At 58.4% G+C, this 57,472-nt stretch carries 54 protein-coding genes (2 of these 54 running past the window's edge); 43 read left to right on the plus strand and 11 right to left on the minus strand.

Going from position 1 to position 57,472, the window contains the following annotated elements; genetic code table 11:
* The 11 genes from ABVT35_RS19510 to ABVT35_RS19560 all read left to right on the plus strand — a co-directional run.
* Positions 1-482, plus strand: the 3' portion of a protein-coding gene (locus tag ABVT35_RS19510) for a helix-turn-helix domain-containing protein (RefSeq protein WP_368468604.1). 424 nt of this gene lie to the left of the window's left edge; only the last 482 of its 906 coding nucleotides appear in the window; its start codon lies beyond the left edge, outside the window; the stop codon is at positions 480-482.
* Between the two features lie 110 nt (positions 483-592).
* Positions 593-1,807, plus strand: coding sequence for an amino acid ABC transporter substrate-binding protein (locus ABVT35_RS19515; protein ID WP_368468606.1), 1,215 nt, complete (start codon positions 593-595; stop codon positions 1,805-1,807).
* A gap of 66 nt (positions 1,808-1,873) precedes the next feature.
* Positions 1,874-2,737 carry a branched-chain amino acid ABC transporter permease gene (locus ABVT35_RS19520; protein WP_368468608.1) on the plus strand — a complete coding sequence of 288 codons (864 nt, stop codon included), beginning with the start codon at positions 1,874-1,876 and terminating at the stop codon, positions 2,735-2,737.
* The gene (locus ABVT35_RS19525; protein ID WP_368468610.1) at positions 2,734-3,660 is read left to right on the plus strand and encodes a branched-chain amino acid ABC transporter permease; all 927 of its coding nucleotides are present in this window, start codon (positions 2,734-2,736) and stop codon (positions 3,658-3,660) included. Before ABVT35_RS19520 ends, ABVT35_RS19525 begins: the two co-directional genes overlap by 4 nt.
* Positions 3,657-4,388 (plus strand): ABC transporter ATP-binding protein, encoded by a 732-nt coding sequence (locus tag ABVT35_RS19530; RefSeq protein ID WP_368468612.1) that lies wholly within the window; start codon positions 3,657-3,659, stop codon positions 4,386-4,388. Before ABVT35_RS19525 ends, ABVT35_RS19530 begins: the two co-directional genes overlap by 4 nt.
* Positions 4,388-5,107 carry an ABC transporter ATP-binding protein gene (locus ABVT35_RS19535; protein WP_368468858.1) on the plus strand — a complete coding sequence of 240 codons (720 nt, stop codon included), beginning with the start codon at positions 4,388-4,390 and terminating at the stop codon, positions 5,105-5,107. Before ABVT35_RS19530 ends, ABVT35_RS19535 begins: the two co-directional genes overlap by 1 nt.
* Positions 5,108-5,131: 24 nt before the next feature.
* On the plus strand, positions 5,132-5,911 hold the full coding sequence (locus ABVT35_RS19540) for a coniferyl-alcohol dehydrogenase (RefSeq protein WP_368468614.1): 780 nt from the start codon (positions 5,132-5,134) through the stop codon (positions 5,909-5,911).
* A gap of 143 nt (positions 5,912-6,054) precedes the next feature.
* Complete coding sequence (locus ABVT35_RS19545; RefSeq protein ID WP_368468616.1) at positions 6,055-7,698, plus strand: sulfatase-like hydrolase/transferase; 1,644 nt, start codon at positions 6,055-6,057, stop codon at positions 7,696-7,698.
* Positions 7,698-8,966 carry an alkyl sulfatase dimerization domain-containing protein gene (locus tag ABVT35_RS19550; protein ID WP_368468618.1) on the plus strand — a complete coding sequence of 423 codons (1,269 nt, stop codon included), beginning with the start codon at positions 7,698-7,700 and terminating at the stop codon, positions 8,964-8,966. The genes ABVT35_RS19545 and ABVT35_RS19550 overlap by 1 nt, the downstream gene beginning before the upstream one ends.
* Positions 8,963-11,047, plus strand: a complete 2,085-nt coding sequence (locus ABVT35_RS19555; protein ID WP_368468620.1) for a TRAP transporter permease — start codon at positions 8,963-8,965, stop codon at positions 11,045-11,047. The genes ABVT35_RS19550 and ABVT35_RS19555 overlap by 4 nt, the downstream gene beginning before the upstream one ends.
* Positions 11,048-11,079: 32 nt before the next feature.
* Positions 11,080-12,060, plus strand: coding sequence for a TAXI family TRAP transporter solute-binding subunit (locus tag ABVT35_RS19560; protein WP_368468622.1), 981 nt, complete (start codon positions 11,080-11,082; stop codon positions 12,058-12,060).
* A 19-nt stretch (positions 12,061-12,079) separates the two neighbouring features.
* Here ABVT35_RS19560 and ABVT35_RS19565 read toward each other — a convergent pair whose 3' ends face one another.
* Together ABVT35_RS19565 and ABVT35_RS19570 are read right to left on the minus strand one after the other, a co-directional pair.
* Positions 12,080-12,931: an IclR family transcriptional regulator gene (locus tag ABVT35_RS19565; protein ID WP_368468624.1), complete on the minus strand. Its 852-nt coding sequence runs from the start codon at positions 12,929-12,931 to the stop codon at positions 12,080-12,082.
* A gap of 63 nt (positions 12,932-12,994) precedes the next feature.
* Entirely contained in the window at positions 12,995-13,762 is a 768-nt protein-coding gene (locus ABVT35_RS19570; protein ID WP_368468626.1) for a DNA-binding transcriptional regulator, read from the minus strand.
* Positions 13,763-13,873: 111 nt separating this feature from the next.
* Here ABVT35_RS19570 and hpaD point away from each other — a divergent pair, with 111 nt between their 5' ends.
* Genes hpaD through ABVT35_RS19590 form a run of 4 tightly spaced genes read left to right on the plus strand, consistent with a single transcriptional unit; the run spans position 13,874 to position 17,169 of the window.
* Entirely contained in the window at positions 13,874-14,881 is a 1,008-nt protein-coding gene (hpaD, locus tag ABVT35_RS19575; protein WP_368468628.1) for a 3,4-dihydroxyphenylacetate 2,3-dioxygenase, read from the plus strand.
* 6 nt (positions 14,882-14,887) lie between these two features.
* Positions 14,888-15,880 carry a fumarylacetoacetate hydrolase family protein gene (locus ABVT35_RS19580; RefSeq protein ID WP_368468630.1) on the plus strand — a complete coding sequence of 331 codons (993 nt, stop codon included), beginning with the start codon at positions 14,888-14,890 and terminating at the stop codon, positions 15,878-15,880.
* A complete protein-coding gene (locus ABVT35_RS19585; protein ID WP_368468632.1) occupies positions 15,880-16,263 on the plus strand; it encodes a RidA family protein in 384 nt (127 codons plus the stop codon). The genes ABVT35_RS19580 and ABVT35_RS19585 overlap by 1 nt, the downstream gene beginning before the upstream one ends.
* Positions 16,264-16,266: 3 nt before the next feature.
* Positions 16,267-17,169, plus strand: a complete 903-nt coding sequence (locus ABVT35_RS19590) for a DUF1932 domain-containing protein (protein WP_368468634.1) — start codon at positions 16,267-16,269, stop codon at positions 17,167-17,169.
* Positions 17,170-17,225: 56 nt separating this feature from the next.
* On the opposite strand, the gene ABVT35_RS19595 is transcribed toward ABVT35_RS19590, so the two are convergent.
* The gene (locus tag ABVT35_RS19595; protein WP_368468636.1) at positions 17,226-17,831 is read right to left on the minus strand and encodes a helix-turn-helix domain-containing protein; all 606 of its coding nucleotides are present in this window, start codon (positions 17,829-17,831) and stop codon (positions 17,226-17,228) included.
* Between the two features lie 186 nt (positions 17,832-18,017).
* Here ABVT35_RS19595 and glyA point away from each other — a divergent pair, with 186 nt between their 5' ends.
* The 8 genes from glyA (at position 18,018) to ABVT35_RS19635 (ending at position 28,496) form a co-directional block, all read left to right on the plus strand.
* Positions 18,018-19,271 (plus strand): serine hydroxymethyltransferase, encoded by a 1,254-nt coding sequence (glyA, locus tag ABVT35_RS19600; protein ID WP_368468638.1) that lies wholly within the window; start codon positions 18,018-18,020, stop codon positions 19,269-19,271.
* 18 nt (positions 19,272-19,289) lie between these two features.
* Complete coding sequence (lpdA, locus tag ABVT35_RS19605; protein ID WP_368468640.1) at positions 19,290-20,684, plus strand: dihydrolipoyl dehydrogenase; 1,395 nt, start codon at positions 19,290-19,292, stop codon at positions 20,682-20,684.
* Between the two features lie 105 nt (positions 20,685-20,789).
* Positions 20,790-22,160, plus strand: coding sequence for an alanine/glycine:cation symporter family protein (locus tag ABVT35_RS19610; protein ID WP_368468641.1), 1,371 nt, complete (start codon positions 20,790-20,792; stop codon positions 22,158-22,160).
* Between the two features lie 68 nt (positions 22,161-22,228).
* Positions 22,229-22,642, plus strand: a complete 414-nt coding sequence (locus tag ABVT35_RS19615) for a universal stress protein (protein ID WP_368468643.1) — start codon at positions 22,229-22,231, stop codon at positions 22,640-22,642.
* A gap of 32 nt (positions 22,643-22,674) precedes the next feature.
* Complete coding sequence (gcvT, locus tag ABVT35_RS19620; RefSeq protein WP_368468645.1) at positions 22,675-23,772, plus strand: glycine cleavage system aminomethyltransferase GcvT; 1,098 nt, start codon at positions 22,675-22,677, stop codon at positions 23,770-23,772.
* A gap of 16 nt (positions 23,773-23,788) precedes the next feature.
* The gene (gcvH, locus tag ABVT35_RS19625) at positions 23,789-24,154 is read left to right on the plus strand and encodes a glycine cleavage system protein GcvH (RefSeq protein ID WP_368468647.1); all 366 of its coding nucleotides are present in this window, start codon (positions 23,789-23,791) and stop codon (positions 24,152-24,154) included.
* Positions 24,155-24,166: 12 nt separating this feature from the next.
* Positions 24,167-27,019 (plus strand): aminomethyl-transferring glycine dehydrogenase, encoded by a 2,853-nt coding sequence (gcvP, locus tag ABVT35_RS19630; RefSeq protein ID WP_368468649.1) that lies wholly within the window; start codon positions 24,167-24,169, stop codon positions 27,017-27,019.
* 64 nt (positions 27,020-27,083) lie between these two features.
* Entirely contained in the window at positions 27,084-28,496 is a 1,413-nt protein-coding gene (locus ABVT35_RS19635; RefSeq protein WP_368468650.1) for an L-serine ammonia-lyase, read from the plus strand.
* An 18-nt stretch (positions 28,497-28,514) separates the two neighbouring features.
* Here the strand turns inward: ABVT35_RS19635 and ABVT35_RS19640 are convergent, their stop codons facing one another.
* Positions 28,515-29,531 carry a LacI family DNA-binding transcriptional regulator gene (locus ABVT35_RS19640; protein WP_368468652.1) on the minus strand — a complete coding sequence of 339 codons (1,017 nt, stop codon included), beginning with the start codon at positions 29,529-29,531 and terminating at the stop codon, positions 28,515-28,517.
* Positions 29,532-29,699: 168 nt separating this feature from the next.
* Here ABVT35_RS19640 and ABVT35_RS19645 point away from each other — a divergent pair, with 168 nt between their 5' ends.
* The 9 genes from ABVT35_RS19645 (at position 29,700) to ABVT35_RS19685 (ending at position 37,577) form a co-directional block, all read left to right on the plus strand.
* Positions 29,700-29,879, plus strand: coding sequence for a hypothetical protein (locus ABVT35_RS19645; RefSeq protein ID WP_368468654.1), 180 nt, complete (start codon positions 29,700-29,702; stop codon positions 29,877-29,879).
* A gap of 24 nt (positions 29,880-29,903) precedes the next feature.
* Positions 29,904-31,043, plus strand: a complete 1,140-nt coding sequence (locus tag ABVT35_RS19650; RefSeq protein ID WP_368468656.1) for a TRAP transporter substrate-binding protein — start codon at positions 29,904-29,906, stop codon at positions 31,041-31,043.
* Between the two features lie 117 nt (positions 31,044-31,160).
* Positions 31,161-31,667, plus strand: a complete 507-nt coding sequence (locus ABVT35_RS19655; protein WP_368468658.1) for a TRAP transporter small permease — start codon at positions 31,161-31,163, stop codon at positions 31,665-31,667.
* A 10-nt stretch (positions 31,668-31,677) separates the two neighbouring features.
* Positions 31,678-33,006: a TRAP transporter large permease gene (locus tag ABVT35_RS19660; protein ID WP_368468659.1), complete on the plus strand. Its 1,329-nt coding sequence runs from the start codon at positions 31,678-31,680 to the stop codon at positions 33,004-33,006.
* Between the two features lie 9 nt (positions 33,007-33,015).
* Positions 33,016-34,323 carry a histidinol dehydrogenase gene (gene hisD / locus ABVT35_RS19665; RefSeq protein WP_368468660.1) on the plus strand — a complete coding sequence of 436 codons (1,308 nt, stop codon included), beginning with the start codon at positions 33,016-33,018 and terminating at the stop codon, positions 34,321-34,323.
* Between the two features lie 10 nt (positions 34,324-34,333).
* Complete coding sequence (locus tag ABVT35_RS19670) at positions 34,334-35,092, plus strand: SDR family NAD(P)-dependent oxidoreductase (RefSeq protein WP_368468661.1); 759 nt, start codon at positions 34,334-34,336, stop codon at positions 35,090-35,092.
* Positions 35,089-36,084, plus strand: a complete 996-nt coding sequence (locus ABVT35_RS19675; protein ID WP_368468662.1) for a zinc-binding dehydrogenase — start codon at positions 35,089-35,091, stop codon at positions 36,082-36,084. Before ABVT35_RS19670 ends, ABVT35_RS19675 begins: the two co-directional genes overlap by 4 nt.
* 10 nt (positions 36,085-36,094) lie before the next feature.
* Positions 36,095-36,385 carry a UxaA family hydrolase gene (locus ABVT35_RS19680; protein WP_368468664.1) on the plus strand — a complete coding sequence of 97 codons (291 nt, stop codon included), beginning with the start codon at positions 36,095-36,097 and terminating at the stop codon, positions 36,383-36,385.
* A gap of 10 nt (positions 36,386-36,395) precedes the next feature.
* Positions 36,396-37,577 carry a UxaA family hydrolase gene (locus tag ABVT35_RS19685; RefSeq protein WP_368468665.1) on the plus strand — a complete coding sequence of 394 codons (1,182 nt, stop codon included), beginning with the start codon at positions 36,396-36,398 and terminating at the stop codon, positions 37,575-37,577.
* A gap of 75 nt (positions 37,578-37,652) precedes the next feature.
* Here the strand turns inward: ABVT35_RS19685 and ABVT35_RS19690 are convergent, their stop codons facing one another.
* The 5 genes from ABVT35_RS19690 to ABVT35_RS19710 form a co-directional block, all read right to left on the minus strand.
* Positions 37,653-38,435, minus strand: a complete 783-nt coding sequence (locus tag ABVT35_RS19690) for a dimethylarginine dimethylaminohydrolase family protein (RefSeq protein ID WP_368468667.1) — start codon at positions 38,433-38,435, stop codon at positions 37,653-37,655.
* Between the two features lie 15 nt (positions 38,436-38,450).
* On the minus strand, positions 38,451-40,052 hold the full coding sequence (locus ABVT35_RS19695; protein ID WP_368468668.1) for a 5-guanidino-2-oxopentanoate decarboxylase: 1,602 nt from the start codon (positions 40,050-40,052) through the stop codon (positions 38,451-38,453).
* Positions 40,049-41,236: a pyridoxal phosphate-dependent aminotransferase gene (locus ABVT35_RS19700; RefSeq protein ID WP_368468669.1), complete on the minus strand. Its 1,188-nt coding sequence runs from the start codon at positions 41,234-41,236 to the stop codon at positions 40,049-40,051. The genes ABVT35_RS19695 and ABVT35_RS19700 overlap by 4 nt, the downstream gene beginning before the upstream one ends.
* The gene (locus ABVT35_RS19705) at positions 41,233-41,880 is read right to left on the minus strand and encodes a TetR/AcrR family transcriptional regulator (protein ID WP_368468671.1); all 648 of its coding nucleotides are present in this window, start codon (positions 41,878-41,880) and stop codon (positions 41,233-41,235) included. Before ABVT35_RS19705 ends, ABVT35_RS19700 begins: the two co-directional genes overlap by 4 nt.
* Before the next feature lie 158 nt (positions 41,881-42,038).
* Positions 42,039-42,845 carry a helix-turn-helix domain-containing protein gene (locus ABVT35_RS19710; RefSeq protein ID WP_368468673.1) on the minus strand — a complete coding sequence of 269 codons (807 nt, stop codon included), beginning with the start codon at positions 42,843-42,845 and terminating at the stop codon, positions 42,039-42,041.
* Positions 42,846-43,046: 201 nt separating this feature from the next.
* Between ABVT35_RS19710 and ABVT35_RS19715 the strand changes: the two genes are divergently transcribed.
* The 6 genes from ABVT35_RS19715 to ABVT35_RS19740 all read left to right on the plus strand — a co-directional run bounded on the left by ABVT35_RS19715 (position 43,047) and on the right by ABVT35_RS19740 (position 50,189).
* Positions 43,047-44,615: an ABC transporter substrate-binding protein gene (locus ABVT35_RS19715; protein WP_368468675.1), complete on the plus strand. Its 1,569-nt coding sequence runs from the start codon at positions 43,047-43,049 to the stop codon at positions 44,613-44,615.
* A 95-nt stretch (positions 44,616-44,710) separates the two neighbouring features.
* Positions 44,711-45,655, plus strand: coding sequence for an ABC transporter permease (locus ABVT35_RS19720; protein WP_368468677.1), 945 nt, complete (start codon positions 44,711-44,713; stop codon positions 45,653-45,655).
* 10 nt (positions 45,656-45,665) lie between these two features.
* The gene (locus tag ABVT35_RS19725; RefSeq protein WP_368468678.1) at positions 45,666-46,556 is read left to right on the plus strand and encodes an ABC transporter permease; all 891 of its coding nucleotides are present in this window, start codon (positions 45,666-45,668) and stop codon (positions 46,554-46,556) included.
* Positions 46,556-47,536 (plus strand): ABC transporter ATP-binding protein, encoded by a 981-nt coding sequence (locus tag ABVT35_RS19730; RefSeq protein ID WP_368468680.1) that lies wholly within the window; start codon positions 46,556-46,558, stop codon positions 47,534-47,536. The genes ABVT35_RS19725 and ABVT35_RS19730 overlap by 1 nt, the downstream gene beginning before the upstream one ends.
* Positions 47,533-48,549: an ABC transporter ATP-binding protein gene (locus ABVT35_RS19735; RefSeq protein WP_368468682.1), complete on the plus strand. Its 1,017-nt coding sequence runs from the start codon at positions 47,533-47,535 to the stop codon at positions 48,547-48,549. Before ABVT35_RS19730 ends, ABVT35_RS19735 begins: the two co-directional genes overlap by 4 nt.
* Positions 48,546-50,189 (plus strand): amidohydrolase, encoded by a 1,644-nt coding sequence (locus ABVT35_RS19740; RefSeq protein WP_368468684.1) that lies wholly within the window; start codon positions 48,546-48,548, stop codon positions 50,187-50,189. Before ABVT35_RS19735 ends, ABVT35_RS19740 begins: the two co-directional genes overlap by 4 nt.
* On the opposite strand, the gene ABVT35_RS19745 is transcribed toward ABVT35_RS19740, so the two are convergent.
* Entirely contained in the window at positions 50,186-51,088 is a 903-nt protein-coding gene (locus tag ABVT35_RS19745; protein WP_368468685.1) for a LysR family transcriptional regulator, read from the minus strand. The genes ABVT35_RS19740 and ABVT35_RS19745 overlap by 4 nt on opposite strands.
* Positions 51,089-51,185: 97 nt before the next feature.
* Here ABVT35_RS19745 and ABVT35_RS19750 point away from each other — a divergent pair, with 97 nt between their 5' ends.
* From ABVT35_RS19750 to ABVT35_RS19770, 5 genes are read left to right on the plus strand one after another with little or no spacing between them, the layout of a single operon-like run.
* Positions 51,186-52,637, plus strand: a complete 1,452-nt coding sequence (locus ABVT35_RS19750; protein WP_368468687.1) for an aldehyde dehydrogenase family protein — start codon at positions 51,186-51,188, stop codon at positions 52,635-52,637.
* Positions 52,638-52,641: 4 nt separating this feature from the next.
* On the plus strand, positions 52,642-53,631 hold the full coding sequence (locus ABVT35_RS19755) for a membrane dipeptidase (protein WP_368468688.1): 990 nt from the start codon (positions 52,642-52,644) through the stop codon (positions 53,629-53,631).
* On the plus strand, positions 53,628-55,328 hold the full coding sequence (locus ABVT35_RS19760) for a hypothetical protein (RefSeq protein ID WP_368468689.1): 1,701 nt from the start codon (positions 53,628-53,630) through the stop codon (positions 55,326-55,328). The genes ABVT35_RS19755 and ABVT35_RS19760 overlap by 4 nt, the downstream gene beginning before the upstream one ends.
* Positions 55,316-55,939, plus strand: coding sequence for a DUF3726 domain-containing protein (locus tag ABVT35_RS19765; RefSeq protein WP_368468690.1), 624 nt, complete (start codon positions 55,316-55,318; stop codon positions 55,937-55,939). Before ABVT35_RS19760 ends, ABVT35_RS19765 begins: the two co-directional genes overlap by 13 nt.
* A gap of 12 nt (positions 55,940-55,951) precedes the next feature.
* Complete coding sequence (locus ABVT35_RS19770) at positions 55,952-56,959, plus strand: Ldh family oxidoreductase (RefSeq protein ID WP_368468691.1); 1,008 nt, start codon at positions 55,952-55,954, stop codon at positions 56,957-56,959.
* Here ABVT35_RS19770 and ABVT35_RS19775 read toward each other — a convergent pair whose 3' ends face one another.
* Positions 56,960-57,472, minus strand: partial view of a xanthine dehydrogenase family protein molybdopterin-binding subunit gene (locus ABVT35_RS19775; RefSeq protein WP_368468692.1) — the end only. 1,827 nt of this gene lie beyond the right edge of the window; only the last 513 of its 2,340 coding nucleotides appear in the window; the start codon falls outside the window, past its right edge; it ends in the stop codon at positions 56,960-56,962. It abuts the gene before it with no gap.

Below are 57,472 nucleotides of genomic sequence, written 5' to 3' on the forward strand. Positions count from 1 at the left end.
AAAGGGAACTGAATGCAAACGCTCCCGGCATAGAAACCGTGCTGCAAAATTCCGTATCGATCATGCTCGTCGAACTCTGGCGCCTGTCCGGTGCAGAGATGATCCGGCCGCTGCCGCTGCCACGCAATCTGGTGCATAATTTCATGTCGTTGCTCGATGTTCACTTGCGTGATCACTGGAGCGTTGCAGACTATGCCGATCACATGGGCATTTCACGCGACCGGCTGACATCGGTGTTGCGCCGTGCCACCGGAGAGGCGCCGTTGGCGCTGATACACCGCAAGATGATTGCCGAAGCGAAAATCCTCCTGGTTTCTTCCAGTCAGCAGGTTGCGGAGGTTGCATTCACGCTTGGATTCAATGATCCGGCCTATTTCAACCGGTTCTTCCAGCGCCATGTCGGTACGACACCTGCCCGTTTCCGCCGTGAAAAGGGCAGACCTGAACGCGACGAGGATGAATCCTACGCTGCCTGGCCATAGAGCGCCGTCAAATGTGCAATTTTTTCCGTAAAATGTCTATTCAGGCTGAGCGGCGTCCCATCTTATCGTTTCCGGACCACGAAAAATGAAGTCGATACCGGGAGGAAAACATGGATCGTCGTACAGTTGTGAAGGGGTTCGGCAAGGGTATCATTGCCGCAAGCATTGCCGGCTTTATGGCCACAGCCGCAGTTGCCGCCGAACCGCTCAAAATAGGTGTCGTTTCCCACAAGACCGGTCCGCTCGCTGGCGGAGAGGCGGTCACACACACGCCCAACATCGAAATGTGGGTAAAACAGGTCAATGATCGCGGCGGTCTGAAGGTCGACGGTGAACAAAGGCCAATCGAACTCATCGAATATGATGATAAGACCGATCCGGGCGAGCACATCAAGGCTGTCCAGCGCCTGGCGACGCAGGACGAGGTCGATTTCATGCTGTCGCCTTATGGCACCGGATTCAATATTGCGGCGGCGCCGATCTACGCCAAATACGGTTATCCACTCATTGCCGTCAGCGCGATCACCGACAAGATTCCTGATCTTGCGAAGCGGTTTCCGAACATGTTCTTCACGCTTGGCAGCACCACCGGCTTTGTAGAAGGTGTCAGGGACACGCTGGTCACCATGCGCGATGCCGGAACCATCGGCAACAAGATCGCCATGGTCAACGTTGCCGATGCATTCGGTATCGAGCTGGCGGATGTGGCGCGGCCCATGCTGACAGATGCCGGCTTCGAAATCGTCTATGACAAATCCTATCCGCTCGGCACGCCGGACCTGTCGCCGGTCGTCAAGGGCGCCAAGGCCTCAGAACCCGACGCCTTTGTCGCGTGGTCCTATCCGCCGGATACGTTTGCACTGACAGAACAGGCGATCATCGAGGATTTTGACGTCAACGCCTATTATACCGCTGTGGCGACTGCTTTCCCGGCCTTTGCCGGCAAATTCGGCACAAAGATCGAAGGCAACCTGGGCGCAGGCGGCGTTAATCCTGATACGCCGGCCATGCAGGACTACCGCAAGGCACACAAGGAGATCACCGGCAAAGATGCCGACTTCTGGGCCTCCGCCACCTATTACGCCAGCCTGCAGGTGCTCGAGCAGGCGATCGAAGGTGTCGGCAAAGTCGATCGCGAAGCCGTTGTCGATTACATCAAGAACAACAGCTTCGACACCGTGATCGGCACGATCAGCTTCGACGACAACAACAATTCGGAACGCTACTGGTCGGTCGGGCAATGGCGCGATGGCGTATTCCGGGCGGTTGCCGATACCGGCATGGACGACTCCGTCGAAGCGGTTGCCAAAGAAGGCTGGAACTGACCGTTCCCCAAATGCAGTCATCCGGCTCAAACGGGCCGGGTGGCTTTGCCAATCAGGTGAATTAATATGGATATCATCCTGTCCGGCCTCCTGCTGGGTGGAACCTACGCGCTGATGGCCATGGGGCTCAACCTGCAATACGGTGTGGCGCGGATCATGAATCTTGCCAATGGCGAGATGCTGGTTCTCGGGGGGCTTGCGGCCTTCTGGGTCTTCACAACCGCAGCAATCAGTCCGCTGCTGACCGTCCTTGTCGTCGCTCCGCTGGCCTTTGCCGGCAACTGGCTGATTTACAGGTTCCTGCTGCTGCCGCTGGTGAGGCGCAGCAAGAACCAGGGTCAGTTGGAGGTCGACTCCATTCTTGCCACGTTCGGCATGAGCTTTGCGCTTGTAGGCGTCATGGTGTCTATCCACGGTGAATATTTTACCTATTCCTACCTGGCGGATCCCTTCTCGCTTCTCGGCAGCACGGTTGCGCTGAACCGTCTGGTTGCTTTTCTTGCAGCCACCGCAATTGGCGCAGCGCTGTATTTCTGGCTAAACCGTACCTATGCCGGAACGGCTGTGCGTGCGGTTTCAGTCAGCACTGAAGCGGCGGGTCTGGTGGGCATCAATGTCGACCGGGTTTCGGCGCTGGCATTCGCGCTCGGCGGCACCGTCACGGCGGTCGGCGGCACCCTGATTTCAACGTTCATTACTCTGGATGCTTCAATCGGCGTCATATTCACCATGAAGGCATTGATTATCATCATCATGGGCGGCGTCGGCGATATTCGTGGCGCCATCATCGCAGCGCTGATCCTCGGCCTTGTCGAAACGGCGGTCGCCACGACCATCGATCCCGGCCTGACGCTGGCGGCAGCCTATGTCATCTTTCTGGCGGTGCTGCTGTTCCGCCCGCAGGGGCTTTTCGGGAGGCGGGCATCGTGAAACCGGCAGAAACTGGAATGCTTGTTGCCGGGATCACCGGTGCGCTGGCAGCAGCGGCGATACCGTATGTTGCGGATGGTTACTGGCTGTCGATTGCAACAACCGCAATGATGTATATTGCGCTGTCGACAAGCTGGGCGTTGTTTTCCGGACCAACTCATCTGATCGCCCTGTCGACCGGCGCCTTTTTCGGGATCGGCGGTTATCTGGTCGGAACAGGCATGAGCGATTATGACCTGAGCTTCTGGACCATGGCCGCGATAGCGCCGCTGGTGTCTGCCGCGCTGGCGCTGTTGATCGGTCTGGCGACGCTGCGCCTGTCGGGCGTCTATTTCGTCATCTTCACGCTCGGCCTCGCGGAAATGATCCGCAACCTGGTGTCATGGGTACAGAACAACTTTCTCGGGTCGCGCGGCCTCTACGTTCTGACGGACTTTACCGAGGCGGACATCTACTGGATGCTGCTTTCAGTGGCCGTCGTCGTGTTCCTGGCCGGCTGGCAAATCAACAGGTCACGGCTCGGTTTTGCGTTGCGCATCATCGGCAATGATGAGGATGTCGCCAAGCATGTAGGCATCAATACGGCCTGGTCCAAGGTGGTCCTTTTTACCACGACAGGTTTCTTCGCAGCCATTGTCGGAGCCATCGTTGCTCCGCGGTACTCCTACATCGAACCCAATGTCGTCTTTTCTCCGCAGCTCAGTTTTCTGGTTGTCATCATGGCCCTGCTGGGCGGCGTTCACCGTCTTTGGGGGCCGTTGGTCGGCGTCATTCCGTTCACGCTCATCTGGGAGGGCATCACCATTTCCTTTCCCAACTCCACGACCATGTTTCTGGGGCTCACGTTCCTGCTGATCGTATACTTTCTACCCAACGGGTTCGTTGGCCTGTTTGAGACCGTGTCCGGGAGGTTTCGCAAATGATCCCCGGCGATACTATCCTTGAGGTCTCCAATCTGACCAAGCGATTTGGCGGTCTCATAGCGGTCAATGATCTATCCTTTTCCGTTCGCGAACATGAAGTTATGGGCATTATCGGACCGAACGGATCAGGCAAATCAACAACGATGAACCTGATTTCGGGGGCGTTGCCGGCGTCCGGCGGAACGGTCGTGCTGGAAGGTCGCAACCTGACGGCGCTGCCGGCCTACAAGATTGCCCGCTTCGGCGTTGCGCGCACCTTTCAGTTGGTACGCATCCTTCCGAAACTGTCGGTTATCGACAATGTGGTTGCGGGCGCCGCTTTCGCCCACCGGCCGCGCTGGGGCGATGACGCGGAACGCTTTGCCGCCGATCTGCTCGACCGGCTGGATCTCGGCGAAAAGAAAAACCTCGGCATCGGTTCGCTCACTTACATAGATCAGAAACGGCTGGAGCTTGCCCGGGCGCTTGCCTCCGAACCGGAAGTTCTTCTCCTCGACGAATGGCTGGCGGGCTTAAATCCGAGTGAATTGCAGATCGGGATCGACCTGATATCCAGCCTGCGTAATGAAGGGCGGACCATTATTCTTGTCGAGCATGTGATGGATGCGATCCGTTCGCTGTGCGACCGCTGCGTGGTAATGAACTCGGGCAGAAAGATTGCCGAGGGGACGCCGGCGGAGGTGCTCTCGGACGCTGAAGTCATACGCGCCTATCTGGGGGACGGATGATGCTGAGCGTGACCGACATTTCCGTTTCCTACGGTCTCCATCGCGCCCTGGCGGGTGTTTCACTCAATGTGTCGCCGGGTGAAATCGTCGTCATTCTGGGTGCCAACGGTGCAGGCAAAAGTTCACTTTTGCGCGCTGTTTCCGGCATCTGCGAAGGCAGGGTCGAGGGACGGGTTGAGCTCAGTGGCAAGGATCTGTTGTCCAGAAAGTCCGATGAAATCGTCGAGGCCGGCGTGGCGTTCGTACCCGAGCGCCGCGGTATTTTTGGCGATCTCACCGTGTGGGAGAACCTGATGCTCGGGGCCTATTCCGAGCGGGGCCGCCGCGGCAAGGAAAAGAACCTCGATCAGGTGCTGACGCTGTTTCCGAAACTCGTCGAGCGAAAGAAGCAGATTGCGCGCACAATGTCCGGCGGCGAACAGCAGATGGTGGCGATCGGCCGGGCGATGATGGCCAATCCGGAAATCCTGATGCTCGATGAGCCGTCACTCGGCCTTTCGCCGATCCTGTGCACCGAACTGTTCGGCAATCTGTCTCATATCCGCGAATCCGGCATGGGCGTTTTGCTTGTTGAACAAAATGCCAAACAGAGCCTTGCCATCGCGGACCGGGGTTACCTGATCGAAAACGGTGAGATCACCGGCGAGAATTCGGCCGAAGCGCTGCTGCATGACCCCGCGGTACAGGCGGCTTATCTGGGCGGTGCCGCGCATAAGTGAACGCAATAGCTGGAGGATGAAACCATGAATGATGGACAGACGATCATCGTAACGGGGGTTGCCTCCGGCATTGGTGCGCGAACCGTCGAAGTGCTGAAAAGCCAGGGCGCGAAAGTCATAGGCGTGGACCGCAACGAAACCGACAATTGCGATACGTTTTTCCAGGCCGATCTTTCCGACCCGGCATCGATATCCGATCTGGTGGCGAAACTGCCTGCCGGCGCGGATGGCCTTGCCAACGTTGCCGGCCTGCCGCCGACCGCCCCGGCCGAACAGGTAATAAAGGTCAATATTCTTGGTTTGCGCGAATTTACCTATGCACTTGTGCCCAGGCTTGCCGCCGGCGCCTCAATTGTGAACCTGGCGTCGCTTGCCGGATTTGGCTGGCCGGATGCTGTTGATCAGGCCAAGGCTACGCTGGAACTGACCTTGGATGGCGACATTGCGGGCTTTTGCAGGGAACATGATCTCGATGCGCCCGGTGGCCGCTCCTATTTTCTGTCCAAGGAAGCGCTGATCATCTGGACGATGCAAAACCGCTGGACATGGCGCGACCGCGGCATCCGCATGAATTCGATCAGCCCGGGGCCGGTGGATACGCCGATACTTCCGGATTTTATCGAAACGCTTGGAGAGCGCGCGGAAGAGGACATGCGGGTTATGGACCGTCCGGGCACGCCTGAGGATATTGCGCCGGTTGCGGCCTTCCTGCTTTCACGGTCCTCGGCCTGGATCCGTGGTGTGAACATTCCCGCCGATGGCGGGATGTCATCGCACATTCTGTGTGGCATGCACGAACTGTAATCCGTGCATTGCAAAGAGCCCAATGTAAATTGTGCCACCTGGTGGCACAAATTCGAATTTGGCTTAGGTGAAAAGCCTCTCTGTGGCACAGTCGGTCCGGGAGGAATTTAAATGCTCAAATCCGCATGCGCACCGGGGCTGCGATGAACATCCTGTTCATCATGTATGACCAGCTGCGCCATGACTATCTCAGTTGTGCCGGGCACCCGCATCTGCATACGCCCAATTTTGACCGGGTGGCGGCGATGGGCGTGCGGTTCACAAATGCCTATGTGCAGTCGCCGATCTGCGGTGCCTCCCGCATGAGTTTTTACACCGGGCGTTACGTATCCTCGCACGGAGCGCAATGGAACGGATTTCCGCTTCGCGTGGGTGAGCAGACCCTTGGGGACCATCTGCGGCGCGAGGGCATGGATTGCTGGCTTATCGGAAAAACCCACATGAACGCCGATGCTGAGGGCATGGCGCGCCTCGGACTGAGCCCCGACAGCATCATCGGCGCGCGCCAGGCCGAATGCGGCTTCGACACATGGATCCGCGACGATGGACTATGGGGGGAGGGGCCGGATGGCTTTTATGACGAGAAGCGCTCTCCCTACAATGAGTATCTCAAGTCCAAGGGCTATCCGTCGGAAAATCCCTGGGCCGATTTTGCCAATGCCGGAGTGGACGAGGATGGCAATACAGCCTCGGGATGGATGTTTGCCAATGCCGACAAACCAGCCAATATTCGCGAAGAGGACAGCGAAACTCCCTGGTTGACGCAAAAGACGATCGAATTCATCGAGCAGACCGAGGCCCCCTGGTGTGCCCATGTGAGTTACATCAAGCCGCACTGGCCCTATATCGTTCCGGCGCCCTATCACAATATGTTTGGATCCAACAACGTGCCGCAGGCCTTGCGTCATGACGTCGAGCGCGACAATCCCCACCCGGTATTCGGCGCCTATATGGACAGCAAGATCTCGCAGGCTTTTCAGCGCGAGGATGTGCGCCAGAAGGTAATCCCCGCCTATATGGGCCTGATCAAGCAATGCGATGACCAGCTGGGCGTGCTGCTGGATTATCTTGAAGAATCCGGACGCATGGACGACACGATGATCGTCCTGACCTCGGACCACGGCGATTATCTCGGCGATCACTGGATGGGCGAGAAGGATCTGTTCCACGAGTCGAGCGTCAAGATCCCGCTCATCGTCTACGATCCGCGCTCACGGGCCGACACGACACGCGGCAAGACTTGCGACGCACTGGTGGAATCAGTCGACCTGGCGGCCACATTTATCGAGGCTGCGGGTGGCGAGGTGCCAGGTCACATCATCGAAGGCCGTTCACTACAGCCGTGGCTCGATGGTGAAACGCCGCCGTGGCGCGCGTTCGCTGTCAGCGAATACGATTACTCCGCGACACAACAATGTGTGAAGCTGGGCCTGGAGCCGCGTGACGCGCGGCTGTTTATGGTTTTCGACGGTCGCTACAAGCTGATGCATGCGGAGGGCGGCTTCCGTCCCATGCTTTTCGATCTGCAGAATGATCCTGACGAGTTTTACGACCTTGCCAAGGACAATGCCCACCAGGCCGAGGTCGACCGGCTATACGGTCACCTGGCAACATGGGGCCGGCGGCTTGCACAGCGTGTGACATGCTCCGATGACGATATCAGGACCATGCGCGGGCGTTCCGCCCGCAAGGGCATCCTGCCGTTTCTCTATGACGGATCGGAGGTGGATGAAGAACTGACCGTCAAATACCGTTCCCGGGTGACGCGAAAATACGGGAGCGAATGATGCCGAACGCAGCTCTAGTTGAACATAACGCCAGTCAGTTCACCAAGTCAGTGGTCGAACTGGACACGGGCATCTGGGGCGCCGTGGGTTTCGCCGCTTCCAACGTATATATGGTCGAAGGTTCGGCAAGCGTCACCATCATCGACACCACCGAAAGCACAAAAGCGGCTGAGAACATACTGGCAGAGTTCCGCAAGCTTACCGACAAGCCGGTAGGGCGGATCATCTATACCCACAGCCACAGGGACCACATTTCGGGTGCCGTCGTTTTTGCATCGGACAGGAACATTCCTGTTCTGGCGAGTGCATCCTTCAGTTCCGATCTCGTGGGCGTGGATGAGCGGGTGATTGCTCCCAACAAAGCCCTCGGCCGGCGTACTCAGGCGCAATTCGGTATCGGGCTCAGCCCGCAGGAGCGGATTTCTCTGGGTTGTGGACCCGGCGACCGACCCATGGAAGGGATGGGTGCAGGTCACCTGGCGCCGACCGAGCGCATATCCTCCGACCGCGATATCGATCTGGACGGTGTTGCGGCACGGCTGATCATGGCTCCGGGAGAAACCGCCGATCACATGGTTGTCTGGCTGCCGGCGCAGAAGGTGCTGTTTTCGGGCGACAACTGGTATCATGCGTTCCCCAATCTCTATGCCATCCGCGGCACGCCCTATCGCGATTTCGCGACATGGGCAGACAGTCTTGCGTTGCTTGCAGGGCTTGGTGCTGAAGTACTCGCCCCGGGTCATACAATGCCGGTGCGCGGTGCGGAAAATGTTCAAGAGGTGCTGACAACGACCCGGTCGGCGATCATGCATGTGATCCGTTCCACCGTTGACGGAATGGACCGTGGTCTGTCGTTGGATGATATCGCGGCTTCGATTGCGCTTCCCGCGGAATTGGCCGACAAACCCTGGCTGCGTGAGTTCTATGGCAAGATCGAATGGTCCGCGCGGGCATTCGCGGCCGGCACGCTCGGCTGGTATGGCGGCAATCCGACCCATCTTGGAACATTGTCCACCAGAGAGCGGGCCGCTCATATAGCGCGTCTTGCAGGCGGTACCGCAGAATTGCTGAAGGCGGCCGAGACGACTGGCGATCTGCAGTGGCGGCTCGAATTGTGTGACCACCTGATTGCTCTCGGGGAGCCCGCGCAGGATCTCAAGGCGACAACGATGGCAGAGCTTGCCGAGGCAGAAGTCAACGCAACCGCGCGCAACACCTATCTGTGGGAAGCAAAGCGATTGCGTGGCGGCGCGGAGGGAAGTGGATGACGGCGCCGAAAACCGCGGAAATCAGAATTGCGAACCTCATTGCCTTCCTGTTCGTGTTTGTCATCCTGATTTACGCGGCCTCAGGGCCGCTGACGGAATTCGTGCGCTGGTTTATCGAGACCACCACCGCCAATTTCGAAGAAATGTCGCGACGGGAGCAGCGTGTGCTTTTGAAAGAGCACTGGCTTGGCTCCACCTATAAGAGCTTTGAACGGGCGTTTTTGTTACCCACGGGCCTTATTCTCGGTCTACCTATCCTCTTCGCCTTTGCAATTTCATTTCTGTCCTTGCAGATGCGTTGGCGGTGGTTGAACTGGGTGCTCGCGGCGCTGGCGGTCGCAACCTTCATGGCATGGGTGCTGAAGCTGTTTGCGGTCGACGGCGGTGCGCTGCCCTCGGCGCAACCCGTCGATTTCATCCTGTTTCCAATTGCCACCGTGCTGACGCTCTATCTGACCTGGCGGCAATTCGGCACATTCATCGTCGGCTTCTGCCTGTTCTGGATCATCTATTTTTTCATACGCGGCCTGTTGCCGGAATGGACGGGTATCTTTGCGGGATCAGAAAGCAGTTTTTCTCAGTCGATGCGGTCGATGGTGCTTAATTTCTGGGCACAGACGGGCGGCATGTTCGGCCAGCCGCTGCAGGTCGTCTCCGGCAACGTCCTTATATTCATCGTGTTCGGCGCGGTATTGATGGCATCGGGCGCCGGCAATCTTCTGATGAAGATCGCCAATTTGCTGACCGGGCGTTTTACCGGTGGTGCGGCGCATGCCGCCGTGGCCTCATCAGCCCTCTTCGGTACGCTCAGCGGTGCAGCCATTTCGAATGTGGTCTCAACCGGTGTCATGACGATACCGGTCATCAAGAAATCGGGATTCAGACCGGCCTTTGCGGCTGCGGTCGAAGCCGCCGCCTCAACGGGCGGTCAGGTCATGCCGCCGGTGATGGGTGTTGTTGCGTTCTTCGTTGCCGGCCAGATCGGTCTCGAATACCGCTACATCGTGGTGGCGGCGATCGTGCCGGCTGCGTTCTTCTACCTTGGCATTTTCCTGACGGTGTTTTTCGAGGCCCGCCGGCAGGGCGTCGGTCCGCTGCCATCTGAAAACAGGCAGGGTCTTACAAGACGTGAAATGGTGCAGTGCCTGGTGTTCATATTGCCGCTTGGCGTGCTCAGCTACTTTCTTTTTGCGCAACCGTCCGTTCCGAAGGCCGGGTTCTACGGGTTTGTGACCGCGATCGTCTGTTCACTTGTCTTGTTCCCCGAGTTCCGGGCGTGGCGCAAGGTCTACACTTCCTTCGTGAGTGCCGGTCACATGTCCGCATCGATTGTTGTGATCGTAACCGCAATCGGTCTGATCGTCGGTCTGATCCAGGTTTCCGGCTTTTCCGGACGCCTGTCGCTGCTGCTGGCGCAGCTGGCATCGGGGCCGTTGTTCGGAACGCTTGTCGTCGTGGCACTCGGCGCTATCGTTCTTGGAATGGGCCTTCCGCCCGGCGCGACCTACTTCATCATTGTGATTGCACTGAGTTCCGGTATCGATGCGGTGGGCATTGCGCCGCTTACGCTGCACCTTTTCGTTGTCTTTTTTGCCGTTATTTCGACCGTTACGCCTCCTGTGGCGCTGGCGGCCTTTGCCGCAGCACCGATTGCGCAGGCAGATCCGGTGAAAACCGGCTTTCAGGCGGCACGCTTGTCCCTGGCCGGTTTTATCATCCCCTTTGTCTTCGTTTACCACCCCGCGGTGCTCTACAAATTACAGGTCCTGTTTGAATGGTTCGGCGGTGAATTGCCGACATCAAAGGCGATGATTGACATATCCAGTGTCGGCTGGACCGAGCTCGGCTGGATTGTCCTGGCCTTCGCGCTTTCGATGTGGCTGCTGACTTCCGCGCTTGCCGGTTACGAGAAGAACCGTCTGCGGGGGCTCGAGCGGATTGCCCGCGGGCTGGCCGGCATTGCAATCCTGATTCCCAATACTTCCATCGCCGGTCCGGCATTTGTCGCGTCGGCAATGCTCATCGTCGGGCATCGATTCCTGAAAGGAGAACCATCACCGGTCGACACGATGTCTGCATAAACAAGAAAACTACAATCCAGGGAGGATACTTCATGCGTGAATTGAAAACCGCCGCCGTTGCGGCACTGATCTTTGCGTCTCCTGCTCTTGCAGAAGACCAGACCCTCAAAATGGCAACCATTGCTCCAAGCCTCGGGCAGGCCATAACCATGGCAACCTTTGCCAATGTTGTTTCCGACAATCTAGACGATGTTTCCGTTGAGGTGTCCGGTGGTGGCGCGGCAACGCTCCACCAGATGGAGGTCGGCCGCGGCAATCTCGATATGGCAATGACAAGCCCGGTGATCTACAACCTGATGTCCGCCGGCAAGGCCATGTACAAGAAAGAGCCCGAAGCGCCGGAACTGGCTAAAAATGTCGACCTGTTGATGTGGTTTCCCTATGGCGCATATCACTTCGCCGTTCGCGCCGACAGCGATATCCAGACGCTTGACGACATCGAGGGCACATCGGTGTTCCTCGGACCCCAGGGCGGTGGCGCCTACAATGCCGCCAAAGGCTGGGTCGAGGCGACCACGGGACTGGTTGCCGGTGAGGATTACGAAGCTATCAAGGCAAACTGGCAAACCGGATATCAGGCATTTCTGGACGGCAAAATAGATGTTTACGTCAATGGTTGCCTCGACCCGTGCGGCCAGTTCATCCAGTTCACCGAAACCGAGGATCTGCGCTTTATCGGGCCGGAAAGCGATGAGGGAGAAGCCGTCGACAAATGGCTGGGCAAATGGCGCTATCGCGCCGATGTCGCCGATGGCATGTATGGCGGTCAGAAGAACGAGACGCCAGTCGGGTCGTTCGATACCGCTGTCGGCATCAGCGTTCGCGCGGACCTGGACGAAGAGACGGTCTATAAGGTCACCAAGGCCTTCTGGGAAAACATCGAGCAAGTGACATCCGAGGCTCCGTGGGCAAAGGCCCTGAATATAGAGTTCGCGGCTTCAAAGCGCGGGCTGATGGAACTCCATCCGGGTGCTGCCCGCTACTATCGTGAGGCCGGTGTTCTCAAGGAATAACGCCTTCGTCCGGGGGCGGTCATCTGCCCCCGGACGCCTGATTGCTGATTTGACTGCCGTGCTCCATTTGCTGTTTTGCCGGACCAAATCCGTCCAGGTCAGCTTCGATCCTCGCAACAGTCTCCGTGAGATCGGCGAGATACTTTTCCGCAAATTCTGAAGCGGGCAGGAACTCCCTAGGCCACAACAGCGAAACACCTCCGCAGAGTTCCCCATCGCGCCGCAACGGCAGGGCGATTGCAGACAGTTTGTCATTCACCACGGTTTCGCCGACGTAATACGGATGGCGCACCCCGTAGCCGTTTTTTCGAGTCTGGGTCAGGTGTTCCTGCAGTTTCTTCCAGGTGATTCCGAAGCGCAGCGGACAAAATCTCGATCCCTTGGCCGGTTCCTTGAACAGCTTTCGAACCCGACCTTCATCCATCTGGCTGAGACATGCCAGTCCGGTCGCACAGCCGAAGATATTCAGCCTCCGGTCGACCTGCCCGAGATAGAGGCTGAACGGGCTGACGGCGCGTGTCGATTCAACAATGCGCATCCAGTGCTCTTCAAAAATGTGGATGTCCGAAGGCCAGCCGATCTTTTTGGTCAAAACCAGAGCGTGGGTGAGGCCGATGTCCGCCACCAGGGCCAGTCCGGGCGGTACGGGACTGATCGATATGTCCGGCAAGGTCACCGTCACCCGGTAAAGCTTGTCGGAGAGCGAACGGCGCACAAAGCGTCTCGATATCAGTGTCGCCAGCAACCGGCGCAAAGTCGATTTCGCGAGACCTGTCTCGCGATGGATTTCGCTCAGGGACATGGCACGATGCCGGGCCAGGGTTTCCAGGACGATCAGTCCCCGTTCAAGGGATCTGTTTTCTTTCAGCATGACATCAATTGTGCCACCAGATGGCACGGTGTCAATTTTCAATAAAAGCAGATCAGGGCTATATCAGTCGCCATCGGCGTCGCGATCCAATTGAGCGATTGCCGATGCGGCGGATTTGAGTTCATTTATAAGCTCGTTGCGGTTTGTCCGAGCGCTCCTGAAAAAGGTCAGGCCGATTGTTGAGATGACCTTGTTTTCCAACGGCACCGGAACCGCAATCGTCGTCGTTTGCGGATCGATCTCGTGATCCCGCACGGCATATCCAAGCCGCCTGACCCGATTGAGGATCGGGCGCATACGGGCCTCCAGATCTTTTACGCTCATGTGGCTGTGGCCGTTTTTCACGAGCAATGCCAGCAGCCGGCCCCGCTCTTCCTGCGGACAAAAAGCCAGATACGCGCGGCCATGCGCCCGTGTGAGCATATCGAGACGCTTTTGCAGCGTTGAATGCGCGTGCGACAGCGGGCTTTGCGGAATTGTGCTGAGCCGCACGACCATTGCATCTTCGTCGAGGGTCGCCAGCGCTGCCGGCCACAGGAGCCGGTCTGTCAGATCAGACAGGATTTTCCCCGCTCGTTCGTAAATGACGGGGAAGCCGTGAAACCCGGTGCTTAATTCGACGATCTTTTCTGTCAGCGTGTAGCCGACCCTGCGGCCGACATTCTTGACGTAGCCGAGATTTTCAAGCGTTTCCAGAATTCTTACCAGTGTAGGAGAGGGCAGTCCGGTGTCCAGATGCAGCATCTGAATTGTCGTAATCGGGCGTCTGTTGAGTTGATGAAGCACCTTCAGTGTCCGTTCAACCGACTTGATATTACTGAACGATGTCATCGCAATCCTGTGACAGCTAATTTCACATTGTGAAATTAGCTGTATTTGCGGCCAATTGGAACGGGCTTCTGTTCTATTGTCTCGGCAACATTGAAATTCATGGAGCAGCAGATGTCCGTGTTAACGCCGAACCCGTCCCCGCCTTTCAACACAACGCGTATAAGCCATGTTGTTCTGACCAGCAGGGACCTCGATAAGACCCGCTATTTTTACGAGACCGGCCTTGGTCTGGAGGTGACGCATCACGATGCGGACCGGTTGTGTTTGCGGGCGCTTGAAGAAACCAGCCATCATTCGCTTGTCTTTGAGAAAACAGACCGGGAGGGGCCGGGCCTTTGCCGCCGTATCGGCTACCGCGCCTACACGGATGATGATTTGAAGCGGGCGCATGAGCACTTCAATTCACGTGGTCAACAGGCCGAATTTGTTGAGCGGCCCCATCAGGGGCTGACATTGCAGCTTCACGACGGCGTTGGTGTTCCGATCGAGTTCTGCGCAACCATGGACCAGGACGAAGCGCGCATGCAGCGTTTCCACACGCATGCCGGCGGCAGGCTGGCGTTTTTCGATCACATCCAGATTGCCTGCCACGATGTATCCGCCGCCTATGAATGGTACAGCGATCTCGGCTTCCGCCTGACCGAATACACCGCCAAGGATGGTACCGAGGAAATGTGGGGTGTGTGGCTCAAGCGCAAGAACAACACGCAGGATGTCGTGTTCGGCAACGGGCCGGGGCCACGCCTGCATCATTTCGCCTACCACACGCCCGAAGTGGCCAATGTCATACACGCCGCCGATGTGATGGCTTCGCTCGGACTTGCGGACACCATGGACCGCGCGCCCGGCCGCCACGGCATCGGCAATGCGTTCTTTATCTACTTCCGGGACCCTGACGGACACCGCATAGAAATATTCACCAGCCACTACAACGTGATCGATGTCGATCATAAACCCAAGCGGTGGGACCTTAGCGATACACGCCGCTCTCAACTGTGGGGCTTTCCGGCACCGAAGAAGTGGTTCTTCGAGGCGAGCGAGTTCGAAGATGTGGAGGTGAAAAAGCCACTGATGGAAGCAACGCCCGTAACGCTTGAAGCGTTTCTCGAGAGCTGGTGATTGGTCATGAAGTTCGGAACGATTATTGAGAACGAAGAGCCCGTTGCGATTGTCAGGGGCAGCGACGGCAGGGCGCGGCGGCTGGCCGATGTTGCAGAAGTGGCAGGCCTTTCGCGCCTGGGCAATATGCTAGAACTGGTCACGCAGTACGGCAAAGTTCAGAACATATTGGGCGAACTGGCCTTTGCGGCCGATACGGTGGACGGCATTGCGCTGGATGGCGCTGATTGGGCACCACCACTGCCCAACCCGTCCAAAATCCTGGGCGTGGCGTTCAACAACAGGGAACTGATGAAAAAGGCGCACCGGGACCCCGGCGTTCCCAACTTCTTTTTGAAACCGCCATCTGCGCTGCAGGGTCACGGCAAGCCGATCATCGTCGACCCGGACTGGGGAGCTGTTATTCCAGAGCCCGAGATATGTGCCGTGATCGGAAAACGCGCCAAGCACATCACGGTGGAGGAGGCGCTCGATTATGTTTTTGGCTATCTCATCCACAACGACGTGACGTCGCACGGCCTGAAATTTCAAAAGGACAGTATCGCGGTCACCTACGACAAGGACATGGCGCGTCCGGAGTTCTATACTTGGCGCAACCTCAACGGCCCGGACGACACAGATGCTTTTTATGTCTACCACACGCGTTCAAAGGGCACCGACACTTTCGGTCCGATGGGGCCGTGGATCACAACGAAGGATGATGTGCCGGATCCGAATGACCTGACGGTTGTCGGCACGCTCGACGACGAGGTCTTCACGCGCGATCACACGGGCAATTATCGTTTTCGCGTCGAAGAATGCATCGCCGAGGCAAGTCGCTACTTCACTCTCGAGCCGGGCGATATGATATCGTTTGGAACCACGGGGAAGGGCGCCGGCCGCTTCAAGCGGGGGCACAAGAGCCTTTTGATCGGCGAGGAAACGGGTACGATCGGCATTGCCATCGAACCCCTGGGTACGTTGCGCAATCCGATCAAACACCAGAAAGGCGGTGCGTAGTGATCAATTCAGTCGACCCGCCGGATGTTCCGCGTCACCGGAACCCGATCCCGGCGGCCGCCATCCACCGTGGCATCCTTGCAAGCTCAGCGATATCCGGGTTGGATCCGTCAACCGGAACTTACCCTGGGGAAAAGGCCGTGCAGGTGGAAACTGCCTTCAGGAACATGCAGTCCATCCTCGAAGCGGCGGGTGCAAACTGGCAGGATGTCATCAAGATGGATCTGTATTTCCGCGACAAGGCGGACCGGAAACTGGTCAACCCGCACTGGCTTGAGATTTACCCGGACGAGTCCGCGCGGCCGGCCCGCCACGCGCATGTTGCGGATCTTCCCGATGGCTGCTGTCTGCAAATCACTTTCCTGGCGGTGATGGAGGACTAGATAATGTCGCAGGGTAAACGGCCGCAAATCGGCATCATCGGTGCCGGAGAGATGGGTGCCGCTGTCGGCGCTGCGCTGAATTCCACGGGGCTGACCGTCAGGACCGTGTTGAACGGGCGCAGTGAAGAAACCCGTCACCGTGCGCAAAATGCCGGTCTTGGTGCGGCGGAAAACCTGGAAACACTGGTCGGAGCATCGGACATTGTGTTTTCCATCCTGCCGCCGTCGCAGGCTGCATCAGCGGCGAGCGAAGTCGCACATATCGTAAAAACGCTCCGGCAACCACTGACCTTTGTCGAGGCCAATGCCGTGTCGCCGGCAACGGTGCTTTCGATATCGCAGTCCTTTGCGGGAACCGTTGTTCGGTTTGTCGACGGCGGGCTTGTCGGCGGGCCGCCGAGAGGGGATCGCCGCCCCCGGCTTTATGCTTCAGGCGATGATTGCGACCTGTTGAAATCACTGGACTCGGCGGCATTCGACCTCAGGCGTCTTGGCCCTGACGTCGGCAAGGCGTCAGGATTCAAGATGGCCTATGCCGCTTTGACCAAAGGCATGAATACGCTTTTGACCGCCGGCCTTCTGGCGGCGGAAGAGATGGGATTTCTCGATACGTATATTGCTGAACTGGAAAGCAGTCAGAACGCCGTACTCAAAAAGGCCGAGGCCAACATTCCACGACTGCCGGCGGATGCAGCACGCTGGATCCGGGAAATGGAAGAAATCCGCGATACTTTCCAGGGGCTCAGACTTCCGGGCGGTTTTCATCAGGGTGCTGCAGACATAATGCGGCTGCTCGCAAGTTCCCGCTACGGGCACGAAACCCGCCAAACGCGGGACACGACACGCTCGATGCGGCAAACCGTATCCGGCATTGCCGAAGACAGGCGCAGTAAAGAAGCGGACTGAAATCAAAGCCTGCCGGATCACCCCAAGGCGGCCATGATCGCACGGCGCGCGGGCCGTCAGAACTCCAGCGATACCCACAACACCTTTGCATCTTCCTTGCCGGTCGATACGCATCCGTGTCCCATGCCGGCATCATAATAGACCGAGTCTCCGGCTTTCATTTCCAGGGGCCTGTAGTGTTCCGTAAACAAGGTCAGTTCGCCACTGATCACATACATGAATTCTTCACCGCCGTGGCGGATCCAGGTTTCGAACTCGGAAATGTCCCTTGCCTTGATGGTGCTGATATAGGGCAGCATGCGTTTGCTGCTCAGTTCGGTGCAAAGGAGCTCGTGGCCGTAGGTCGGCGTTTCCTGCCGCTCTCCCATGCCGTCCAGCGTATAATCGCGTCGCCCCGATATGCCGCTTTGGCTGGATTGAACAAAAAGCTGCGGGGTTTCAAGACCCAGAACCTTTGTCAGGCGCCGGACCACGTCGAAACTGGGCTTTGTCTGGTCATTTTCTATCTTGGAAAGCGTTGAACGGCCGATCCCCGCTGCCTTGCCGGTTTCCTCCAGGGTCCAGCCCTTTTTTTTGCGTGCGTCATAAAACATTTTTCCAAGATTCGAAGTGTCGGGCGCCTCCAATCCTTCCGCGGCATCGGTTGGCAAAACGGGTTCCATGGTCTGATTCTCCAATTGTAGACATAACTTAGCTTGTGTTTCGATCAAGGTCAAAAGGCGCGGTTTTGCACATAATGTTTCTTAAGATGGAAAATGTTGCTTTTAGTGGAAAAATCTCTTATACGTGCGAAATATGCCCAAAACGAGATTCTGAACGAAACGGGAGGCATGGTTTTGGAGGAAAGTATGTTTCAGACGGATCTGTATTTTTCCGATCCTGTGGTGGCCCAGGCGATTGCAGCGGAGGGCACGCGTCAAGCCGATCAGATTGAACTCATCGCTTCTGAGAACATTGTCTCAAAGGCCGTGCTGCAGGCGCAGGGCTCGCTACTGACCAACAAATATGCCGAGGGCTATCCCGGCCGCCGCTACTATGGCGGCTGCGAGCACGTGGATGTTGTCGAATCCGAGGCGATCGATCGGCTGAAGACTTTGTTCGGGGCCGGATTTGCCAATGTGCAGCCTCACTCAGGCGCGCAAGCCAACGGAGCGGTGAAACTGGCGCTCCTGCAGCCGGGCGACACGATTCTGGGCATGTCCCTTGATGCGGGCGGTCACCTGACGCACGGCGCTAAACCGGCAATGTCCGGCAAGTGGTTCAATCCGGTTCAGTACGGCCTTGACAGCAATGGCCGCATCGATTTCGACCAGGTCGCCGCCATTGCGCGAGCCGAAAAACCTCAAATGATCATAGCCGGGGCCTCCGCCTATTCGCGTGTCATCGACTTTGCCCGCTTCCGGGAGATCGCCGATGACGTCGGCGCCTGGCTTCTGGTGGATATGGCGCATATTGCCGGGCTGGTGGCCGCCGGGCTTCATCCGTCGCCATTGCCGCACGCCCATGTGGTCACGTCAACCACCCACAAAACGCTGCGCGGACCGCGCGGCGGCTTCATTCTCACCAATGACGATGCAATCGCAAAAAAGATCAACTCCGCTGTATTTCCAGGCCTTCAGGGCGGACCGCTGATGCATGTGATCGCCGCCAAGGCCGTTGCGTTTGGTGAGGCGCTGAAACCGGAATTCAAAGCCTATGCGCAACGGGTTGTCGACAGCGCAAAGGCATTGTCGGACGTGATGATTGCCCGCGGTTGTGCAATCGTCTCCGGCGGCACCGACAATCACCTGATGCTGGTGGACCTTCGTCCCAAGGGCGTGAAGGGCAATGCCGCCGAGGCTGCGCTGGAGCGTGCCGGCATCACCTGTAACAAGAACGGCGTGCCGGACGATCCGGAAAAACCGGCCGTTACCAGCGGCATTCGCCTCGGTACCGCCGCCGGCTGCAGCCGCGGGTTCGGCCCGGAAGAGTTCAGCAGGATCGGACACCTGATCAGCGACGTTCTCGACGGGCTTGCGGCCAAACCCGAAGGCGACCGCGAGGTCGAGGCCAGAACAAGCGCCCAGGTTAAAAAACTGTGCGCCCAATATCCCATCTACTGACGGCAAAGGTCATCCGACATGCAAACTTATGATCTCGTGGTCATTGGCGGCGGTCCCGGCGGTTATGTCGCCGCCATTCGCGCCGCTCAGCTCGGCATGAGCGTTGCCTGCGTCGAGGGGCGCGGCTCTCTGGGCGGGACATGCCTGAATGTGGGCTGCATTCCATCGAAGACGCTTTTGACGTCCTCGGCCAAATATGCCGAGCTGTCGCACCTCACCGCGCATGGTATTTCAATTGAGGGCGCGCAGCTTAACCTTCCCGCCATGATGGCCCGCAAGGACAAGATTGTTGGCGACCTGACCAAGGGCATTGCCTTTCTTTTCAAGAAAAACGGAATTGATCTGGTCGAAGGATGGGCGTCGATCCCGGCGCCGGGCCGTGTCGATGTTTCGGATAAAGGCGGCAGCCGCACACTTGGCGCAAAAAACATCCTGATCGCCACCGGATCGGAACCAACGCCGCTGCCAGGTCTCGAAATCGACGGAACCGACATTCTCAATTCGACAGATGCCCTGGCTCTCGACAGTGTTCCCGAACGGCTCGTTGTCGTTGGGGCTGGTGTCATCGGACTTGAGCTGGGCCAGGTGTGGTCGCGGCTCGGGGCCAATGTGACTGTGGTCGAATATCTCGATCGCATTCTGCCGGGCACGGATGGCGAGATCGCCAAGCTGGCGCAGCGGGCGCTGAGCAAACGCGGGCTGCAATTTCAGCTTGGCCGCAAGGTGCTGGGCGTCGAAAAAGGTCCTGATGGCCTGACGCTCACCCTGGAGCGTCTCGGCAGGGACATCCACGAAGCGCTGGACGCCGACAAGGTGCTTGTGGCCGTCGGGCGCCGCCCAGTGACCCGGGGGCTGGGGCTTGATGCACTTGGTGTGGCCCTGGACGATCGCGGCTTTGTAACGGTTGACAGCGCCTACCTGACCTCGGTGCCCGGAATTTATGCCATTGGCGACTGTGTTCCCGGCCCGATGCTGGCTCACAAGGCTGAAGAAGATGGTGTTGCCTGCGTTGAAGCACTGGCCGGCGGGCAGGGCCACGCAGATTACACGACGGTGCCGAGTGTGGTTTACACCGACCCGGAGGTTGCGTCGGTCGGTCAGACCGAAGAGGCGCTGAAAGAAGCGGGCGTGGCCTATATCTCGGGAAAATTCACCTTCATGGCAAATTCGCGCGCCCGTTCCACCGGAGAAACGGATGGCGCGGTAAAGGTTCTGGCAACACAGGACGGCGCTCTTTTGGGCGCCCATATTGTCGGTGCCCATGGCGGCGATCTGATTGCCGAGCTGGTTCTGGCCATGACCAAGGGGGTGTCCATCAAGGAAGTTGCCGGCGCGTGCCACGCCCATCCGGCCATGGGGGAGGCGGTGAAGGAAGCCTGCCTCGATGCGCTTGGCCGTGCAATTCACGCGTGAGGATCGCAACTCTAAATCCTGAAAGATTTTCCATCGCCCCTTGGCCAGCCAAACAGCCGGCACAGGCCCAAGGGGTAAACAGCGGAGCGCAACGGGAGGCAAACCATGGAAGCGTTATCCAACTTAGTAGGGCAGATTAACTCGATTGTCTGGGGACCGGTCATGCTGGTTCTTATTCTGGGGGTCGGATTTTTCCTCCAGGCCGGGCTGAAATTCATGCCGATCTTGAAGCTCGGCACAGGTTTCAGCCTGTTGTGGAAAGGCCGTGAAGGCCACGGTGCGGGTCAGATCAGCCCCTTCAACGCGCTCATGACATCGCTTTCTGCAACGATCGGAACCGGTAATATTGCCGGTGTCGCCACAGCCGTCTTCCTTGGCGGGCCGGGCGCATTGTTCTGGATGTGGATGACGGCGCTGGTCGGCATGGCAACCAAATATGCCGAGGCCGTGTGCGCGGTGAAATACCGTGAGCAGGATGAGCTTGGAAACTATGTCGGCGGCCCGATGTACTACATCAAGAACGGCCTTTCATCGAAGTGGTATTGGCTAGCACCGGCCTTTGCGCTTTTCGGCGCGATTGCCGCTTTTGGCATCGGCAATGGCGTGCAGGCCAATGGTGTTGCGCATGTGATCAACGAAAACTTCGGCGTACCTGCTGAAGCCACAGCCATTGTGCTGATGGTTCTGACGGCCGGTGTTATCCTTGGCGGCATCACCCGTATCGGCGCGGTTGCAGGCAAGCTCGTTCCGTTCATGGCCGTTGCCTACATCGTTGCCGGTCTTCTTGTGCTGCTGGTCAATATCGGTTCGATCGGCACCGCGATCGAGCTGGTATTTACACATGCATTTACCCCGTCAGCCGCCGAAGGCGGATTCGCCGGCGCCGCTGTCTGGGCAGCCATTCGTTTTGGTGTCGCGCGCGGTGTGTTTTCTAACGAGGCGGGTCTCGGCTCGGCCCCGATCGCGCACGCAGCGGCAGAAACCGCCGGTCCCGTGAACCAGGGCCTTATCGCCATGCTCGGCACGTTCATCGACACCATCATCGTGTGTTCGATCACCGGACTTGCCATCATCGCTTCGGGAGCCTGGGTTTCCGGTGAATCCGGCGCGGCGCTGACTTCGCTCGCATTCGAAACATCTTTGCCGGGTATCGGCGGCTATCTGATCGCCATTGCGCTTTCGATCTTCGCTTTCACCACCATTCTCGGATGGAGTTTCTACGGCGAAAAATGCGTCGAGTTTTTCCTCGGCACGAAATCGCTGCTTCCGTACCGCATCTTGTGGGTGGTTGCGATCTATTTCGGTGCGACGGCCGATCTGGGTTTCATCTGGCTGCTGGCCGATACGCTGAATGCCATGATGGCTATTCCGAACCTGATTGCGCTGGCTCTGCTCAGCCCCATTATCTTCAAGCTGACGCGTGAATTCTTCGCATCGGGCGGCAAGACGGAAACAGAGAGCGCCGCGGCCGAATAATCCAGCATTACCGAATGACCCGGCTGCCGGCCGGGTCATCTCTTCCCCTCAATGAAAGGAGAGGACAGATGGCGACCAAAATCTTGCTACCAATCGATCATACGGATGAAAATTCCTGGAAGAAGGCACTGCCGGTTGCCCTTGAACAGGCAAAGTTCTACGGCGCAGAACTGGAAGTGGTTTCGGTCATTCCGGAAATTATCCGGCTCCCGAACCTGCCGGCAAATTACGGAGCGGGTGCAAAGGACCATGTTGAAGGCGTTGTGCGCCAGATCCTGGATCAGGCAGGTGCGAAACAGGTTTCTGCGCATATCGAGCAGGGCAGCGTCTATCGTGAAATTCTCAAACTCGCGCATCAGGGCGGATTTGATATGATCGTCATGGCTTCTGCCGAAGGCGATTTTCCGAATTTCGAGATCGGCCCGAATCTTGCTCGTGTCGTGCGCAATGCGCATTGTACTGTCATGGTCATTCGCGGCTGATCCCCTAGAATATTCATAGAAGGTGAAGGCTCATGTCTGAAATGTCGAAACGAACTCCGCTCTACGACCTGCACGTCGAACTCGGCGGCAAAATGGTTGATTTCGCCGGATGGGAAATGCCGGTGCAATATCCCATGGGTATCATGGGTGAGCACAATCAGTGCCGCACCAAGGCAGCTCTTTTTGATGTCAGCCATATGGGTCAGGTCATCCTGCGGGGCGAAAACGCAGCACTGAAACTTGAAGCGCTCGTGCCCTCGGCCCTCACGACTTTGCCGGAAGGCAAGGCGCGTTACACCTTCTTTACCAATGAGGACGGCGGCATCATGGACGATCTGATCGTCTCCAATGCGGGCGATTACCTGTTTGCCGTCGTCAACGCCTCGATGCGCCATCAGGACATTCCGCATATGGCGGACAATCTCGATGGCGTCGAGGTGACAGAGATATTCGACCGTGCGCTGGTTGCCGTTCAGGGCCCAAAGGCCGAAGACGTAGTCGGCGAGCTTTGTCCCGTGGCGCGAGACCTCAAATTCATGGAAACCGTCGTGGCCGATATCATGGGCGCCGAATGCCGCGTCTCTCGCCTCGGATATACGGGCGAGGACGGCTTTGAGATTTCCATCCCCGAAGACCGAGCCATCGAGATATCAAAGGTGTTTCTTGCCCATGACGATTGCGAGCCGGCGGGCCTTGGCGCACGTGACAGCCTTCGCCTGGAGGCGGGTCTTTGCCTCTACGGCAACGATATCGACAATGATACGTCGCCCATCGAAGCCTCGCTGACCTGGGCGATACAAAAGCGTCGGCGCGAGGAGGGCGGTTTCCCCGGGGCTGCACGCATTCAAAGGGAAATCGCCGAAGGCGCCGCCCGCAAGCTCGTGGGCATCAAACCCGATGGCCGAATCCCGGCGCGACACGGCGTCGAGATCCAGAGCCTTGATGGCGACACGATCGGCACAGTTACCTCAGGCGGCTTCGGCCCGACCGTCGGCGGTCCGGTTGCCATGGGTTATGTGAGCGCGGGTCACACCAGCCCCGGCGAAAAAGTCAATTTAATCATTCGAGGCAAGGTACAACCGGCAAGTGTTGTCGCACTGCCCTTCGTACAGCAGAACTACAAACGCTAGGTTCGGAGACGAGACCATGACCACCTACTATTCAGAAGACCACGAATGGATAACCGTCGAGGGGGATATCGCCACCATCGGTATTACCGCGCATGCGGCGGAGCAACTCGGGGAGATCGTCTTTGTTGAACAAAAGGACGCCGGCGATGCGTTCGAAAAAGGTGACGAGATCGGCGTGATCGAATCCGTGAAGGCGGCATCGGAGATCTTCGCGCCGGTCAATGGCGAGGTGGTCGAAGCCAATGCACTTTTGGCCGACACTCCGAGCGCGCTGAACGACACGCCGGAGAGCGATGCGTGGATCTACAAGGTGAAACTGTCTGATGCCGGCCAGCTCGAGGAGCTCATGGATCTGGACGCCTATAAGGCACTGATTGGCTAAGAGGATACCGCAATGGCCTTCGAACTGACCGACTACGAAGCCTATGATTTTGCCAATCGCCGGCACATCGGCCCGTCTCCCGAGGAGATGGCCGATATGCTGCAGGTGCTTGGATTTGAATCACTGGATGCACTTATCGATGCGACTGTGCCCCCGGCCATCCGCCAGGAAAAAGCACTGGACTGGGGTCCTGCCATGACGGAGCGCGATGCGCTCTTCCACATGAAGCAGGTGGCCGGCAAGAACAAAATGCTGACTTCGCTGATCGGTCAGGGATATTACGGAACCACAACGCCGGCACCGATCCTGCGCAACATTCTAGAAAATCCGGCATGGTATACGGCTTATACGCCCTATCAGCCGGAGATTTCACAGGGACGGCTAGAGGCGCTGCTTAACTTCCAGACCATGGTCAGCGATCTGACCGGCCTGGACATCGCCAACGCCTCGCTGCTTGATGAATCGACTGCCGCCGCCGAGGCGATGACGATGGCAAAGAGGTCGTCAAAGTCGAAAGCCACGTCATTCTTCGTTGACGAAAACTGCCATCCTCAAAATATTGCGGTGATCCAGACGCGTGCGGAACCTCTGGATATCGACGTGATCGTCGGCAATCCCGAAGATGTTGATCCGGAAAGTGTTTTCGGCGCCATTTTTCAGTATCCGGGGACCTATGGTCACGTGCGTGACTTCACGCAAACGATCGCCGCCCTGCATGAGCACAAGGCGCTGGCAATTGTCGCGGCAGATCCGCTGTCGCTCGTATTGCTGAAGTCCCCTGGAGAAATGGGTGCCGATATTGCCGTCGGTTCGACTCAGCGCTTCGGCGTGCCGATGGGCTATGGTGGACCGCACGCGGCCTACATGGCCAGCAAGGATGCCTACAAGCGGGCTATGCCGGGCCGCATTATCGGCGTGTCGATCGACAGCCGCGGTAACCAGGCCTATCGATTGGCGCTGCAGACCCGCGAACAGCACATCCGCCGCGAAAAGGCCAATTCGAACGTATGTACCGCACAGGCGCTGCTTGCGGTAATTGCATCAATGTATGCGGTTTACCATGGTCCGGACGGTCTGAAGGCGATCGCCCAATCCGTGCACCGCAAAACGTCGCGTCTTGCCAAGGGGCTTGAAAGCCTCGGGTTCGACGTGCAGCCGGAAGTGTTCTTCGACACGATCACGGTCGAGGTCGGGCCGCTGCAGGGTGTGGTCATGAATGCCGCGGTCGAACACGGCATCAATCTGCGCAAGATCGGTTCGACCCGTGTCGGTATCAGCCTTGACGAGCAGACACGCCCGGAAACCATCGAAGCCGTCTGGGCCGCATTCGGCGGTGATATGAAAGACGACAGCGAGGCCAACCGGGAATACCGTCTGCCGCAGCACGCGCTGCGCGACAGCGAATATCTTACCCACCCGATATTCCACCTCAACAGGGCGGAAGCCGAGATCACCCGCTATATGCGGCGGCTGGCCGACCGCGATCTGGCGCTGGACCGGGCAATGATCCCGCTCGGCAGTTGCACGATGAAGCTCAATGCTGCCGTTGAGATGATCCCCGTCACGTGGCCCGAATTCGGCAATATGCATCCGTTCGTGCCGCAGGATCAGGCAGCCGGCTATCTCGAGATGATTGCGGATCTGAACGACAAGCTTTGCCAGATAACCGGATATGATGCGATCAGCCAGCAGCCGAACTCGGGTGCACAGGGCGAATATGCGGGCCTTTTGACCATTCGCAACTACCACATCGCCCGTGGTGAAGGTTTACGCAATGTGTGCCTCATTCCGACGTCCGCACACGGAACCAATCCGGCATCCGCCCAGATGGCCGGCTGGAAGGTCGTTCCAGTGAAGGCCGACGAAAAAGGCAATATCGATCTTGCTGATTTCCGTGAGAAGGCCGAGCTTCACAGCGAAGCACTGGCGGCCTGCATGATCACCTATCCCTCGACCCACGGCGTTTTCGAAGAAACCGTGCAGGAGGTCTGCCGGATCACCCATGATCACGGCGGTCAGGTCTATATCGATGGCGCCAATATGAATGCCATGGTGGGGCTTTCCCGCCCTGGCGACATCGGCGGCGATGTGAGCCACCTCAACTTGCACAAAACCTTCTGTATCCCGCATGGCGGGGGCGGTCCCGGCATGGGGCCCATTGGCGTCAAGGCGCATCTGGCGCAGTATCTGCCCGGCCATCCGGAGTATGAATCAGCCGTAGGACCCGTTTCGGCGGCGCCCTTCGGCTCGCCGAGCATCCTGCCGGTAAGCTGGGCCTATGTGCTGCTTATGGGCGGCGCAGGGCTCACCCAGGCAACCAGGGTTGCCATCCTGAACGCCAATTATATTGCTGCCCGCCTGAAGGACGACTATGGCATTTTATACACATCCGACAATGGCCGTGTGGCACATGAATGCATCCTCGACACCCGCCCGCTCGCGGAAAGCGCGCATGTGAGCGTGGACGATATTGCCAAGCGGCTGATCGACAGCGGATTCCATGCACCGACGATGAGCTGGCCGGTCGCGGGCACGCTGATGGTGGAGCCGACTGAATCCGAGCCAAAGGCGGAACTCGACCGTTTTGTCGATGCCATGCTGTCGATCAGGCAGGAGGCAAGGGATATCGAGGAGGGCAGGAGCGATGCGGAAAACAATCCGCTCAAGAATGCCCCGCACACGCTGGCCGACCTGGTTGGTGAGTGGGACCGTCCCTATTCACGACAGCAGGCCTGTTATCCGGCAGGTTCCTTCGGCGTCGATAAATACCTGGCGCCGGTTAACCGCGTGGACAATGCCTATGGCGACCGCAACCTCGTGTGCACCTGCCCGCCGATGGAGGCCTATGAAGAGGCTGAAGGCTGACCATGGAACAACAGCATCGTCCCGCTTGAGCGGGGCGTTGCGCTCCTGAAGGGGACGGATGCCGATGTTTTTGAGCGTCTTCGATATTTTCAAGATCGGTATCGGTCCTTCTTCGTCCCACACGATGGGGCCGATGACGGCTGCGGTCGCGTTCTTGCGCACCCTTCGCCAGATGGGTGAGCAGCAACTGGAACTGAACGAAATTGACCAGATCGAAGTGACGCTCTACGGCTCGCTCGCCTTTACCGGCAAGGGACATGCGACCGACAGAGCCGTGATCCTCGGGCTGATGGGATTTGAACCCCACAACCTCGATTTGTCGCATGCCGAGAAATGTCTCGCCGATCTGAATGTACTGAAACGCATCACACCACCGGGCCTGCCGGAAATCGCATTCGACCCCGACGTCAATGTGATCTTCGACTACGGTCCGCCGCTGGATTTGCATTCTAATGGTATGAAGCTCTGCGTCGTTGGCGCGCGCGCGGTGATATTCGAGGAAACCTATTATTCGATCGGCGGAGGCTTTGTGATGACCGAAGCCGAACTCGTCGCCTCGGAGAGGGAAGGGGACATTGATCTGCACCGCGAGCAGGAAATTGTGGGCTATCCCTATCCATTCGGCTCTGCGGCCGAAATGCTTGAGATGGGCAAGGCCGCGGGTCTGACCATTGCTGAAATGAAGCGCGCCAACGAAGCGGCCGTTCTCGGTGAAGAGAGTTTGACCAGGAGGCTCGACGATGTCTGGCAGGTCATGAACGCATGCATCGAACGGGGCCTTGAAAAGGACGGCGAACTGCCCGGCGGATTGCAGGTCAAGAGACGCGCGCGGGCAATCCATCAGCGGCTATTGTCATCGACCGGTTCCAATACGCAGCAACCGCACGTCGCCAATGACTGGCTGTCGGTCTACGCCATGGCGGTCAACGAAGAAAATGCCGCCGGCGGCCGGGTCGTCACATCGCCGACAAATGGCGCGGCGGGCGTGGTGCCGGCTGTCATCCGTTACTATGTCGACCATTGCGTCGGCGCCACGCGTGACGGTGTCGATACCATTTTGCTGACGGCTGCAGCGGTCGGCGGATTGATCAAGCACAATGCCTCCATTTCAGGCGCGGAGTGCGGTTGCCAGGCGGAAGTCGGGTCCGCCTCGGCAATGGCGGCAGCCGGTTTATGCGCGGCACTGGGCGGCAGCAATGAGCAGATCGAGAATGCGGCGGAAATAGCATTGGAGCATCATCTCGGCATGACCTGTGATCCGGTCAAGGGCCTCGTTCAGGTTCCCTGCATCGAGCGCAACGGGCTCGGCGCGATCAAAGCGGTTTCGGCGGCCTCCCTGGCGCTGCATGGCGACGGAAGCCACTTCATGCCGCTGGACAATTGCATCGAAACCATGCGCCAGACGGGCGCCGACATGCGTGAGAAATACAAGGAAACGTCCCTCGGCGGGCTGGCGGTCAACCTGCCGGAGTGCTGACCTCATCTCGCTCTAGGCTTATTTCCGCGGCGCAGTGAGCGACTGCCGTTGTATGATCTGGGTTTCGAATTTTCTGCTTCTGGTTTTCTGCTCTTTGAGCGCTGCGAACAACGCGTTTGCAGCGGAAGTGCCCATTCTGCGATGGGGGACGTGAACGGTGGTGAGCCCCGGCTCGACGACCGTTGACAATTCGATATCGTCAAAACCGGTAATGGAGATTTCTTCCGGTATATTGATACCCAATGATTTGGCTCGGATTATCGCGCCGACTGCCAGAACGTCGTTGCCGCAGATAATGGCCGTCGGGCGATGTTCGTTGTTGGCAATTTTTTCAAATGCGTTGCCGGCCGCGTCGAAGCTGTATTCGCTCTCGACCACAAGGAAACTCTCCTGCGGGATGTTGCTGTCGCTCAGCGCCTGGCGAACACCGGCCAGCCGGTCGAACGCCCTGTCATTGCCTTCCGTAACCCCGGCGATCATTGCAACGCGCCGATGACCATAGTCGATGACGAGTTTGGCCATGTCGTATGACGCCTGAAAATTGTTGAACCCGACATAGGTATGCGGGGCTTTGTCACGATAGTTCCACGCCAGGACATATGGGATGTGCCGTTTTTCGAGATATTCGTAGATTTCCTTGTCGCGGTCGTCGCCGATAAGCAGCAGACCATCGACGCCACGGGCAATCAGCGATCTGATCTGTTTTTCTTCCATACCTTTCTTGTAGGATGAACTGGCGACCAGCAAATTTGCGCCCTGCTTGCTGATTTCCTCCTGGAAAGCCTGCAGTCCCTTGGCGAAAATCGCGTTGTCCATGGTGGGAATGACGGCGCCGATCGTATTGGTGCGTCGCGCCGCCATCGCCTGAGCGCCGAAATTCGGAGTGTATCCCAGCTCGCTGACGACTTCCATGACCCGCTCACGGGTGGAACTCCTCACAGTGTCGGGCCGGCTGAGACATCGCGAGACGGTGGCCGTGGAGACATTGGCTTGCCGCGCTACGTCCTCTAGGGTCGGAAGCTGCAGTTTTTCCAAACGAATCTCCAAAGTCGTTAACCGGTCAATTATCACAACCAAAATAATCGCCAACCCGGTTGCGGTGCAAGCCTTTACAAAATGTCAATGTAAGGGCTTGCATTTCAAAATGTAAGCCCTTACATTGCGCCCTGTTCTCATCGGACTGACGGACCAGGGAGGGAGTCAATGCTCATCGTTACCGGCGCATTCTTTGCGGTTTTCTTTGCAAACGTCGTGGCTGGGGCGGTTCTGGGAACGTCATTTCTGAACGATATCAGCGAGATGCTTTTCCTGCTCGCTGCGTCCATATCCTTTGTCGTGGCTATCCTTACCAGGGAGCAGCAGGAGCAAAACAAAACACACTGAATTTCCAGGGAGGAGATCACTCACATGATGGACAATCCGAAATCGGCCGAGCGCCGGAATTTTTTCAAACTGGCCGGCGCCGGCGCATTTACCGCCGCAATGGTTGCCGGCGCCGCAGGTACACTTTGGTCGTCTGAAGCAGTTGCCCAGACAGCCAAGGAAGAAAAGGAACGCGAAGCGGCCGCCGATCACACAATGACGATCGCGACGGCCTATGTTCTTGGCGCATCGCGCAGTTATCCGATCCTTCAGCTCGATTTGAAGGAGAACATACAGAATGCGACGAACGGCAAGGTCTATGTGAAACTTGCACCAGGAGGGCAACTCGGTGCCGGCGGTGCTCTGGCTCAGAAAGTGCAGGGCGGAACCATCCAGGCAGCACAGCATTCGCTGTCGAACTTCGCACCCTTTGCGCCAACCGTCGACCTCATAAACATGCCTTACTTCTGCGGGTCCAATCAGCGTTTTGTGAATCTCGTCAATTCCGATGCCTGGCAAAAGGACGTACATCCCAAGGTCGAGGCGAAGGGCTTCAAGGCACTGTTCTACGTGGTGATTGATCCTCGCGTCGTTGCGGTGCGCAAGGGCGGCGCCGGCGCCGTTTATACGCCTGCTGACCTTTCAGGCGTGAAATTCCGGGTGCCGGGCTCGAAGATGCTGCAACAGTACTACCGGATGGTCGGGGCAAATCCGACGCCTGTCGCCTGGGGCGAGACCCCGTCGGCCATCAAGCAGGGTGTTGCGGACGCGCTCGATCCGTCCGTCGGAGCGCTCTACGTCTTCGGCTTCAAGGACATTTTGAGCCACGTCACATTTACGCAGGCGGTTCCCGACAGCCAGGTCTACTCCTGTAATCTCGAGTGGTTCAACTCCCTGCCGGCGGATGTGAAGGAAGGCATTGAATTTGCCTCCGAGATCACTGCACAGCAGAATCTTGCCAAGGTTCCGGCGGCACGCAACTACGCCATGGCGGAATTGAGAAAATCCGGGGTCGAGTTCCATTCGCTTTCCGACGATCAGCTCGGCGAATGGAAAGCAGCCGGCGGTTATCAGAATTCGCAGTGGGACAGTTTCAAGACCGAACTGGCCGGATCCATGGATGCCTTCGCCGCACTCGAAGCGGCGGCTGGCACCCAGAGCCGCTACTACGTACACGACGCCTGATTTGGCTTCTTTCAGCCGGCGCCTCCGTGAGGCGCCGGCGGATTTCACAATAGACTGGCTACACTTCGGTCCGGCTGCCGAAACGGGAATTCATTGCTCCGGCAAGGGATGCAGGAAATGTTCAACACACTCAATCAGAACGCGGAACGGTGGGCGCTTCTTGTCTTTTACGTGATGCTCGTTCTGACCATGGCGGTGGAGGTGGTCCGGCGCGAGGTCTTTGCATTCTCATCGATATGGGGCGAGGAGATCGTGCGTTACTCCTTCATCTATCTCGCGTGGATCGGTGCGGCCTCGGCGGTGCGCGAGCGGGCGCATATCCGTATCGACGTCATTCTCCACTATCTCGGAAACCGGTCCAAGGCGCTGATTTACATATTCGGCGACCTCATCATGTTTCTCGTCGCGCTGATCGCTCTCTACTGGTCGTTCGAAACGGTCGCGGTTTCCTGGAAATTCGGCTCGGTCAGTCACGGCCTGCGTATTTCCATGGTGTGGTTTCTCATGGCTGTCCCGATCGGATTTTCGCTGATGATCCTGCGGCTGATCCAGTCTTTCATCCACGACATTCGCGCCTTGCGAACCGGTGAGCCGGTTTTCGAAGGCAACAAGATGTTCGATTGAGGGCGCTGCCATGTTGTGGAACCAGCAATTGAACACCGTCGAACTTGGATGGGATTTTTATCTTCCGGTTCTGATCTTTGTGCTGTTTTGCTCGCTGGCCGTTCCCGTATGGGCGGCCATCGGATCGGCGGCAATTCTCATGCTCATCATGTCCGGAGCGCTGCCGCTTTCGCTGCTTGGCGAGTCGCTGTTCGACGGCATCGATGCCTTTGCCCTGACTGCGATCCCGCTTTTCATTCTCACCGGAGACGTTCTGGTGCGCACGGGACTGAGCCGCAAGTTTCTGGATGTTGCAGAGGCACTGACCTGCTGGACGAAGGGCGGATTCGGCTCGGCAACGGTTCTTGTCTGCGGCATGTTCGCGGCCATTTCCGGTTCTGACGCGGCGGGCGCTGCCGCTGTCGGCCGCATGACGATCGACCGTCTGGTGGAAAGCGGATATCCGCGGCCCTATGCCTGTGCGCTCGTCGCCGCGGGCGCCTGTACCGGCATCCTCATTCCGCCGTCGATTGCCTATATCATCATCGGCCTTGTGCTGGGTATATCCGCTTCGACATTGTTTTTGGCGGCGCTCATTCCGGGTCTGGCGATCCTTGTTTCGATATTGGTGACCAATGTCGTTGTTAATCGCATCTACGCCTATGAGGGCGGGGATCCGATGACGTTTGGCGAGTGGTCCGGCAATCTGCTGCGAACGCTGAAATCCGGTTGGTACGCGTTTCTGGTGCCCGGGATCATATTCTACGGCATTTTTTCCGGGCGGCTGACGCCGACGGAGGCCGGAGCAACCGCGGTTATTGTCACCATTATCATGGGCTTTGTCCTGGGTACGCTGAAACTCTCCGATTTTCCGGCCATGCTGATCGGCTCAGCCAAGGTGAACGGCGTCATCCTGCCGATTATCGCGTTCTCTCTGCCGCTGGCCCAGGCGCTTGCCATCATGGGCGTTCCGCAAGGGTTCGTTGCTGCGGCGACCGGTGTCACTGACGATCCGGCGATGCTGATCGTGATGATGATCCTGATCCTGATCGCAGCGGGCTGCGTGATGGAAACCACACCCAATATTGTTATCCTCGCCCCCATATTGAAACCGCTTGCCGACAATATCGGCATGAACGAAATTCAGTTCTGCATCATGATGATCACCGCCCTTGGTGTCGGGTTCATCACCCCGCCGCTCGGCCTCAACCTGTTCGTGGTTTCGGGGCTGACAGGGGAGTCGATTCTCAAGATCGCGGCACGGGCCGTTCCATTCGTTTTCTTCATGCTGATCGTGGTGTTGCTCATTGCCTATATTCCGGCGATCTCCACGACATTGCTTCCAGACATCTACAAATAGGATTATCCGATGCCACGAGAGTATTTGAAAAAGGCGCCTTTGACCTCAGCGAGTGATGCTGCGGATGTTCAGGCCACCGTGCAGGAAATCCTCAGCGCCATTGAAGCCGGTGGCGATGAAAAGGCACTGGAATATGCGGCCAAATTCGACAAATACGACGGCAATGTCGTTCTCAGTCGTACGGAAATCGATGCCGCATCTGCTCTGGTGCCGGAGAAACTGAAACAGGACATCCGGTTTGCCCATGACAATGTCCGCCGGTTTGCTGAGGCGCAAAAGGAAACGCTGAAAGATATTGAGGTCGAGATCGTTCCCGGACTGATCGCCGGACAAAAGAGCATCCCTTGTAATGCGGCGGGATGTTATGTGCCCGGCGGCCGTTACAGCCACATTGCATCTGCAATCATGACAGTGACGACGGCCAAAGTGGCCGGCTGCCAGCACATCGTTGCCTGTTCGCCGCCGCGCGCCGATATCGGAATTGCGCCGGCGATTATCTATACGGCTGATCTGTGTGGTGCCGACACCATCATGGCCATGGGCGGTGTGCAGGGCGTTGCCGCAATGACCTTCGGACTGTTCGGTCTGCCAAAGGCCGACATTCTCGTCGGGCCGGGCAACCAGTTTGTTGCGGAAGCCAAGCGGATCCTCTTCGGCCGTGTCGGCATCGACATGTTTGCAGGTCCAACCGACAGCCTGATTATTGCCGACAGATCAGCCGACGCTTCGATCGTGGCGGCTGATCTCGTCGGACAGGCCGAACACGGCTACAATTCTCCGGTCTGGCTGGTGACGGATGACCGTGAACTCGGCGAAAAGGTCATGGAACTGGTGCCTGGTCTGATTGCGGATTTGCCAGAAACCAACCGCAAGAACGCCGAAGCGGCCTGGCGCGACTATGCCGAGGTTATCCTCTGCGCCGATCGCAAAGAGATGGCGGAAACGGCTGATGAATATGCACCCGAACACCTGACGGTGCAGGCCGAGGATCTGCCCTGGTGGCTCGATACGCTTCAGTGCTACGGCTCGCTGTTCCTTGGCGAGGAAACGACAGTCGCATTTGGAGACAAGGCGTCCGGAACCAACCATGTGCTGCCGACGTCGGGAGCGGCCAGCTATACGGGCGGCCTGTCGGTCCACAAATATATGAAGATCGTAACCTGGCAGCGGGCGACGCGCGAAGGAGCAAAACCGGTTGCCGAGGCTACGGCACGGATTTCCCGGCTGGAGGGCATGGAAGGCCATGCGCGGACCGCTGACATACGCCTGCGGAAATATTTCCCGGACGAGACGTTCGATCTTTCGGCACACGGGTGAAGCAATGCCGATGGATGCCCGAAAACTCTTTGACCTGAGCGGGAAAGTTGCCTGCGTTACAGGGGCAAGCTCCGGACTTGGACGTCGGACCGCCGACACGCTGGCGAACGCCGGCGCACGGGTCGTCGGCGTCGCGCGCCGAGCCGACCAGTTGGAGGAATGGCAAATGGGCTCCGCAGGTGAGACGGCAACCGTTTGCTTCGATCTTGCCGAACGCGATAGGCTTGATGCATTGGCGAATGCGGTGATCGGCAAATTCGGTGCGCCTGACATTGTGGTCCATGCAGCCGGTGTCAATACACGCCAGAGCGCTGACGAAGTCACTCCCGAAGGCTGGAACCTGACCATGGACCTCAATCTGGCTGTTCCGTTTTTTCTTAGCCAGGCTTTTGTGCCCGCGATGAAAGAAAAAGGCTGGGGCCGGATCGTCAATTTTGCCTCTTTGCAGACGACACGGGCCTTTCCCGGCGGTCTTTCCTATGGCGCTTCAAAAGCCGGAATCGGACAGTTGACCAGGGCGATGGCCGAATGCTGGTCCCGCTTCGGGATCAACGTCAATGCGATCGGGCCCGGCTTTTTCAGGACGGAGCTTACGGCTGCCGTATTCGACGATCCGGAAAGGGCCGAACGCAATGCCATGCAGACATGCATCGGTCGCAATGGTGAATTGGAGGATCTCGACGGTCCCATGCTTTTTTTGTGTTCGCACGCCTCTGCATTCGTGACCGGTCAGGTGCTGATGGTGGATGGGGGATTCACCGCAAAATGAAGGCACTTGTATATCAGGGAGAAAAGCGTCTCGACTACCAGGAGGTACCGCAACCTCAAGCGAAAGACGATGAAGTTGTCGTGGCGGTTGAGAGCGTCGGCATCTGCGGATCGGACATGCACGCGTTTCTGGGGCATGACGAACGGCGAACCCCGCCTTTGATCCTGGGCCATGAAGCTGCAGGGACCGTGACGACCGGTGATCTTGCCGGCAAACGGGTTACCGTAAATCCGCTGGTGGCTTGCAGCACATGCGCGGCCTGTATGTCGGGACGCGAGAATATATGTCCCGATCGGCAGATCATTTCGATGCAGCCGCGTGAAGGCGCATTTGCCGAGTTGGTTGCCGTACCGCCTTCAAATCTTTTCGAAATCCCCGATGAAATCCCGTTTGACGCGGCAGCTCTTGCAGAACCGTTCGCGTGCGGCTGGCATGCCGTCCGGCTGGCGCGGCGGGCTCTGTTCACCCCGCTCGAAGAGGCCACAATCCTGGTGATTGGCGGCGGTGCGATCGGCGTCGGGGCTGCTCTCAGCCTTCTGACCGCCAATGCCGGAAACATACTGATTTCAGAACCAAACGCTGCAAAGCGGGATTTTCTCGGCCGTAATCTCAACCTCAGGGCCGTCGATCCGAAGGATATCAAGGAAGGCAGCCAATTCGATCTGATCGTCGATGCGGTAGGGTTTGCAGCGACGCGATCGCTGGCCGTTGCGCTCGCGCGTCCCGGTGGCGTGATCGTTCATATCGGCCTTGGCGAAGGCACCGGCAGTCTCGATTGCCGGCGTATGACGCTGCAGGAAATCACGTTTATCGGCACCTACACCTACACAAATGAAGACTTTCGCGCGACGGCGCAGGCAATCTGCGACGGGCGCATGGGCGCACTCGACTGGGTCGAACAGCGGCCGCTCAGCCATGGGCAATCGGCCTTTGAAGACATTCTTGCCGGCCGGGTGGAAGCGCCAAAGATCATCCTCAAGCCCTATGAGTAAGGAGAACCAAATGTCCGAAATTCCCCACCTTTTGGTGCACGATCATACCGACAATGTCGGCGTGGTCGTGATCGAAGGCCTTACGGCCGATACCGACATGCTGTGCTGCGTGACGCGGGACAACACGACGTTCCGCCTGACCGCAAATGCGGATGTCCCGATCGGCCACAAGATCGCGCTCAAGGATCTGAGAGAAGGGGATGCCGCCGTCAAATATGGCGAGGACATCGGCAAGATCATCTCCGATGTGGCCAAGGGCGATCATCTTCACACCCACAATTGCAAGACAAAACGCTGGTAGGACCGCCTCAATGACCGAAACCTATGCCAACACCACAATTCAGGGCTATCGCAGGGACAATGGACGCGTCGGCGTGCGCAATCATGTTGTCATTCTGCCGCTCGACGACATTTCCAATGCGGCCAGCGAGGCCGTTGCCAACAATATCAAGGGCACGCTTGCGATACCGCACGCCTATGGCCGGCTTCAGTTCGGCGAGGATCTTGAACTGCACTTTCGCACCTTGATCGGTACGGGAAGCAACCCGAATGTCGCCGCCTGTGTGGTGATCGGCATCGAACCTTCCTGGACCAAACGGGTCGTCGACGGAATCGCCGAAACCGGCAAGCCGGTCGTCGGGTTTTCTATCGAGCAAAATGGTGATCTCAAAACCATCATGGATGCCTCGCGGGCGGCCAAGGACATGGTGCACTATGCAAGCGAGCTTCAGCGCGAAGCGTGCTCCCTGTCCGAGCTGTGGATTTCGACCAAATGCGGCGAAAGCGACACGACAACCGGCCTTGGCTCATGCCCGACGGTCGGCAACATGTATGACAAGCTGCTTCCTGAGGGAATCTACGGCTGTTTCGGAGAGACGTCCGAGATAACAGGCGCCGAACATATCTGCCAGAAACGGGCGATCAACACGGATGTCGGCGAGCGCTGGTACAAGATGTGGAAGGCCTATCAGGACGAAGTGATCTTCGCACACCAGACCGATGACCTTTCCGACAGCCAGCCGACAAAGGGCAATATCGAGGGTGGGCTGACAACCATCGAAGAAAAAGCCCTCGGCAATCTTGAGAAAATCGGCCGGACCTCGCAGTTCATCGACATTCTGGAGCCGGCCGAGCAGCCGAAATCCGGCAAAGGGCTCTATTTCATGGACAGTTCCTCGGCCGCGGCCGAATGCGTGACGCTGATGGCGGCCGGCGGCTACGTGGTTCACACCTTTCCGACGGGGCAGGGCAATGTAATCGGAAATCCCATCGTCCCGGTTATTAAAATCACCGCCAATCCGCGCACCGTCCGCACGATGAGTGAACATGTCGATGTGGATGTGTCGGGCATACTGCGCCGGGAAATGACGGTGGATGAGGCGGGCGATCTGCTGATTGACATGGTATGCCGCACGGCGAATGGCCGAAACACGGCAGCGGAAGCTCTCGGACATCGCGAATTTTCAATGACCAAACTCTATCGAAGTGCATGATCGAGCATCGGGGACGGTTTGCGCAACAAGCCGTCCCCATTGTCTAGAGTTATTCCAAATAAGTCCGCGCTCTTTCTAGAACCGCAGAGACAGGCAGGACATACCGCCATCGAGCTTTGCGCATTCGGTGTTGTTGATCTCCACCAGCTCAAAACCGGCGTTGGACAACATTTCGGCAGTGCGCGGAAATCCGGCCGGCATGATCACCAACTGGTTGAACCGTATTGAATTGGCCGCCGCCTCTTCGCCTTCGGTCGTGTTCAACACCCGGTAGCCTTCGAAGCATCCCGAGGCCTCAAGACGTCTGGTCGAAAGTACAGTTTCGGCGTCGAGAAGCGAGCAGTCGGTCTTGAAATGAAGCACGCCTTCGGGAGTAAACACTTCGCGCAGTTTGTATCCCCAGTCGGAAACGACCGCGGCAAGTTCCGCCACACCGGCGGCATCCGTCCGTTCCGAGCGGCCAACCAATATCTCGTGACCGGTCACCAGAATATCGCCGCCGTCGATGAAACCGGGTCCATCGATTTTGCGGATGTCTTCAAAACAATCGCGCAAAACCGGTTCCATATGGTCCACCTCGCCAGCGCGCGAAGCCGCGCCCGGGCGCATCAGAACCGCCCCTTGCGGAAGGCAAAGCGCCGTGTCCTCGACAAAGACCGCATCAGGAAATTCGTTGAGTGGGGGCAATTCGACCACTTCTGCTCCGGTGCTCTTCAGCGCTGCGACATATGCCGCATGATCCCGCAGCATCTGGTCAAGATCGGGGGTTCCGATATCCCTGGCACGCAGTCCGCTTACGATACTGGCAGCGGGTCGGCGGGTAATCGCACGGGTGAAATTGTAGCTATGATCGGTCACGGGGTCCTCGTGCAGTCAGGATGTAAACGGAAAATCGGAAGCGTCGATCTCGACAATCGAAGGCCGGGTCTCCGACATTGCGTTCCGCAGCGCCTCGGCTATTTCTTTGGCTTCGGTTCCACAGCGGCGGAAGGGGATGCCGCAGGAGGCGGCGACCGCTGAAAAATCGGGCGGCGTCGGATCGCACCCAATGACGGTCACATCGGCGGCCTTCATCCAGGTGGCGATTTCCCGATAACCGTGATTGTTCCAGATGACGAAGGTAATCGGCAGGTTTTCATCGACCGCTACCATCAGCTCCGGCAGCGTGAACTGAGCCCCGCCATCGCCTGTAATGCACAACACAGGAGCCTTCGGCTCTGCGAGTGCAGCGCCGATCGCCGCCGGAATGCCATAGCCAAGCGCGCCATATCCTGTGGCGGCATTGAACCAGCCGCCAGGCCGGTCGTGGTCGTAATAAAGATTGCCGGCGTAGATGAGCTGCGTGGAATCCCCGACCATGATTGCGCCTGGCACCGCTTCGCGTATCGTATCCAGAAGCTGCACCAGTGTGCGCATTTCCGGGCCGATTTCATCGAATGCCTTTTGGCGCGTTTCCTCGGCGCGTTGGGTGCCGGTGCCGTCATTCCCGGAATTTGCCGCCAGCAACTCCAGAAGTGACCGTATTGTCGAGCCGGCATCGGCGCGCAGTGCCAGTGTCGCCCCGTAGCTCTGTAACTGCCATGGGCAAATATCAACGCGGATCAATGACTTCATCGGTGCGATCGACCCGGTTGCGTTAACGTCGTAATCGGTCTGGCCCAGCTCCGTGCCAAGAGCAAGAACGACATCCGCATCTTCAATCAGCTTTCGCACGGCCTCCAAGCTCGGGCTGGCCGGTACGCACAGCCGGTGGCGGTGCATCATGCCGCGCGCGTTGGCCGTCAGCACCACGGGCGCGTCAAGGCGCTCGGCAAGAGCCTGCAGATCGGCGTTCGAGCCGCGTGCGCCTCCACCTGCAAGAATGACCGGGGCCTTTGCGGATTGGAGCAATTCAGCGGCCCTTGCAAGATCGTCGTCGCTGGCCTGGGGCGGAGAGGTTTCAGCCGCCGGAGCGATCGGTTGCGCATATTCGAACCTTGCAACGTCGAGCGGAATTTCGATATGCGCCGGCCCGGGACGCGCTGTGGCAAATTGCGTGAATACCTTGTCGAGCAGGGGTGTAAGGTCATCCTGGTCTTCAACGCGGTCGGAGGTGATTGCAACACTGCTGGCAACGGCCCGCTGATCCGGCAGTTCGTGAAGGAGACCCAGTCCCTTTCCGAGATTTGGCAGGGCGTTCACGCCCGACAGCACCAGCATCGGAACACTATCGGCGCGGGCCTGTGCCATCGGGGTCAGCGTGTTGGTAAGCCCGGGCCCGGTGATGACAAGGGCAACCCCCGGTTTGCCGGATATACGCGCGTAGCCGTCCGCCATGAAACCGGCGCCCTGTTCGTGGCGGGGCGTGATGTGACGAATGCCGGATGCGGCCAGCCCGCGGTAAAGTTCCACCGTGTGCACGCCGGGAATTCCGAAGACCACATCGACGTCCCGTGCGACAAGCTGCGCTATCAGCGCTTCACCGATACTGGTCATGCGACGTCTTCCCGAATTGCGTTGGCATGGGCAATGATGCGGTCGCAGGCGGTGTTAAAGCCATCGTCCTCTATGGTCAGTGCCACCCGGACCCAGCCCGTCATCGTTGCGCCAAAGGATGTTCCCGGCATGACCGCAACTCCAGCCCGGTTCAAAAGGTCCAGTGCGTAGTCCCGGCCATTCATCCCCGTGGCGGCGACATTGACCATGGCAAACATGCCGGCCTGCGGCTGGTGCACCGCGAGGCGGCTTTCATCCGCGAGCCGCCGCGTCAGCAACGCTGCCCTGGCCGAAAACCGGTCCCGCATGCCCGACGCAACGGACGAGCCCTCGCGAACGGCCTTTTCGGTCATATCGGCAATAAAAGGCTGATTGCCGAACAGCATGGATTCGGATAGTGGCAGCAGGTTGCGGGTGAACTCCCCGGGGCCGATGCACCAGCCGCTGCGAAAGCCCGGTGCAGCGTGGGATTTGGAGATGGAAGAGGCGACGATCACTCGCTCTGCAAGGCCCGAATGCGAAAGGGGCGACCGGAAGCTGGATCCATCGAATACAAGGTCTGCATAGACCTCATCCGAGACGATCCAAAGATCGTGCAATTGGGCCAGCTGCCCGATCGCCTCCAGATCCTCTGTTGTCAGGACGGCGCCGGTCGGGTTGTGCGGCGTCGTAATCAGGATCGCCCGTGTCCGTGATGTGATCCTTTCCGCAATGTCGGCAGCGGCGATGCGAAATCCGTTTTCAGGCCGCAAGGGAACCGGCACCATCGTGGCGCCGCAGGCGCGGATAACGCCTTCATAGGTTGCGTACATCGGATCGCCGACAAGAACCTCGTCGCCGGCTTCTGCAACGCCCAGCAAAACGGCAAAAAGCGCCGTTTGCGTTCCCGGAAAACACAGAACCTGATCGGCAGCAATCTCGCGTCCTGTCCTTTGCGTGTAGTGCTCAGCCAGAGCCCTACGCAAGCCGGCTTCGCCACGCCCGCTGGAATAGGCCGTTCGCCCCTGCCGCATCGCGTCAGATGCGGCTTCCACCAGCTCCGGCGGGGTGGGGACGTCGGGCTCGCCGATGGTCAATTCAATGATATCCCTGCATTGCGCGGCAAGTTCCCTGGCGCGCAAATGCAGATCCCATTTGGCGCCGCCAAGGCCTGCCAGCCGCCGCGTTATCGCAGTGCGCTTCATGATGTGCCCACCTCGTCTTTAAGTTCTATTCCGATGATCGCGCTCACCGAAGCAAGGCCGATCTGCGCAGGTTCGTCCGGTTCAAATGTGTCCGGCAGCGCCCCGCCTTCCAGCCATAATCCATCGATCACAGCGTTGCAGGCGATGGCAAGCCGGCGCAGTTCCCTTTCATCGGTCTTCTTTCCCGTTTCCATCAGCGCGTCCTTGATCAACGCTTCGAGCTGGTCGCGAAAGTCGCGATAGGTTCGCTCGTGTGTCGTCCTCATTCTTTCGTCGTGGCGCACCCTGTTGAGGAAACTCGCCCAAAGCGACACGGCATTTGGATCAACGATGGGTGGCCGAAGCCCGGCCGCCACATAGGCCGCCAGACGCGCAACGGGTGATTGTCCGGCAGATTGCACCGAGGCAAGGGTGGCATCGGTCAGCTCGCCCATGTGCTGTTCGTAGGCAGCCGACACCAGTTCCTCCTTTGTCGAAAAATAGTGCCGGATAAGGCCCTGGGTCACGTTCGCGGCTTTGGCGATTTCGCGTACGGTCGCGGCCTGCACCCCTTTTTCGGCGATCAGGGCCAGCGTGGCGCGGATCAGGGCGTCTCTTCTTTGCGACGCCGGTTCCCGGCTGAATTTGCGGCGATGATCGGCCAATTATTGCTCCGTCACTAATTATACGTTTGCATAATTAGTGGGAATTTGTGTATTTGCAATATGAAATTTCAGGGCTGCCGGAAACTGCACCTGAATAAATGCCACCATGCCCAACAGACAGATGCCGACAGCAAAATCGCAAGCCAGCGATTTTGATTTCAATGGGGTTCGAGATCGAATTGCAGCTCAGCACCGCGCACTTGCGGTTCGCCGAGCAACTGCAGGACATGCGGATCGATCTTGCGTGCTGCAGGGTCGAACAGGCCAACCGAATTCATGGCCGATCTGATGTCGATATTGCTGCCGAGATAGCGCCAGACCACGCGGGACATGTAAGGGTTCCGTTGACGGCTGGAAAGGCCGAACGTGACGCCGCGCAGGTAGGTGAGCTGGCCACGTCCCGCCGGATAGAGAACCGTTTCGACAATCGCGTCCTTGGCAAGGCTTTGATATTCTGTAACAAACAGCCGGTTGCCGAGTAGCGCGACCTGGCCGTCATATTTGGACAGGAACAGCGCGTTGCTGCCGGGATCCCAGGATCGTTCGATGGTGCGTGTGCAGATCTGACCATCCCTGTTGAACAGGTGCGTAAGGGCGCAAAGCACCAGCCCCTTCCAGCTGAAGGAATAGAAATGCGTCAGGTAGTAGCCGAGATATTTGTTCAGACTTCGTGAATGGCCGTCGAAGGCAGCGCGGAACCGGGGGCCTGCGTGGACGGGCCGGTCGATATTCAGCCGCCTGCTTTCAATAATCTCGCTATTGGCGAACTCATCATGCGGCAGAAACAGATCCGACGGACGGACCTGAAAATGATGGCAGATCTTGTTGAGGTTCCGCGTCGACGGCTTGGAGATGCCACTGAGATATTTGCTGAACTGCTGACGGTTGATGCCCATCGACCGGCACGCATCGGAAACCGAGTGTTCGAAGTCGCACAGCAAACGCAGATTTTCACTCAGATCCAATGGCCGGCATCCCGTCTCTTGAAAATAAATATCAGAGCTACCTGAAAACTAAGCGTATGTTTAGCGACTTTAAGCGAATTTCGCAAAAAACAGCTAAAAGTAGCGCTCAATCGCGAAATTGCGCTTCGCGCCAGGAGCCGCCAACCTCCGACGGGAATGGATGCATAACACCAGCCATCCAATCTGGCGGAGGAGACGCAAATGAAAAAAGCCAACATTCAATGGACCAAAATGCCGATTGACCGTAGGTCGTTCCTTCAGGGTGCAACGGCCACCGGGCTCGCGGCCGCGACCGGTGTCGGTTTTTCCGGCAACGCCTGGGCAGACGGGACAACGCTGAAATCGCGCACCTATGCGGATATGCGTTCGCTTGATCCGGCGTTCTCGCAGGGCGTTGTGGACGAGGAAATCCAGGCCCCGATCTATAACAAGCTGATCCAGTACAAGCCCGGGCGCGAATGGGCGTGGCAGCTGGATGCAGCCGAGAGCATCGAGCAGGTCGACCCGACGCACATCAATTTTGTGCTGAAGGACAATATCGGCTTTACAAACGGTTTCGGCGCGATGACAGCCGAGGACGTCAAATATTCTTTCGAGCGCATCATCGACGACAAGCTCGAATCGACCAACAAGCCGGATTGGGGACCGCTCTCCCACGTGGAGGTAACCGGCGAACGCAGCGGAACGATTGTGTTGAAAAATCCGTTTCAGCCGCTCTGGAGCATCACGCTACCCTATATCACCGGCAATATCGTTTCCAAGAAGGCATTCGAATCCGTCGGCGGGAAGATCGATACAAAACCGGTCGCGACGTCCGGGCCCTATATGCACAAATCCTGGGAATCGAAGCAGAAGACGACGCTCGTCAGGAATCCTGACTGGAAGGGCGATCCGGCCGCTTTCGATGAAATCCAGATCTTTCACATAGACGATGAAAAAGCTGCAGAGATTGCTTTTGAGGCCGGCGAAATCGATTTCACGCGCGTCAGTCTCGACTCACTCGAACGGCTGAAATCCGATCCGCCTGCAAACAGCACCGTTGCCGAGTTTCCCTCGCTTTTCTACGTCTGGGTGGGGATGAACCTCGACAATCCGAAGCTTGAAAACATAAAGCTCCGTCAGGCCATCCAGCACGCAATCGACGTACCATCGATCATGCAGGCGTCCTATTTCGGCGGTGCAGAGCCCTCGACCGGTATCATCGCACCGGGACTTGCCGGACATCGCGAAAAGCCGATGACGGGTGTCGCGGCCGATATGGAAATGGCCAAGAAGCTGCTCGACGAATCGGGCGAAAGCAATGTGTCGCTGGCCATCGATGTTCTCAACAAGTCGGCCAATGTGACGACGGCGCAGATCATCCAGGCGAACCTTGCCGCAATCGGCATTGCGCTGGAAGTGCGCATGCATGAGGGCGCCACATTCTGGAACCTTGGTGAAAACAAGGATCTTGAGCTGGTTCTCAACCGCTTCTCCATGACCCCCGATCCCTACTACGCGACGTCCTGGTTCATCTGCGAACAGGCCGGCGTGTGGAACTGGGAACGTCATTGCAGCGACGAGTTCGACAAGATCCATGCTGCTGCGCAGGCCGAGGGCGATCCTGACAAGCGCGCTGCCATGTATGCGCGGGCGCAGGATATTATGGAAGAGAGCGGGGCTTACAAGTTCATCACTCACGAAGCGACACCGGATATCTACCGCAATACCATCGTTCCGGCGTTGCGTCCCGACGGATTGCCGCTTTACCGCTATTTCCAGAAGGCGTGACATGAGCCAGCGGGAGGCGGGGCGGCTGCCTCCCGTCACTCTGGAACAGCGGTGAAATGCAAACCGGACCGACGTCTTCGGGGAGGTGAGGATAAATGCTGACCTACATAATCAAACGACTGGGTCTGTCCCTGGTCATAACGATCCTTGCGGTATCGCTGCTGTTTGCGATCATACACATGATACCCGGCGATCCGGTCAGCACGATGCTTGGACCGAAGGCCTCTCCCGAATTGCGCGCGGCGCTTGAAGAAAGAATGGGTCTGGACAAACCCCTCCCGGTTCAGATCGGACTGTTTTTTATCAACATGCTGCGCGGCGACCTGGGCACGGACGTTTTCTCAAACCGTTCGGTAACGGAAATCGTCCTTGGCCAGGTCCCCTATACGCTGTCGCTCATTGCCGCCGCCATATGCTGGTCGGCGGTGCTCGGCATATTTCTCGGTTGCTATTCGGCGGTTCGCCGCAACTCGCTTATCGACCGTATGACAGGCGTGTTGTCGGTCAGTGTCATTGCCGTTCCGGCCTTTGTTGTTTCGCTCTATTCGCTGTTGTTTTTTGCCGTTCAGTTGCGCTGGTTTCCGGCTATCGGCGCGGGCGAGCCGGGCAACCTGCCGGACCAGCTGTGGCATCTGGTGCTGCCGGCCTTCGCGATCGGCCTTTCCTGGGTCGGCTATATTGCACGGCTGGTGCGCGCATCGATGCTGGAAATTCTGGGTGAAAACCACATCCGCACGGCACGCGCGTTCGGACTGCCGGAAAACTGGATTACGTTCCGATACGCCCTACGCCTCGCCATATTGCCCACCGTGACGGTGCTTGGCGTCGGCATGGGCTTCCTGCTTTCAGCAGCCGTTTTTACCGAAATCGTCTTTTCGCGTCCCGGGCTCGGCAAGCTGGTGATCGATTCCATCACAACGCGAAACTATCCGGTGGTGATGGGTTCGGTGCTCTTCAGCACCCTTATATTCGTCGCCTCCACGACCATTTCAGACATCATCAATGCGCTGGCCGATCCGCGCATCCGGTCTTCATCGTAGGAGAATGAACGTGGATCAGGCTGTAAAAACAAACCCCGTCAAATCCCGCGGCGAAATGGGTGAGATGTTCTATCATCTCATACGTGACCCTCTGGGCCTCACCGGACTGGTGATTGTTGTTCTCATCGTTTTCAGCGCGGCCTTTGCCGGGCAAATCGTGCCCTATGATCCGATCGCCCTGAACATTCCCGACCGGCTGCAGGGGCCGAGCCTTTCGCATCTTCTTGGTACCGACCAACTGGGGCGTGATACTTTCTCGCGCATGGTGATGGGCGGACGCGTCGCCCTGCAGGTGGCGTTGCCGACAATCATCGGCGCGGTGAGCATCGGCACGCTGCTGGGAATGATTGCCGGCTACGGCCCGCGCTGGCTGGACAACCTCATTTTGCTCTTTTTCGATACGATCCGGTCGTTTCCGACGGTCATGTTCGCGCTGGCGGTCGTCGCGCTGATCGGCCCGAGCCTCAACACCGTTGTCTTTGTCATCATGGCGACGTCGATACCGACCTATGGCCGTGTCGTGCGCACAATGACCCAGTCGTTGAAATCCAGCGAATTCATCGACGCCGAAAAATCGCTTGGCGCAACAACCAAGCGCATTCTGGGCGTTCACATCCTGCCCAATGTTCTGGGGCCGATTGCTGTTCTTGCGGCGATGGACATTCCGACGATCGTCGGCCTCGAGGCGGGACTGAGCTTTCTCGGCATGGGCGTTCGGCCGCCGACACCGTCCTGGGGCTCGCTGCTCAACGACGGATACGCGCTGATCCGCAATACGCCCTGGCCGATCATTGCCGGCGGTCTGCCGCTCATCCTAACGACGCTCGGATTTACCTTTCTCGGAGAAGCGCTACGTGACGTCGTCGATCCGAAACTGCGTGGCCGCGGAGGAGCACGGTAATGAATACGCCAGTCCTCGACATCAAGAATCTTTCGGTCGGCTACCATACGCAAAGAGGCCGCCTGAAAGCGCTGCGCAATGTCAGCTTCGCCATTCCGCAAAACAGCATTGTCGGCATTGTCGGCGAGAGCGGCTGTGGCAAGTCCACGCTGATATCGGCCATCATCCGGCTGCTTGCCGGCAATGCGGAGATCGGATCCGGGCAGATATTGTTCAAGAACGACGATCTGCTTGCCAAAACGGAAAACCAGATGCGCGCGCTTCGCGGCGTCGACCTGTCCATGGTGTTCCAGGATCCGATGCGCACGCACAATCCGGTGCTGACCATCGGCCGCCAGATGACGGACATCCAGTATCGCGACCAACTGACAAAGGCTCAGAAGAAAGAACGGGCGGCGGAGATGCTCTCTCTGGTCGGCATTCCCGATGCGGCTGAAAGGCTGAACCAGTATCCGCACGAGTTCTCCGGCGGCATGCGTCAGCGCATTGCGATTGCAATGGCACTGATGGCGCGCCCGTCGCTGCTGATTGCGGATGAGCCGACAACGGCGCTCGATGCGACGCTCGAAGTGCAGATCATCAAGCGGCTGCGTGAATTACAAAGCGAAATCGGCTGCTCGATCCTGTTCATCTCGCATCATCTCGGTGTCATTGCCGAGCTTTGCGATTATGTGGTCGTCATGTATGCCGGCGAGGTCATCGAGCAGGGCCCTGTGCGAGAGGTGTTCCATACACCCGCGCACCCCTATACGAGTGCCCTGTTGAGATGCGATCCCGGCAATATCAGGGAAAAGACCCGCAACCTGCCGACCATTCCCGGAGAGATTCCGGATCTGGTCGATCTGCCGGCGGGATGTGTGTTTCAGTCGCGCTGCGCCCAGGCCGTGGATAGTTGCGTTACCGCGCGGCCCGAGTTCCGGAACGTGGCCGGAGGGCACAGCGCCGCATGCCATCTGCTTGGCGAGGAGGTGCCGGCATGAGTGCACTGCTTGAAATCAACGACGTCTTTGTCAGGTTTACCGTGCGCGGCGGATTGCTCGGCGCCATCGGCCTTGCAAATGCGGGTGACATCGAGGCGGTTTCCGGTGTCAGCCTGAAAATCAAGGCCGGCGAGACCTATGGCATCGTTGGCGAAAGCGGTTCCGGCAAGACGACCCTGGCGCGGGCCGTGGCGGGGCTCCATCACGCGAGCGAAGGCTCGATCAATTATAACGGGATGGAGCTCCGCGGTCTTACGGAAAGCCGGTTCCGCCCGCTCCGGCGCGACATCGTCATGATGTTCCAGGATCCGACGGGAAGTCTCAGCCCGCGGCTTACCGTCAGTTCGCTGATCACAGAACCGTTCCGCATTCAGGGCATGAAAGGAAAGGACCTCGACGCCGAGGCCGGGCGGCTTTTGTCCATGGTCGGCCTGCCGCGGGAATTCGGCCAGCGCTATCCGCATCAGCTGTCGGGCGGTCAGGCCCGGCGCGTCGGTGTCGCCAGGGCGCTTGCGCTCGATCCGAAACTGCTCATTGCCGACGAGCCGACAGCCGGACTGGATGTCTCCGTGCAAGGTGAAATGCTCAACCTTCTTGCAGCCCTGCAGGACCGTATGGGGCTTGCCATCATGATCATCACCCATAATCTCAACGTTGTGCGCCATATCACTGATCGCGTAGGCATTATGTATCTTGGAAAGCTGGTCGAGGAAGGTCCGACGGAAGCGATCTTTTCAAACCCCAAACATCCCTACACGCTGGCGCTGCTGGCAGCCAATCCGGAACCGGACCCCGATGCAAATCTGGCGCGCATTGAACTGAACGGCGAGCCGCCAAGCGTTTTGAACCGCCCGCATGGGTGCGAGTTCCACACACGTTGCCCGTTTGTGCAGCCGCGCTGTCGAACGGAAACGCCGGATTGGCGGGACCACGGTGAAAGCCGCTTTCACCGCTGTCATTTTCCTGAAATCTGGGATGCAGAACAACCAGTCCTTGAAAAGGTGGCCCAATGAGCGCTGAGGCGTCGATCTATTTGAACGGCAAAATTCTCACGATGGATGATACGGGCGCACGGGCTTCCGCCGTTGGTGTGGTGGGCGAGAAAATCGTTGCCGTGGGTACTGCTGATCAGGTCAGGCAATCCCTGCCGGGCGGCGCGCGGGAAATCGATCTGCACGGTAAAACCATGATCCCGGCGTTCATCGATCCGCACGGTCATTTTCCCGACCCCGGCTTCATTTCACTGTTCCGGGTCAATCTCTCCAGCCCGCCGCTTGGCGGTTGCCGGCGGCTCGATCATGTCTTCGGAAAGCTTCGCAAAAAAGCTGGCGAAACGCCGGCAGGTGAGTGGATCATGGGTGTTTCCTTCGATCACACCGCTATGGAAGAACGCCGCTTTCCGACGCGCGCCGAACTTGACGCAGTTTCGTCCACCCACCCGATTTGGGTCATCCATGCTTCCGGCCATTCGGGGGCAGCCAACAGTATGGCGCTGGAACGACAGGGTGTAACGCACACCAGCGAGGACCCCGTTGGCGGGCGGTTCCTGCGCGACACGGACAGCGGAGAACTAAATGGCGTTATCGAGGGCCTTTCGGCCATGGGGCCATTGAGCGACACGCATTTTCTCATTGATGAGGAGCGGTTTCATCTGGGTTTTGAAGCGACGAGGAAAGAGTATCTCGGACAGGGCGTGACATTTGCGCAAAACTCCTGGGCGCCACTGGACATGCTCCGGCTGTTTGCCGCCGAGGCCAGGCGCGGGGATCCCGGCATCGACCTCATGATACTGCCGACCGCCGATACCGAGCCGCATCTGTCCAATGGCAGCCTCGACCTTGACTGGCCGGACAATCCGCACATTCGCCTTGGACCGAGAAAACTGTTTTCCGACGGTGCGTTCCAGATGCAGACGGCGTTGCTTTCGGAGCCTTACTTCAAGCCGGCCAATGAGAATTACGGTATCTGCGGATTGCCCTATGTCGAACAGCACGTGCTGAATGCCGAGGTCAAAAAGCTGCACGATCTCGGATATCAGATTCACACCCACGCCAATGGCGATACGGGCGCCGACATGTTTCTCGATGCGCTGGAACTTGCGCTCAAGGCCAATCCGAGATCCGACCATCGCCACACGATCATCCACGGACAGGTCCTGCGCGAGGATCAGCTCGACCGCATGGCGAGACTTGGCGTAACCGTGAGCTTCTTTTCGGCCCATATTTATTATTGGGGCGATCGTCACTTCGATACTTTTTTGGGACCGGAGCGCGCGCGCCGCATTTCGCCGGCAAAATCAGCGGCGCAAAGGGGCATTCGATTTACCATTCACAATGATGCGGCGGTTACGCCGACAAGACCGCTGCATCTGGTTTCCTGTGCGGTCAACCGCCTGACAGCTTCCGGGATGGTACTGGGGGAGGATCAGAAAATATCAGCCGAGCAGGCGCTTCGTGCCCATACGATCGATGCAGCCTGGCAGGTGTTTCTCGAACATGAGCGCGGCTCAATCGAACCCGGCAAGCTTGCTGAATTTGCCGTGCTTTCGGGCGATCCGATTGCCGATCCGGACGGAATCGCCGAAATGTACGTCGAAGAAACGATCCGCCGCGGAAAAACGGTCTACACAGCAGAACTATGCACCGCGATCTAGTCAGCAACTTCCAGCCCGAACCGGTCGATCATCGGCGGGAGCTCCCGTTGGACAAATCCGCGAAAAGCAGCCGCAGCGGGGTTTTGAACGGCATTGCGTCGCTCAACAAAGCCCACCTGCCTTTGCATCTTGGTATCCGCAAGATCAACGGCCATGACACCTTGCGGCAGGTCGATGGTGCTGAGCGCGGGAAGCAGCGTGACACCGAGCCCTTCCTTGACGAGCGCAATCAGCGAGGTGACGTTTCTGACGGTCACGGACGTCTTTTCGGCGAGTTTTTGATACCCGGGCGCGTCTTCAATTGTCACCGCGCCGTTGAGGATGAGCATCTGGTCCTCAAGGTCGGACCAATCGACCGGCGCGTCCCTTTGCGAAAACCGGCTCTCGCTGCTGCAGATCAGCCTGAACCGGTCCCGGAAGAGGGGTTGAAAGGAAACCAGGCTGTCGGCGCGCGGTGTTCCGGCGATCCCAAGATCCGCCGCGCCGCTCTCCACCGCGGCATGCACCGCCCGGCTGTCGGTGTCGACCAGCTCAATCTCGATACCGGGCCGATCAGCAATGAAACGGTGAAGCAGGGGCGGGATGAGATTGGCGACGACCGACGGCACGGAGGCAAGCGTCATGCTGCCGATGCGACTCTGGGCAAAATCATGAATCATCGAAAGCGCCCTGTCATAGCCGCGTATCTGACCGCGGCCCGTATTCAAAACGAACTGACCCAGAGCAGTAAGGGCATTTTTTCTGTCGGATTCAAACAGCGGGCCGCCCAACTCTTCCTCGATCTGTTTGAGCGTCATGGAAATCGCGGACCCCGTGCGGCCAAGCTGATCCGACGCATCCTTGATGTTTCCCAGCTCCGCAACGGTGACAAAGACCCGCATCGCTTCAAGTTTGATCATATTTTTACTCGCATCAAATTTTCTGAAATAAATAACAGAAATATCTATTTGATTGAAGTCGCATCTTCGGTGAACTTGTCCACCAAAAGGAGACACCATGGCTGAATTGCACAAAAACCTGATAGCCGGGCGATGGGCGGAGGGCGCCGCCGAGATCGAAAACCGCAATCCGTCCGATGTTTCCGATCTGATTGGCCGCTACGCACAGGCGGACAACGAGCAGCTCGAGGCTGCTGTCCGATCTGCGCGAACCGCTCTGCCGGGCTGGAGGCAGGTTGGCCTTGAGCAAAGGCAGGCCATGCTCGACCGTATCGGATGTGAACTGATGGACCGCTCCGACGAACTCGGAAAACTGCTCAGCCGCGAAGAAGGCAAACCGCTGGCCGAGGGAAAGGGCGAGGTCTACAGGGCCGGGCAGTTCTTTACCTACTATGCCGCGGAAGTTCTGCGTCAGATCGGAGAAAACGCTGATTCCGTCCGCCCCGGGATCGAGATTGACGTGCGCCGTGAGCCGATGGGGCTCGTTGCCGTTATCTCTCCCTGGAATTTTCCGACCGCTACGGCAAGCTGGAAAATCGCGCCGGCCCTGGCATACGGCAATACCGTGATATGGAAGCCGGCAAACCAGACTCCGGCATCAGCCTGGGCACTGGCCGAGATTATCTCGCGGGCCGGTTTGCCCGATGGCGTTTTTCAGCTGTTGATGGGCTCGGGCTCAGCCATTGGGAATGGCCTTGCATCTCATCCCGGCGTTGATGCAGTGACCTTCACCGGTTCCTATCCGGTCGGCCGTCAGGTCGCCATTGCGGCGTCTGCAAATCTGACGAAGTACCAGCTCGAACTCGGATCCAAAAATGCACTTCTCGTCATGGACGACGCGGACATCGACCTTGCGGTAGCCGCATCTGTGGCGGGTGCCTATTCGGGTACAGGACAAAAATGCACAGCATCGTCTCGGTTGCTTGTGCACGAAGCGGTTCATGACGCATTTGTCGAAAAACTGTCTTCGGCGGTTTCGGCGCTGAAGGTCGATCACGCTTTCAATGAAGGTACGCAGATAGGACCCGTCGTCAGCGGGGAGCAACTGCAATCGAACCTTGAATGGATCGAGCGGGCAAAGCAGGCCGGCGCGGAATGCGTGACCGGCGGCAACAGGCTGGAGCGAACACACCAGGGTTACTACATGGCGCCCGCGCTGTTGACCGGTACGACCAACGATATGGATTTCAACCGCGAAGAACTTTTTGCGCCGGTGGCGGCAGTGCAGAAAATAGGTTCCTACGACGAGGGGCTGGCGATTGCAAACGACACCGAATTCGGTCTGGTCGCGGGAATATTCACCCGCTCGCTTGCCCGTGCGACACATTTTCGCCGCAACGTCGAGACCGGCTGTGTCACCGTGAACCTGCCGACGGCAGGCACCGACTATCACGTGCCTTTTGGCGGCCGCAAGAATTCAAGCTCCGGTCCGCGCGAGCAGGGCCGGACCGCAGCCGAGTTTTATACGCAAGTAAAAACGGCCTATATTCGTGCCGGCGATCCGGAGTAGCGACATGGCGAGCCAACCCCTTATCGATTGCCTGCAATATGCAAACTGGTCGGAGCGGATTTTCCGCGACATGCATGAAGGCGGCGTCCATGCGGTGCATGTGACGATTGCCTATCATGAGAACTTCCGGGAAATGGTGCTGAATATCGAAGCCTGGAACGCGCATTTCGAGCGTTATCCGGACCTGATCTTCGCCGGCAAAACCGGGGATGATGTCCGGCGGGCAATGCGCGAGGGACGCACGGCCATATTCTTCGGATTTCAGAATCCGTCGCCGATGGAAGACGATATCGGACTGGTGGAAATCTGCCACTCGCTCGGTGTCCGGTTCATGCAGCTTACCTATAACAACCAGTCGCTGCTGGCGACCGGATGTTATGAAAAGGAAGATACGGGCATTACGCGTTTTGGCCGCCAGGTGATTGCGGAGATGAACCGGGTCGGCATGGTTGTCGATATGAGCCACTCGGCGGAACGGTCGACCCTGGAGGCCATCGAGATTTCACAACGCCCGATCGCCATTACCCATGCCAATCCCGATTGGTGGCATCCGGCCATGCGCAACAAATCGGACACTGTTTTGCGGGCGCTGGCTCAATCCGGCGGCATGCTGGGCTTTTCGATGTATCCGCATCACCTCCTGAACGGTTCGGATTGCACGCTGGAGAGCTTTTGTACGATGATCGCCCAGGCGGCGGAGCGCTACGGGGTTGGCCATATCGGACTTGGGTCGGATCTGTGCCAGGACCAGCCGGACAGCGTTGTTACCTGGATGCGCAACGGGCGGTGGTCGAAACAGCTCGATTTCGGTGAGGGCTCCAGTGCAGCCCCCGGATTTCCGGCGCAGCCCTCCTGGTTCAGCGGCAATCGCGATTTCGGCAACATAGCCGGCGGGCTGCGCGACGTCGGGTTTTCAACCGAGGATGTCGCCGCCATCATGGGAGGCAACTGGCTTCGCTTTTATGACGAGTCCTTTGGAGCCGAGGTTCGATGAGCGACCATAAGCACATCGCGGCGGAATTTTCGCCTGTGCCGTTGCGGGCGCCGGACGACGTCATGCGGCTTGAGCGGCTTGGTGCCTTCTACCCGACGCGGCTGAGCTTCATGCGCACGCTGATCCGGCGGCTCAACCGCGATCAGGCGCGCGTCAGCCGCCCGGTATGGGAGATTGATGATGAAGGCTACGGGCGTGCCGTTTACAGCGTCGATGTCGACGGGCACCGCTACAGCCTCGTTGCCTTTTCCACCCGCCTTGCTGCCGACCAGCGCACCGACCGGGTCATCGCAGAGGCCTGGGATACCAGCTATGCGCTTTTCGACGGCGAGCCGACAACGGCTGATCTGGACCGGCTTGAAGCCAACGCGCCGAGGCAGGAGGCCGGACGGTTCGAGCCAAGTGAACTTGTACTGAGCCGCGCCAACAAATCGGTTCGCTTTTTCGAACACGTGGTGGAACGGCTGGCGCAAGGCCGGCAGCCCGATGAGAAGATGGTCGGCTCGATCGGCTATCTGATGCGGACAACGGCCGTCTACGGCAATGGCAAGTTCGGTATCGCCGACCGCACCCGTCTTTCAGATCGTGGAATTCTGGCCGGATCGTTTCAGGCGGAAATGCTGACTGTGTGGCTGATCCGGGGATTTTCGCACGATCTGGTCGAACATATTGCCCGGTGCCGAGCGCCGGAAACATTCGTACCGATAGAATACCGGCTGAAACGCCATCTGGGGATCGGCAATGCGACCGGTCTCGGCATGGCGCCGTTTCTGGTGACCCATCCGGCGCTGCTCAACAATTGGGTGCAAGGACGCGAAGCGGCTCTGGCGAGGGTTTGCGCCGTCGCGGAATCGGACATTGCCACGATTAAGCGCGCGGTCGAACTGATGGAGCGGACAGAGCGGCATCTGGAACAGTGGTCCATCGAAGATGAGCGTCAGATGGCACGTGTTGAAACCGTACGCCGCGAGTGGCGGGAGGTTTCGGCCGTCGTGAACACCGACTGGTTGTCATCACCGCACCCCTGGCAGCGTCTTGCCGAATTGTCGAAGGATCGATCCTTGGAGTGCCAGGAGCTTGTGGTTGCCCTGCTGCTGGAATGCCATGGCGAACTTGTCGATGATCTTGCGGACAAGATGATGACGGCGAGAGAGCAGCATCTGGACAGTTCGATGCCTGTCGCAACCTTGCTTGATCTTTGCAGAACCCATTTTTCCTGGGCACTGGATATCGATTTCTCGGACCGGTCTGAGACCCATCTCTTCTGGTATGTCTCGGAGGAAAAACTCGAGCCTCGTCTTGGTAACCGCTATGAGGAGGACGGGGCCGAACTGGAAATGCCGCTGGATATCGGGCGGCAGGTTCAAGACATGGCGCGTGATCTCGGCGATGCCGATGAGGGGCTTTGTGTTGCGGAGTTTTTGCTCATGCATCCGCAACATCGCCATGCGGTGCGGCGGGTGCAGGGCGTGGCGCATCTGCCCTATTCGGAAATACGGGACAACCTTCTTGGCGAAAGATGCCTGCCGATCGATATGCTGAGATGCAAGCTGTCGTTCTTCGGTGCGTCCAAATTCGATCCGAAATCCGACCGGTGGACGCGTATCACCCTTTATCAGGGCGCACCGCTGTTTGACGAAGTTACGGATGCAAATGCAGACGATTGGTGGTTGCCGGTGCTGACATGTCGACAGTAGTACGTTCACTGAATGAAGTTTACACGATGCTGAGAAAGGCGGCGATCGGCGCGGGATGTTCCCACGGCATTGCCGAGGAACTTGGCAGGGCCGGTGTGTGGCTCTGTACTGCGGGTCAGAATGGCGTTGGTGCGGTCCTTTCAGCAACGCAGGCTGCAAATGTCCGGCTCAACGCACCGACGATTGATGGCGATGGAGCCGTTTTTCACCATGGGTGCGCCGCGACAGCAGGTCCTGCCGCCATGGACCTTCTTCTATCCAAAACGGATATCCGCCGGGTCCGGATTGAGGATGTCGATGTGCCGTTGCTTGTTGCCGGCCTGGCGGGTATCCGCGCAGCAGAAAGCAATAGGGCGGTGCTGGTTGAAGTCGACGGTGCCGCTAAAAGTCTCGCCGCCTGTGATTTCGAGCGCCTGAAGCATGCGACAGCAATAACGTTTGTGCTTGGGACCGGTCAGTTATCCTCCGGTGCAGATACCGGGGTTAGCGCTGCCGAAGTTGATGCCGCGGCGTGGTCAGACTGCGAAAAACTGGCGGCGCGAACCTATGTACCGGCCACCGAGCAATCACGGGTGAGGGGCGCCGGAGCAAATATCACGGACAATGACTGACAGGAGCGATGAATGGCTGATCAGGTGCTGAGCCTGGATGAGGTTAAAACGCTTGCGCAATCTGCGCTAGAAGGCGCCGGTGCCAGCGCGCAAAACGCTGCCTCGGTGGCGCGTTCCACCGTCCTTGCCGAACGCGACGGCATCCGCAGTCACGGCCTTCTTTATGTGCCGATTTATGCCGAGCATGTTCTGTGCGGAAAGGCCGACGGCAACGCTGTGCCCGAGGTCGCACAACCGCGTCCCGGTGCCGTTTGCGTCGATGCAAAATGCGGATTTGCCCATCCGGCGATAGATGCCGGTTGGCAACCTCTGTGTGAGGCGGCGCGCGCCAACGGAATTGCCGCATTGACCATCTACAACTCGTATAATTGCGGTGTGCTCGGGCACCACGCAGAGCGACTGGCCGAACACGGTCTTGTCGGCCTTTGCTTCACGCATGCTCCCGCGTCAATTGCGCCCACGGGCGGCAGCAGGCCGGTCGTCGGGACCAATCCGTTTGCGCTTGCCGTTCCCGATGGCGAGGGAAATGCGGCGCTCGTGATCGATCAGTCCGCGAGCGTGATTGCGAAATCGGAAATCATGCTGCGCGCAAAGGCGGGCGAGCCAATCGAACCCGACTGGGCGCTCGATGCCGACGGACGGCCAACGACCGATGCGCAACTGGCGCTGAAGGGCTCAATGCTGCCGGCGGGCGGGTACAAGGGTTTTGGCATCGGGCTGCTCGTTGAAATCATGGCCTCCTGTCTTTCGGGTGCTGTCTCCAGTGTCGATGCAAGCCCCTTTTCCGGTACTGCCGGCGGTCCGCCGAAAACCGGCCAATGCCTGATCGCCATAGATCCCGGCGCTTTTTCCGGTGATGTTTTTTACCAGCGCATCGCTGCCCTGGTTGAGGAAATTGGCGGGCAGGAGGGGTCCCGGGTCCCCGGCGCACGGCGCAAGGAAAACAGCCGGCGATTGGTCGAGCAGGGTGTCAGTGTCGATGAGGCCCTGATTGAGCGGATCCGCGGCTTTTCCTGTTGATCACGACATTTGTCCGGCGCTCTGCCGCTTTTGAGCCAAGGCGTTGACTATGCGCTCTGGCGTAATAGGCATCTGATAGACCCGAACACCAATGGCGTCGGCGATTGCGTTTGCAACGGCCGGTGCAACGGGCGTGATGGCCGGCTCGCCGATGCCCTTGGCGCCGAACGGCCCAATTCCGCTTCGCGATTCAAGGATGATGCTTTCGACCCTTGGCATATCCATGGATGTCGGCATCAGATATTCGCTGAGGGAAGGGGTTATCAGCCTGCCCTCTTCGTAGAGCATTTCTTCGCTCAACGCGAAACCCTGCCCGTTCTGCGCCCCGCCTTCAATCTGGCCTTCCACCGCCGCGCGATTGATGCACTGCCCGATGTCGTGTGCCGCGATGCTTCTCAGTACGCACACCTCACCGGTTTCCGTATCGACGGACACCTCGACCGCATGGGCGCCATATACATAGTCCGGGTGGGCCTGTCCTTGCCCGGTTTCCGGATCGAGATTGTCCTGCAT

The organism is Hoeflea sp. TYP-13, from assembly GCF_040932035.1.
GTDB lineage: Bacteria > Pseudomonadota > Alphaproteobacteria > Rhizobiales > Rhizobiaceae > Hoeflea_A.

Bases quoted from the DNA above. Each gene is read 5' to 3' on its own strand.
- ABVT35_RS19515 (WP_368468606.1), top strand. From the start codon at position 593: ATGGATCGTCGTACAGTTGTGAAGGGGTTCGGCAAGGGTATCATTGCC.
- ABVT35_RS19520 (WP_368468608.1), top strand. From the start codon at position 1,874: ATGGATATCATCCTGTCCGGCCTCCTGCTGGGTGGAACCTACGCGCTG.
- ABVT35_RS19530 (WP_368468612.1), top strand. From the start codon at position 3,657: ATGATCCCCGGCGATACTATCCTTGAGGTCTCCAATCTGACCAAGCGA.
- ABVT35_RS19535 (WP_368468858.1), top strand. From the start codon at position 4,388: ATGCTGAGCGTGACCGACATTTCCGTTTCCTACGGTCTCCATCGCGCC.
- ABVT35_RS19540 (WP_368468614.1), top strand. From the start codon at position 5,132: ATGAATGATGGACAGACGATCATCGTAACGGGGGTTGCCTCCGGCATT.
- ABVT35_RS19545 (WP_368468616.1), top strand. From the start codon at position 6,055: ATGAACATCCTGTTCATCATGTATGACCAGCTGCGCCATGACTATCTC.
- ABVT35_RS19550 (WP_368468618.1), top strand. From the start codon at position 7,698: ATGCCGAACGCAGCTCTAGTTGAACATAACGCCAGTCAGTTCACCAAG.
- ABVT35_RS19555 (WP_368468620.1), top strand. From the start codon at position 8,963: ATGACGGCGCCGAAAACCGCGGAAATCAGAATTGCGAACCTCATTGCC.
- ABVT35_RS19560 (WP_368468622.1), top strand. From the start codon at position 11,080: ATGCGTGAATTGAAAACCGCCGCCGTTGCGGCACTGATCTTTGCGTCT.
- ABVT35_RS19565 (WP_368468624.1), bottom strand. From the start codon at position 12,931: ATGCTGAAAGAAAACAGATCCCTTGAACGGGGACTGATCGTCCTGGAA.
- ABVT35_RS19570 (WP_368468626.1), bottom strand. From the start codon at position 13,762: ATGACATCGTTCAGTAATATCAAGTCGGTTGAACGGACACTGAAGGTG.
- hpaD (WP_368468628.1), top strand. From the start codon at position 13,874: ATGTCCGTGTTAACGCCGAACCCGTCCCCGCCTTTCAACACAACGCGT.
- ABVT35_RS19580 (WP_368468630.1), top strand. From the start codon at position 14,888: ATGAAGTTCGGAACGATTATTGAGAACGAAGAGCCCGTTGCGATTGTC.
- ABVT35_RS19590 (WP_368468634.1), top strand. From the start codon at position 16,267: ATGTCGCAGGGTAAACGGCCGCAAATCGGCATCATCGGTGCCGGAGAG.
- ABVT35_RS19595 (WP_368468636.1), bottom strand. From the start codon at position 17,831: ATGGAACCCGTTTTGCCAACCGATGCCGCGGAAGGATTGGAGGCGCCC.
- glyA (WP_368468638.1), top strand. From the start codon at position 18,018: ATGTTTCAGACGGATCTGTATTTTTCCGATCCTGTGGTGGCCCAGGCG.
- lpdA (WP_368468640.1), top strand. From the start codon at position 19,290: ATGCAAACTTATGATCTCGTGGTCATTGGCGGCGGTCCCGGCGGTTAT.
- ABVT35_RS19610 (WP_368468641.1), top strand. From the start codon at position 20,790: ATGGAAGCGTTATCCAACTTAGTAGGGCAGATTAACTCGATTGTCTGG.
- ABVT35_RS19615 (WP_368468643.1), top strand. From the start codon at position 22,229: ATGGCGACCAAAATCTTGCTACCAATCGATCATACGGATGAAAATTCC.
- gcvT (WP_368468645.1), top strand. From the start codon at position 22,675: ATGTCTGAAATGTCGAAACGAACTCCGCTCTACGACCTGCACGTCGAA.
- gcvH (WP_368468647.1), top strand. From the start codon at position 23,789: ATGACCACCTACTATTCAGAAGACCACGAATGGATAACCGTCGAGGGG.
- gcvP (WP_368468649.1), top strand. From the start codon at position 24,167: ATGGCCTTCGAACTGACCGACTACGAAGCCTATGATTTTGCCAATCGC.
- ABVT35_RS19635 (WP_368468650.1), top strand. From the start codon at position 27,084: ATGTTTTTGAGCGTCTTCGATATTTTCAAGATCGGTATCGGTCCTTCT.
- ABVT35_RS19645 (WP_368468654.1), top strand. From the start codon at position 29,700: ATGCTCATCGTTACCGGCGCATTCTTTGCGGTTTTCTTTGCAAACGTC.
- ABVT35_RS19650 (WP_368468656.1), top strand. From the start codon at position 29,904: ATGATGGACAATCCGAAATCGGCCGAGCGCCGGAATTTTTTCAAACTG.
- ABVT35_RS19655 (WP_368468658.1), top strand. From the start codon at position 31,161: ATGTTCAACACACTCAATCAGAACGCGGAACGGTGGGCGCTTCTTGTC.
- ABVT35_RS19660 (WP_368468659.1), top strand. From the start codon at position 31,678: ATGTTGTGGAACCAGCAATTGAACACCGTCGAACTTGGATGGGATTTT.
- hisD (WP_368468660.1), top strand. From the start codon at position 33,016: ATGCCACGAGAGTATTTGAAAAAGGCGCCTTTGACCTCAGCGAGTGAT.
- ABVT35_RS19670 (WP_368468661.1), top strand. From the start codon at position 34,334: ATGGATGCCCGAAAACTCTTTGACCTGAGCGGGAAAGTTGCCTGCGTT.
- ABVT35_RS19675 (WP_368468662.1), top strand. From the start codon at position 35,089: ATGAAGGCACTTGTATATCAGGGAGAAAAGCGTCTCGACTACCAGGAG.
- ABVT35_RS19680 (WP_368468664.1), top strand. From the start codon at position 36,095: ATGTCCGAAATTCCCCACCTTTTGGTGCACGATCATACCGACAATGTC.
- ABVT35_RS19685 (WP_368468665.1), top strand. From the start codon at position 36,396: ATGACCGAAACCTATGCCAACACCACAATTCAGGGCTATCGCAGGGAC.
- ABVT35_RS19695 (WP_368468668.1), bottom strand. From the start codon at position 40,052: ATGACCAGTATCGGTGAAGCGCTGATAGCGCAGCTTGTCGCACGGGAC.
- ABVT35_RS19700 (WP_368468669.1), bottom strand. From the start codon at position 41,236: ATGAAGCGCACTGCGATAACGCGGCGGCTGGCAGGCCTTGGCGGCGCC.
- ABVT35_RS19715 (WP_368468675.1), top strand. From the start codon at position 43,047: ATGAAAAAAGCCAACATTCAATGGACCAAAATGCCGATTGACCGTAGG.
- ABVT35_RS19720 (WP_368468677.1), top strand. From the start codon at position 44,711: ATGCTGACCTACATAATCAAACGACTGGGTCTGTCCCTGGTCATAACG.
- ABVT35_RS19730 (WP_368468680.1), top strand. From the start codon at position 46,556: ATGAATACGCCAGTCCTCGACATCAAGAATCTTTCGGTCGGCTACCAT.
- ABVT35_RS19735 (WP_368468682.1), top strand. From the start codon at position 47,533: ATGAGTGCACTGCTTGAAATCAACGACGTCTTTGTCAGGTTTACCGTG.
- ABVT35_RS19740 (WP_368468684.1), top strand. From the start codon at position 48,546: ATGAGCGCTGAGGCGTCGATCTATTTGAACGGCAAAATTCTCACGATG.
- ABVT35_RS19745 (WP_368468685.1), bottom strand. From the start codon at position 51,088: ATGATCAAACTTGAAGCGATGCGGGTCTTTGTCACCGTTGCGGAGCTG.
- ABVT35_RS19750 (WP_368468687.1), top strand. From the start codon at position 51,186: ATGGCTGAATTGCACAAAAACCTGATAGCCGGGCGATGGGCGGAGGGC.
- ABVT35_RS19755 (WP_368468688.1), top strand. From the start codon at position 52,642: ATGGCGAGCCAACCCCTTATCGATTGCCTGCAATATGCAAACTGGTCG.
- ABVT35_RS19760 (WP_368468689.1), top strand. From the start codon at position 53,628: ATGAGCGACCATAAGCACATCGCGGCGGAATTTTCGCCTGTGCCGTTG.
- ABVT35_RS19765 (WP_368468690.1), top strand. From the start codon at position 55,316: ATGTCGACAGTAGTACGTTCACTGAATGAAGTTTACACGATGCTGAGA.
- ABVT35_RS19770 (WP_368468691.1), top strand. From the start codon at position 55,952: ATGGCTGATCAGGTGCTGAGCCTGGATGAGGTTAAAACGCTTGCGCAA.